Origin of the sequence: Sphingomonas colocasiae (assembly GCF_019880585.1) — a bacterium.
GTDB classification, from domain to species: domain Bacteria; phylum Pseudomonadota; class Alphaproteobacteria; order Sphingomonadales; family Sphingomonadaceae; genus Sphingobium_A; species Sphingobium_A colocasiae.
The window spans coordinates 283034-340323 of sequence record NZ_JAINVV010000006.1; the positions used below are offsets into that span (position 1 = coordinate 283034).

53 protein-coding genes (2 of these 53 running past the window's edge) are annotated in these 57290 nt (G+C 66.1%); 17 read left to right on the forward strand and 36 right to left on the reverse strand.

What is annotated here, in order from left to right; genetic code table 11:
• Together K7G82_RS14615 and K7G82_RS14620 are read left to right on the forward strand one after the other, a co-directional pair.
• On the forward strand, positions 1 to 256 hold the end of the coding sequence (locus tag K7G82_RS14615) for an LLM class flavin-dependent oxidoreductase (RefSeq protein WP_222990635.1). It extends 875 nt beyond the left edge of the window; the window shows 256 of its 1131 coding nt (coding positions 876–1131); the start codon falls outside the window, past its left edge; its stop codon occupies positions 254 to 256.
• Entirely contained in the window at positions 256 to 1005 is a 750-nt protein-coding gene (locus K7G82_RS14620) for an SDR family NAD(P)-dependent oxidoreductase (protein WP_222990636.1), read from the forward strand. Before K7G82_RS14615 ends, K7G82_RS14620 begins: the two co-directional genes overlap by 1 nt.
• Before the next feature lie 77 nt (positions 1006 to 1082).
• Here the strand turns inward: K7G82_RS14620 and K7G82_RS14625 are convergent, their stop codons facing one another.
• From K7G82_RS14625 to K7G82_RS14730, 22 genes are all read right to left on the reverse strand, one after another.
• Positions 1083 to 2087 (reverse strand): Rieske 2Fe-2S domain-containing protein, encoded by a 1005-nt coding sequence (locus K7G82_RS14625; RefSeq protein WP_222990637.1) that lies wholly within the window; start codon positions 2085 to 2087, stop codon positions 1083 to 1085.
• A 22-nt stretch (positions 2088 to 2109) separates the two neighbouring features.
• Entirely contained in the window at positions 2110 to 2892 is a 783-nt protein-coding gene (locus tag K7G82_RS14630; protein WP_222990638.1) for an SDR family oxidoreductase, read from the reverse strand.
• A 21-nt stretch (positions 2893 to 2913) separates the two neighbouring features.
• A complete protein-coding gene (locus K7G82_RS14635; protein ID WP_222990639.1) occupies positions 2914 to 3684 on the reverse strand; it encodes an SDR family NAD(P)-dependent oxidoreductase in 771 nt (256 codons plus the stop codon).
• The gene (locus K7G82_RS14640) at positions 3681 to 3848 is read right to left on the reverse strand and encodes a hypothetical protein (RefSeq protein ID WP_222990640.1); all 168 of its coding nucleotides are present in this window, start codon (positions 3846 to 3848) and stop codon (positions 3681 to 3683) included. The genes K7G82_RS14635 and K7G82_RS14640 overlap by 4 nt, the downstream gene beginning before the upstream one ends.
• 10 nt (positions 3849 to 3858) lie before the next feature.
• A complete protein-coding gene (locus tag K7G82_RS14645; RefSeq protein ID WP_222990641.1) occupies positions 3859 to 5262 on the reverse strand; it encodes a phenylacetate--CoA ligase family protein in 1404 nt (467 codons plus the stop codon).
• Positions 5263 to 5265: 3 nt separating this feature from the next.
• Positions 5266 to 5685, reverse strand: coding sequence for a Zn-ribbon domain-containing OB-fold protein (locus K7G82_RS14650; protein ID WP_222990642.1), 420 nt, complete (start codon positions 5683 to 5685; stop codon positions 5266 to 5268).
• Position 5686: 1 nt separating this feature from the next.
• Positions 5687 to 6844, reverse strand: coding sequence for a thiolase C-terminal domain-containing protein (locus K7G82_RS14655; RefSeq protein ID WP_222990643.1), 1158 nt, complete (start codon positions 6842 to 6844; stop codon positions 5687 to 5689).
• 3 nt (positions 6845 to 6847) lie between these two features.
• A complete protein-coding gene (locus tag K7G82_RS14660) occupies positions 6848 to 7645 on the reverse strand; it encodes an enoyl-CoA hydratase/isomerase family protein (protein ID WP_222990644.1) in 798 nt (265 codons plus the stop codon).
• On the reverse strand, positions 7642 to 9267 hold the full coding sequence (locus K7G82_RS14665; protein WP_222990645.1) for a class I adenylate-forming enzyme family protein: 1626 nt from the start codon (positions 9265 to 9267) through the stop codon (positions 7642 to 7644). The genes K7G82_RS14660 and K7G82_RS14665 overlap by 4 nt, the downstream gene beginning before the upstream one ends.
• Positions 9254 to 10297 (reverse strand): acyl-CoA dehydrogenase family protein, encoded by a 1044-nt coding sequence (locus K7G82_RS14670; RefSeq protein ID WP_222990646.1) that lies wholly within the window; start codon positions 10295 to 10297, stop codon positions 9254 to 9256. The genes K7G82_RS14665 and K7G82_RS14670 overlap by 14 nt, the downstream gene beginning before the upstream one ends.
• A 5-nt stretch (positions 10298 to 10302) precedes the next feature.
• Entirely contained in the window at positions 10303 to 11463 is a 1161-nt protein-coding gene (locus tag K7G82_RS14675) for an acyl-CoA dehydrogenase family protein (RefSeq protein WP_222990647.1), read from the reverse strand.
• A 2-nt stretch (positions 11464 to 11465) separates the two neighbouring features.
• Positions 11466 to 12215, reverse strand: a complete 750-nt coding sequence (locus K7G82_RS14680; RefSeq protein ID WP_222990648.1) for an enoyl-CoA hydratase family protein — start codon at positions 12213 to 12215, stop codon at positions 11466 to 11468.
• Complete coding sequence (locus K7G82_RS14685; RefSeq protein ID WP_222990649.1) at positions 12215 to 13303, reverse strand: NAD(P)H-dependent flavin oxidoreductase; 1089 nt, start codon at positions 13301 to 13303, stop codon at positions 12215 to 12217. Before K7G82_RS14685 ends, K7G82_RS14680 begins: the two co-directional genes overlap by 1 nt.
• Complete coding sequence (locus K7G82_RS14690; protein WP_222990650.1) at positions 13300 to 14193, reverse strand: enoyl-CoA hydratase; 894 nt, start codon at positions 14191 to 14193, stop codon at positions 13300 to 13302. The genes K7G82_RS14685 and K7G82_RS14690 overlap by 4 nt, the downstream gene beginning before the upstream one ends.
• Before the next feature lie 121 nt (positions 14194 to 14314).
• Positions 14315 to 15109 (reverse strand): CoA-transferase subunit beta, encoded by a 795-nt coding sequence (locus K7G82_RS14695; protein ID WP_222990651.1) that lies wholly within the window; start codon positions 15107 to 15109, stop codon positions 14315 to 14317.
• 10 nt (positions 15110 to 15119) lie between these two features.
• A complete protein-coding gene (locus K7G82_RS14700; protein WP_222990652.1) occupies positions 15120 to 15989 on the reverse strand; it encodes a CoA transferase subunit A in 870 nt (289 codons plus the stop codon).
• Positions 15990 to 16072: 83 nt separating this feature from the next.
• Complete coding sequence (locus K7G82_RS14705; RefSeq protein WP_222990653.1) at positions 16073 to 17221, reverse strand: amidohydrolase family protein; 1149 nt, start codon at positions 17219 to 17221, stop codon at positions 16073 to 16075.
• A gap of 91 nt (positions 17222 to 17312) precedes the next feature.
• Positions 17313 to 18545 carry an MFS transporter gene (locus K7G82_RS14710; RefSeq protein ID WP_222990654.1) on the reverse strand — a complete coding sequence of 411 codons (1233 nt, stop codon included), beginning with the start codon at positions 18543 to 18545 and terminating at the stop codon, positions 17313 to 17315.
• Between the two features lie 126 nt (positions 18546 to 18671).
• Entirely contained in the window at positions 18672 to 19505 is an 834-nt protein-coding gene (locus K7G82_RS14715) for an SDR family NAD(P)-dependent oxidoreductase (RefSeq protein WP_343228583.1), read from the reverse strand.
• Positions 19432 to 21768: a TonB-dependent receptor gene (locus K7G82_RS14720; protein ID WP_222990656.1), complete on the reverse strand. Its 2337-nt coding sequence runs from the start codon at positions 21766 to 21768 to the stop codon at positions 19432 to 19434. Before K7G82_RS14720 ends, K7G82_RS14715 begins: the two co-directional genes overlap by 74 nt.
• A gap of 126 nt (positions 21769 to 21894) precedes the next feature.
• Positions 21895 to 23241, reverse strand: a complete 1347-nt coding sequence (locus K7G82_RS14725; protein ID WP_222990657.1) for a tyrosine-type recombinase/integrase — start codon at positions 23239 to 23241, stop codon at positions 21895 to 21897.
• Positions 23242 to 23590: 349 nt separating this feature from the next.
• On the reverse strand, positions 23591 to 24028 hold the full coding sequence (locus K7G82_RS14730) for a Rid family hydrolase (RefSeq protein WP_222990658.1): 438 nt from the start codon (positions 24026 to 24028) through the stop codon (positions 23591 to 23593).
• Positions 24029 to 24217: 189 nt separating this feature from the next.
• Between K7G82_RS14730 and K7G82_RS14735 the strand changes: the two genes are divergently transcribed.
• From K7G82_RS14735 to K7G82_RS14750, 4 genes are read left to right on the forward strand one after another with little or no spacing between them, the layout of a single operon-like run.
• Positions 24218 to 25699 (forward strand): amidohydrolase family protein, encoded by a 1482-nt coding sequence (locus K7G82_RS14735; RefSeq protein ID WP_222990659.1) that lies wholly within the window; start codon positions 24218 to 24220, stop codon positions 25697 to 25699.
• Positions 25696 to 26520, forward strand: a complete 825-nt coding sequence (locus tag K7G82_RS14740) for an SDR family oxidoreductase (protein ID WP_425517270.1) — start codon at positions 25696 to 25698, stop codon at positions 26518 to 26520. Before K7G82_RS14735 ends, K7G82_RS14740 begins: the two co-directional genes overlap by 4 nt.
• Complete coding sequence (locus K7G82_RS14745) at positions 26517 to 27398, forward strand: phytanoyl-CoA dioxygenase family protein (protein ID WP_222990660.1); 882 nt, start codon at positions 26517 to 26519, stop codon at positions 27396 to 27398. The genes K7G82_RS14740 and K7G82_RS14745 overlap by 4 nt, the downstream gene beginning before the upstream one ends.
• Positions 27395 to 28150 carry an SDR family NAD(P)-dependent oxidoreductase gene (locus K7G82_RS14750; RefSeq protein WP_222990661.1) on the forward strand — a complete coding sequence of 252 codons (756 nt, stop codon included), beginning with the start codon at positions 27395 to 27397 and terminating at the stop codon, positions 28148 to 28150. The genes K7G82_RS14745 and K7G82_RS14750 overlap by 4 nt, the downstream gene beginning before the upstream one ends.
• On the opposite strand, the gene K7G82_RS14755 is transcribed toward K7G82_RS14750, so the two are convergent.
• Entirely contained in the window at positions 28135 to 29436 is a 1302-nt protein-coding gene (locus K7G82_RS14755; protein ID WP_222990662.1) for a spinster family MFS transporter, read from the reverse strand. The genes K7G82_RS14750 and K7G82_RS14755 overlap by 16 nt on opposite strands.
• Before the next feature lie 169 nt (positions 29437 to 29605).
• Between K7G82_RS14755 and K7G82_RS14760 the strand changes: the two genes are divergently transcribed.
• On the forward strand, positions 29606 to 30238 hold the full coding sequence (locus tag K7G82_RS14760) for a TetR/AcrR family transcriptional regulator (RefSeq protein WP_222990663.1): 633 nt from the start codon (positions 29606 to 29608) through the stop codon (positions 30236 to 30238).
• A gap of 110 nt (positions 30239 to 30348) precedes the next feature.
• On the opposite strand, the gene K7G82_RS14765 is transcribed toward K7G82_RS14760, so the two are convergent.
• The 13 genes from K7G82_RS14765 to K7G82_RS14825 form a co-directional block, all read right to left on the reverse strand.
• A complete protein-coding gene (locus K7G82_RS14765; protein WP_246623565.1) occupies positions 30349 to 31287 on the reverse strand; it encodes an SDR family NAD(P)-dependent oxidoreductase in 939 nt (312 codons plus the stop codon).
• Positions 31277 to 32953: a class I adenylate-forming enzyme family protein gene (locus K7G82_RS14770; protein ID WP_222990664.1), complete on the reverse strand. Its 1677-nt coding sequence runs from the start codon at positions 32951 to 32953 to the stop codon at positions 31277 to 31279. The genes K7G82_RS14765 and K7G82_RS14770 overlap by 11 nt, the downstream gene beginning before the upstream one ends.
• Positions 32954 to 32955: 2 nt before the next feature.
• The gene (locus K7G82_RS14775) at positions 32956 to 34038 is read right to left on the reverse strand and encodes an acyl-CoA dehydrogenase family protein (RefSeq protein ID WP_222990665.1); all 1083 of its coding nucleotides are present in this window, start codon (positions 34036 to 34038) and stop codon (positions 32956 to 32958) included.
• The gene (locus K7G82_RS14780; protein ID WP_222990666.1) at positions 34035 to 34901 is read right to left on the reverse strand and encodes an acyl-CoA dehydrogenase family protein; all 867 of its coding nucleotides are present in this window, start codon (positions 34899 to 34901) and stop codon (positions 34035 to 34037) included. Before K7G82_RS14780 ends, K7G82_RS14775 begins: the two co-directional genes overlap by 4 nt.
• A gap of 6 nt (positions 34902 to 34907) precedes the next feature.
• A complete protein-coding gene (locus K7G82_RS14785; protein ID WP_222990667.1) occupies positions 34908 to 35723 on the reverse strand; it encodes an alpha/beta fold hydrolase in 816 nt (271 codons plus the stop codon).
• Positions 35724 to 35758: 35 nt separating this feature from the next.
• Positions 35759 to 36601, reverse strand: coding sequence for a VOC family protein (locus K7G82_RS14790; RefSeq protein WP_222990668.1), 843 nt, complete (start codon positions 36599 to 36601; stop codon positions 35759 to 35761).
• Positions 36601 to 37584 (reverse strand): alpha/beta hydrolase, encoded by a 984-nt coding sequence (locus tag K7G82_RS14795; protein WP_222990669.1) that lies wholly within the window; start codon positions 37582 to 37584, stop codon positions 36601 to 36603. Before K7G82_RS14795 ends, K7G82_RS14790 begins: the two co-directional genes overlap by 1 nt.
• Positions 37581 to 39248, reverse strand: a complete 1668-nt coding sequence (locus K7G82_RS14800) for an FAD-dependent monooxygenase (RefSeq protein ID WP_222990670.1) — start codon at positions 39246 to 39248, stop codon at positions 37581 to 37583. Before K7G82_RS14800 ends, K7G82_RS14795 begins: the two co-directional genes overlap by 4 nt.
• 9 nt (positions 39249 to 39257) lie before the next feature.
• Positions 39258 to 41432 carry a TonB-dependent receptor gene (locus tag K7G82_RS14805; protein ID WP_222990671.1) on the reverse strand — a complete coding sequence of 725 codons (2175 nt, stop codon included), beginning with the start codon at positions 41430 to 41432 and terminating at the stop codon, positions 39258 to 39260.
• Between the two features lie 261 nt (positions 41433 to 41693).
• The gene (locus K7G82_RS14810) at positions 41694 to 44042 is read right to left on the reverse strand and encodes a TonB-dependent receptor (RefSeq protein ID WP_222990672.1); all 2349 of its coding nucleotides are present in this window, start codon (positions 44040 to 44042) and stop codon (positions 41694 to 41696) included.
• A 178-nt stretch (positions 44043 to 44220) separates the two neighbouring features.
• Positions 44221 to 45003, reverse strand: coding sequence for an SDR family NAD(P)-dependent oxidoreductase (locus K7G82_RS14815; protein WP_222990673.1), 783 nt, complete (start codon positions 45001 to 45003; stop codon positions 44221 to 44223).
• Between the two features lie 5 nt (positions 45004 to 45008).
• The gene (locus tag K7G82_RS14820; protein WP_222990674.1) at positions 45009 to 45803 is read right to left on the reverse strand and encodes an enoyl-CoA hydratase/isomerase family protein; all 795 of its coding nucleotides are present in this window, start codon (positions 45801 to 45803) and stop codon (positions 45009 to 45011) included.
• Between the two features lie 16 nt (positions 45804 to 45819).
• Positions 45820 to 47442: a class I adenylate-forming enzyme family protein gene (locus K7G82_RS14825; protein WP_222990675.1), complete on the reverse strand. Its 1623-nt coding sequence runs from the start codon at positions 47440 to 47442 to the stop codon at positions 45820 to 45822.
• A 196-nt stretch (positions 47443 to 47638) separates the two neighbouring features.
• Here K7G82_RS14825 and K7G82_RS14830 point away from each other — a divergent pair, with 196 nt between their 5' ends.
• The 10 genes from K7G82_RS14830 to K7G82_RS14875 form a co-directional block, all read left to right on the forward strand.
• Complete coding sequence (locus tag K7G82_RS14830) at positions 47639 to 48154, forward strand: FAS1-like dehydratase domain-containing protein (RefSeq protein WP_222990676.1); 516 nt, start codon at positions 47639 to 47641, stop codon at positions 48152 to 48154.
• The gene (locus K7G82_RS14835) at positions 48151 to 48630 is read left to right on the forward strand and encodes a MaoC/PaaZ C-terminal domain-containing protein (RefSeq protein ID WP_222990677.1); all 480 of its coding nucleotides are present in this window, start codon (positions 48151 to 48153) and stop codon (positions 48628 to 48630) included. Before K7G82_RS14830 ends, K7G82_RS14835 begins: the two co-directional genes overlap by 4 nt.
• Positions 48631 to 48732: 102 nt before the next feature.
• Entirely contained in the window at positions 48733 to 49878 is a 1146-nt protein-coding gene (locus K7G82_RS14840; protein ID WP_222990678.1) for an acyl-CoA dehydrogenase family protein, read from the forward strand.
• Entirely contained in the window at positions 49875 to 50624 is a 750-nt protein-coding gene (locus K7G82_RS14845) for an enoyl-CoA hydratase/isomerase family protein (protein ID WP_222990679.1), read from the forward strand. Before K7G82_RS14840 ends, K7G82_RS14845 begins: the two co-directional genes overlap by 4 nt.
• Positions 50621 to 51097: a MaoC family dehydratase gene (locus K7G82_RS14850; protein ID WP_246623566.1), complete on the forward strand. Its 477-nt coding sequence runs from the start codon at positions 50621 to 50623 to the stop codon at positions 51095 to 51097. Before K7G82_RS14845 ends, K7G82_RS14850 begins: the two co-directional genes overlap by 4 nt.
• Positions 51098 to 51104: 7 nt before the next feature.
• The gene (locus K7G82_RS14855) at positions 51105 to 51578 is read left to right on the forward strand and encodes a Zn-ribbon domain-containing OB-fold protein (RefSeq protein WP_222990680.1); all 474 of its coding nucleotides are present in this window, start codon (positions 51105 to 51107) and stop codon (positions 51576 to 51578) included.
• Positions 51575 to 52543: a VOC family protein gene (locus K7G82_RS14860; RefSeq protein WP_222990681.1), complete on the forward strand. Its 969-nt coding sequence runs from the start codon at positions 51575 to 51577 to the stop codon at positions 52541 to 52543. Before K7G82_RS14855 ends, K7G82_RS14860 begins: the two co-directional genes overlap by 4 nt.
• A complete protein-coding gene (locus K7G82_RS14865; protein WP_246623567.1) occupies positions 52540 to 56037 on the forward strand; it encodes an indolepyruvate ferredoxin oxidoreductase family protein in 3498 nt (1165 codons plus the stop codon). The genes K7G82_RS14860 and K7G82_RS14865 overlap by 4 nt, the downstream gene beginning before the upstream one ends.
• Positions 56024 to 56911: an SDR family NAD(P)-dependent oxidoreductase gene (locus tag K7G82_RS14870; protein ID WP_222990682.1), complete on the forward strand. Its 888-nt coding sequence runs from the start codon at positions 56024 to 56026 to the stop codon at positions 56909 to 56911. The genes K7G82_RS14865 and K7G82_RS14870 overlap by 14 nt, the downstream gene beginning before the upstream one ends.
• A protein-coding gene (locus K7G82_RS14875) for a thiolase C-terminal domain-containing protein (protein ID WP_222990683.1) crosses the window boundary here: on the forward strand, positions 56908 to 57290 show its start. It continues 769 nt past the right edge of the window; only the first 383 of its 1152 coding nucleotides appear in the window; the start codon lies at positions 56908 to 56910; the stop codon falls past the right edge of the window. The genes K7G82_RS14870 and K7G82_RS14875 overlap by 4 nt, the downstream gene beginning before the upstream one ends.

The window sequence follows — 57290 nt, forward strand, 5'->3', positions numbered from 1 at the left end:
CACGACCAAGCTGGCGTCCGAAACCCTGACCATGGACCTGCGCCCTGACGAGGATGGCCGCCGGCCGAGCGAGGGCATATTGAGCGCCAAGAACGCCTATGGCGGCGTCGCGGACTGCATCAATTATGTCGAACAGCTCGCTGCGGCGGGCGCGGACGAAATCCTGTTCATGACCAATATGGGCACCGTACCGCAATGGGCGCAGCTTGAGACGCTGCGCAAGATCGGCACGCATGTGATCCCGCACTTCCGGTGATGGCGGCGGGGCGGACGGCGGTCGTCACCGGCGCCGCATCGGGCATCGGCGCCGCGCTGGCGCTTCATGCCGCGGCGAAGGGCATGGCGGTCGCCGCCTGCGATCGCGATGCGGCCGGGCTCGAGCGACTGGCGGCATCGCTCGACCGGGCGGGTGCGCGGCATATCGTCCGATGCCTGGACGTGACCGATGCCGATGCGATGTCCGCATTCGCGGACGACGTCGCGGGCCTGCCGCCGATCGCCCTGCTCTTCGCCAATGCCGGGATCCTGCGCGCGGGCGATATGCTGACCATGCCGCCCGCCGAATGGCGCCTGCTGTTCGATGTCAATGTGATCGGCGTGGTCGTCACGCTCCAGGCCTTCGTGCCGCGGATGATCGTGCAGGACGAACCGGCGCAGCTGGTGGTCACCGGATCGACCGGATCGATGGTCGCCGCCCCGGGGCTCGCCGCCTATTGTGCGACCAAGCACGCACTATGGCCGATGGTGGAGGCGCTGCAGGGCGAACTGGCGGACACCTCGGTCGGCGCGTCGCTACTGATGCCCGGCGCGGTCGCGACGCGCATCTTCGACACGGCCGATCCGGACCGCGCCGCGCCGGCGGAATCGATCAGCCCCGAGGATGCGGCGGCGATCGCGTTCGACGGTGCGGTCGCCGGCCGCGCGAAGATCCTGACGCATCCGCGATATGTGGAGCGGGCGAGGCAGCGTTTCGCCACGGTGCTGGAGGAATTGGCCGGGGATTAGGGTGGCTGGCCGATTCACCGTCATGCCGGCAGAGGTCGGCATGACGGGCGGATTTCAGGTTCGAGGAGCCCCGCCCCTCACACCGCCGGATGGAACTGCTTGTACCATTCGCGATATTTCAGGATCGGCCCATCGGCCGAGGTCAGCATCGGTTGCGCAACATAGGCCTTGTGGGGCCAGATCTTGCCGTCGCTATATTGCTCGCGCAGCCCATGCTCCGCCGCGAGCGCGGTGAAGTGGGCGATTTCGTCGCGCGACATCGGGCAGTCGTCGTCGATCAGGAAGAACTGGTGGACGTAATAATGGCTGAGCGACGCATCCACCGGCGTGACCGAGACATAATAGATGGTGTTGATGCCCGGCGCATGCGGCGTCCGGCTCTCGACCCGCGACAGGCCGCCGCCAACGACTTCCGAATTGACGGTTGAACCTTCGGTCGCATTGTCGATCCGCCCTTCATAACCCGCGGGCAGGATGCGGACGGGGCTGAAGAAACGGTGCCCCTCCATCCGGATCTCGCCGTCGGACACGGCACGTCCGGTCGAATGCACGCCGGGGAAATGCGCAAAGTCGACGCCGTTCTCGAACACGTCCTGCGGATGCGCGGCGCCGAAATCGTCGTGGAGCTTGCGGAATCCGGCATCGGGGATGCGGCGGCTCTCGTCATAGACGGGCAGGTCCCAGAGCGGCGGCCGGCCCGACAGGTCATGCCAGACAAAGATCATCCCGCCGCGCTCTACCGTCGGCCAGGTCCGCACCCTGGCTCTCGGCGGGATCGCCTTGGCGAAGGGCACATGGACGCACTTGCCGCTGGTATCGTAGCGCCATTGATGGAAGGGGCAGACGATCGTCTCGCCCTCCACCCAGCTGTCATAGCCGAGATGCGCGCCCAGATGGGGGCAATGCGCGTCGGTGACGACGGTCGCGCCACTCTCGGTGCGGAACAGTACCAGCTCGGTATCGAAATAGCGCAGCGGGCGGACGGCGCCGGGGGCGAGATCGTCGGTGAAGCCGACGCTGAACCAGCCGGTCGGATAGGGGTGAAACGGGTATTTCGTACCGAAACGGCTGAGTGCGTTCATTCTGCCTCTCCTCTCCTGACCGTCAGATGATGCTGGCGCCACCGTCGACGGCGAGAACCTGACCGGTGATGTGCGCGCCGGCGTCCGATGCGAGCAGCAGCGCCGCGCCCTTCAGATCGTCATCGCATCCCAGTTTGCCGCGTGGCGTATCGTTGCGCAGATCGTCGCCATGCTTGTCGAGCACATAGCCGGTGAGCTTGGACGGGAAGTAACCCGGCGCCAGCGCATTGACGGTGATGCCCAGCGAACCCCATTCGGCGGCAAGCGCGCGGGTGAAGTTGATCAATCCGCCCTTGCTCGCATTATAGGCGATGGTACCGATCATCCGGGGATGATGGCCGAGCAGCCCCTCGACCGAGGCGATGTTGACGATCCGCCCCCATCCCGCCGGGATCATGAATTCGCGCGCCACCGCCTGCGCCATCAGGAACGGGCCGGTCAGATTGACCGCCATCAGCTTGTTCCAGCCGTCGAGCGGCATCTCCTCGGTCTTCGATCCCCAGGACGTGCCGGCATTGTTGACGAGGATGTCGATCCTGCCGCCATCCGCCTTCACCTGCTCGACGACCTCAGCCGCCGCATCGGGATTGCCGACATCCGCCGCGATCGCGACGGCGTCGATGCCCAGTGCCTGAAGATGCGCGACCGCCTGGTCGAGTTCGCCCTGCTTGCGCGCGGTCAGGATGATGCGCGCGCCGAATTCGCCCAGTGCCTCGGCCATGGTGAGGCCCAGGCCGCGCGATCCGCCGGTCACCAGCGCGGTGCGGCCGGTCAGGTCGAAGAGTGTCTTGAGGGAAGTGGTCATGGATATCGGTTCTCTGGCGGTTCAGCCGGCGGTGTACCCGCCGTCGACGAAAAGGGTCTGGCCGGTGACGAAGCCGGATGCGGGCGATGCGAGGAACAGCAAGGCGCCCATCAGGTCCTCGACCTCGCCCAGCCGGCCCAGCGGGGTGCGCTGCACGACCTTGGCGTAGAGCTCGGGCTGGGTGCGGACGAGTTCGCGGTTGAGATCGGTCACGATCACCGTCGCGCCGAGCGTATTGACGGTGACGCCGGACGGCCCGAATTCGAAGGCGCAGGCGGCGCCGAGATTGGCGAGCCCCGCCTTGGACGCGCAATAGGCGCCCCGGTTCGCCATGCCACGGCCCGACAGGATCGAACCCATGTTGATGATCCGCCCGTAACCGCGCGCGATCATCGGCCTGGCGAAAGCGCGGATCGCATGGAATGCGCCCGCCACGTTCACGTCCAGGATGCGCATGAAGTCTTCCGGCGCGATGTCGAGCACCGACTGGGGATTGGTGATGCCGGCATTGTTGAACAATATGTCGATCCGGCCGAACGCCGCCTCGATCTCCGTCGCCGCGGCGATCATGCCGTCGGCATCGGACACGTCTGCCTCGACGATCATCGCGCGCCGGCCCGTCGCCTCGACCGCGCGGGCCGCATCCTCCAGCTTCGCACGGTTGCGCGCGATCAATGCGACGTCCGCACCGGCTTCTGCCAGCGCAAGCGCGCCCGCGGAGCCGAGGCCGCCCCCGCCCCCGGTGACCACCGCGACCTGGCCGTCGAGCGCGAAACGCGCAATGCCGGTCATGCCGAGACCTCCGCGCCGAAGCTGCGCAGCTCGATCAGCGCCGCCACCCGCGCGCGCAGATAGGCATATTGCCCCGCGAGCAGTGCATCCCCGCTCTTCTCGAGCCGCTCGGCCAATGCCAGCATCTCGGCCAGCAGCGCGTCTTCGTCCTTGCCGTCGCTCATCGCCGATCTCCTAAAGCCGGTAACCGTCCTGGCGCTCGTCGGTCCAGCGGCGCGCCTTGTAGGCAAAGCCCTGGAACTCGGCGCGCGGCACTTCGCACACGTCCACCCACATGTTGCTGCGTTCCTTGATCGCGGCGCGGACCGACTGGACCAGGGTTTCGCGCGCTTCGGCCGACAGACCGGACTGATGGTCGGCAACGGCGATCTTCACTTCGACTTCGGTCTTGCCGTCGCGCGTGTAGACGCGGCCCTTATATTCGCCGACCTCGGCATGCGCGAAGACGGCCGCATCGAACATCGACGGCCAGATATTGTTGCCACGGATCTTCATCATGTCGTCGAACCGGCCGATCGTGCCGCATTCGATCGCATTCCACGCCGCCCCGCCGCATTCCTGCCACGGCACGAAGCGGGCCGCGTCGCCGGTGCGGAAACGGACCGCCGGGCTGCCCTCGACCGACAAATTGGTCACGACCATTTCGCCCAGCTCGCCAGGAAGGACGGGCGCGCCGGTCTCGGGATCGACGATCTCGATCAGATGCTCCCATTCGAACAGGCGGATCAGGCCGCGTTCGCCATTGGCGCGGAACACGCCCGCCGATCCGGTCGAGCCGCCGAAGCCGTTGAGCTGCGTGCTGCCATAGCCTTCCTGCAGCCGGCAGCCCCAATGTTCCTCGATCTTCGCCGCCCATTCGAGCGGATAACCCTCCGCCGCGATGAACAGGCCGTGCATGCCGGGAAACGCCTCGCGCGGGGAAATGCCACGCGCCAGAAGTGCTTCCGTCAGCGTGTGGAGATAATTGGTCGAGGCATAGATGAAATGGATGCCGCCCAGCTTCAGCATCAGGTCGATCTTGGCCTCGGTCGAGGTGTTGCCGCCGACATGGAATCCGGTGGCGCCGACGATGCGGATCGCCTCCCCCGGGCCCCATCCGCCCGTCGTCATCCCGCCGGCGGGCACGCAATTGATCGCGGTGTCGCCCTGACGCAGCCCGGCCATGAACCATGGCAGCGCGTGGAGATAGCCGAGCATATGCACGTCGCGCTGGGTGCGGCCGTAGATTTCCTGCCCCTGGCCGGAGGTCCCGCTGGTCATGCTGATATGCACGACGTCGCCGCGATCGACGCCCAGCCGCGTGCCGAAGGGCGGCGCGACCTGCTGGTCGGCCAGGAAATCCGCCTTGGCCGAGGTCGGAAACGCCTTGACGAAGCGATCGAGGCTGTCGACCGCGCCGCCCTTCAGTCCGCCTTCGTCCATCTTTGCGCGGTAGAAATCGCTCTTCGCGTGGAGCCGCGCGCATAGCGCCTGCACCTTGCGGAGCTGGTGCGCCTCCAGCGCCTCGCGCGTCATCTCGCCGAAGCGGCGCAGCAGCGGAGACGCGGCGAACGGATCCGCGACGGGCGGGGACGCCATGGCTCAGCCCTCCACGGGGCGGAAGGCCGGCAGCGTGATCTCCGGCGTGACCTGGTTGAAGACGATCTCGACCGGCATGCCCGCGCGAATGTCCTCGGGCGCACAATCGACGATATTGCCGGTCATGCGGCAGCCTTCGTCGAGCGCGACGAGCGCGACGATATAGGGAACCTCGTCCGCATAGATATCGCGCGGCACCGGATGGCGCACGACGATCCAGCTGAATACCGTGCCCTTGCCGCTGGCCTGGACCCATTCGGGCTTTTCCAGCGAGCCCGGGCTGAAGGTGACGGGCGGGAACAGATGCTCGCCGGTCGATGCGACGCGTTGAAGCATCAGGCGATGCTCGCGCATGCCGTCCCAGAATGGCGTGCTCTCCGGATCGGGCACGGGCAGCGGCTTGTTATAGGCGGTCTGTTGCATGTCAGTTCCTCAGGATCATGGCGCTGCCGCAGGTCATCGCGCCTGCGGTGGTCAGGGCGATCTCGGCGCCCTCGATCTGGCGCGCACCGGATACGCCGCGCAGCTGCTCGACCGCCTCGATGACGTGGTTGAAGCCGTGGATATACGCTTCGGACAGCAGCCCGCCGTGCGTATTGACCGGCAGCGCGCCGTCGCGGGCGATGCGGCCGTCCATCACGAAGGGACCGCCTTCGCCATCCTTGCAGAAGCCCAGCCCCTCGAGCGCCATCAGCACGCTATAGGTGAAGCAGTCGTAGATTTCGGCGACGTCGACGTCCTGCGGGCCGATGCCCGCGCTGCCCCAAAGATCGTCGGCAAGATATTTGAAGCAGTTGTGCGAATGGCTGGGCCAGCGGATCGCGTCGAACAGGTCGTCGCCCTGGGTCGGCCCGCCGCCATAGGCGCCGCCCATTATGTAGACCGGCTTGTGACGCAGGTCGCGCGCCTGCTCCGCCGAGGTGATCACGACCGCGCAGGCGCCGTCGCTCTCCAGGCAGATATCGTACATGCGGAACGGATCGACGATGAAGCGCGAATTGTAATAATCGTCCTTGGTCATCGGCGTGCGCTGCATCGCGCGCTCGTTGATGACAGCATTGGCGCGGAAAGTGGTCGCGATCTCGGCCCAATGTTCCTCGGTGGTGCCGTAATCGATCATGTGGCGGCGCGCCCACATCGCCATTGCCTGCGGATAGGTGATCCAGCCCAGCGGCGCGGTATATTGGGTGACGCCATAGGCGGACAGGTCGCGCCCGCCGCCCAGGCGGAAACCGGAACGGCCGTTCATCGCACGGAAGCAGACGACATTCTTCGCCAGCCCCGCCTCGATCGCCGCGGCCGCCGCCAGCGTGATCAGATTGGCGCCGTTGCCGCCCGCGGCATAGTCGACCGCATAGCCGGCATTCTCGATGCCCATCTCGGTCGCGACGCCCATCGCGGGTGCGCTGTCGTTGAAGTTGAAGCTGACGATGCCGTCGATATCGGCAACGCTCAGCCCCGCATCCTCGATCGCCTTCAGACAGGCTTCGGTCGCGAGGCTCCGGACCGTCCGGCCCGAGAATTTGGTGTAGTCGGTCGTGCCGATCCCGGCGATCGCATATTTGTCGCGCAGCTTGTACATGGTTCAGTCTTTCCTGGGCGTGCCGAAACGCGGCGCGCGCTTTTCCTTGAAGGCGATCAGGCCTTCGGTGGCGTCGGGCTCGGTGGTCGCATAACGGTGGACGAACGCGATCTCCTCGCGCAGCCCCTCCTCATACGGGGTGTCGAGCGTCATGTTGGCGAGCCGCTTCGCACCGGCCAGGCCGACGGCGCTCTTGCCCGCCATGCCCGCGACCCACTCGGCCGCCGCGTCGAGCAAGGCAGCATCGGGAACCACCCTGGTCACCAGCCCCCAGGCCTCGGACGTGCGGGCATCGAGCAGCTCGCCCGTCAGCATCAGATGCTTGGCGCGCAGCAATCCGATCGCGCGCGGCAGCCGCTGCGACCCGCCTGCGCCGGGAAGCTGGCCGAAATTGAGATGACCGTCGCCGATCTTTGCGCTTTCCGCGGCGATCGCCATGTCGCAGGCGAGCAGCAATTCGATCCCGCCCGCCACGCACACGCCGTTGACCGCCGCGATCCAGATGGCGCGGGCCTTCTCGATGCCGGTCAGCATGTCGTAGAAATCGTCAAGAAAGGCCTGGAACGCCGGCGGATCGGCATAGAGCCGGATATAACCGTCGAGATCGCCGCCCGCCGAGAAGCTCCGCCCCTCCCCGGTCAATATGACGAAATCGACGCCCGACGCCGCTTCGATCTCGGCGACGGCGGCCTTCAGTTCCTTGACCGTCGACCAGTCGAGCGGATTGAGCTTGTCGGGCCGGGCGAGCGTGACGCGCGCCGTGCGGCCGTCATGGGCGAGCGTGATGTTCCGGTAGGTCATGCGGGGACGGCCCAGCGCTGCTTCGCATCGGCGGTCAGCGCGCCCTTGGCCACCTTGCCGCCCGACGAGCGCGGCAGGTCGTCCATCAGGACGAGATATTCGGGAAACCATTCGCGCGACACGCCGCGATCCTCGAGGTGGCGCAAAATCTCCTCCAGCGTCACCTGCTGGTTGGGGCGCGGCGCGACATAGATGCAGACGCGCTCGCCGAAGACCGGATCGGGCGCGGGCACCGCCGCGACGAGCGCGATCGCCGGGTGCGTCGCCACCTCTGCCTCGATCGCTGGCGCGGACAGGTTCTTGCCGCCGCGGATGATGAATTCCGAGGTGCGGCCGACGACGCGCAGATACGCGTCCTCGTCCACTTCCACGATGTCGCCCATCAGCATCCAGCCATCGGGCGTGAACAGCTTCGCGTTCGCCTCGTCATCGTCCCAATAGCCGAGACAGGTGGCGGGGCCGCGACAGCCGGGCTGCCCCCTGCCCTCCACATCCGCGCCGGTGGCCGGATCGAACAGGCGGACCTCCATCTCGGCGATCACCCGGCCCGCCGTGGTCAGGCGATGGTCGCGAGCGTCGGTGGAGGTGGTGCGGCTGAGCGCGCCCGTCTCGTTCGAGCCGTAGAATTGGAGAACCGCCGCGCCCGTCACTTCCTCGAACTCGGCGGCGCGGCGATAGGGCACGGCCTCCCCCCCGGTGAACATCGCGCGCAGCGACGACAGGTTGCGTGGACGCTCGGCCTGTTCGTTGAGCAGCATGATGAACTGGGTGGAGACGCAGCACAGCACCGTCACCCGCTCGCGCTCGATCATGTCGAGCGCGGTGCCCGCGTCGAACTTCGGCAGCACGACGGTGGGGCAGCCGAGAATGGTGGGCGAGAAATGCGCGGTCCACAGGCCGAAACCGAACGGCGCCGGCACCGCGCCCATGAAGATCTCGTCTTCGGCGAAGCGGCCGGCCTCGGCGGCGAGCTGGTGGAAATAGAACCAACGATTCTGCGTATGCATCACGCATTTGGGCATGCCGGTCGTGCCCGAAGTCGAATTGATGAGGAACAGCGCATCCGGATCGCCCGGCGGGAACGGCGCATGGTCGGGCGTCTCGCCGGCGCTCCAGTTCCGCTGCGCGATCAGGTCGGGCACGATCAGCGTGTCGGCCAGCGCCGCGCCCTGCGCCCGCACGGCCGCGACGAGATCGTCCAATGTCCGCTCGCGCGTGGCTTCATGCGCGATCAGCAGGGTGGCGCCGGTGCGCTTGAGCAGATGCGCGATCTCCGCGACGCCCGCACGCGCGCCGATGCCCACTGCGACCATGCCGGCGCGTTCGACGCCGAGCAGCGCGGCATGGACCGCCGGACCGTCGGGCAGCAGCACCGCGACCCGCGCACCGGGAGCCAGCCCCCTGGCCGCGATCAGCGCGGCGATGCGTGTCGCCGCGCGATCATAGGCGCCCCAGGAGAAACGCCCCTCGGGCGTGATCCAGGCGGGTTCGCCCGGCTTCGTGGCCGCCAGCGCGGCAACGCGATCCGACAGCGTGGTCGCGCCCCACCAGCCGGCTGCGCGATAGCGCGCCGCGGCTTCGGGATCCGCACGCAGGCTGCGGGCGACATCAAGCGGCTTCACGGGCAGCCTCCCCGACGGATGCGACATCGAAGGTCCGGTCCGAACCGAGCGGCGCGGACATGATGTGATCGGCAACGCGCGCGCGATGGAAGGCGGGCGTACCCCAAGCCTGACCGAGAGCCAGCGAACGCTTGAGCAGGAAATGCACGTCGACCTCCCAGGAATAACCCATCGCGCCGTGCACCTGCACCGCCGCATGCGTCGCGGCCTCGGCCGCGGCGGTCGCCGCAAGCTTGGCATGGCTGATCCGGGTCCGAGCGAGCGGCGAAGCCGGCATCGCCGCAGCGGCCAGCACGACCGGTCGCGCGAATTCAATCTTCACCTGCGCGGTGGCGAGGTGATGCTTCACCGCCTGGAACGAGCCGATCGGCTTGCCGAACTGCTGCCGATCCTTCGAATAGGCGACCGCCAGATCGACGGCACGCTGCGCCAGCCCCAGCAACTGCGCGGCGGCGAACAGGGCGCCGCGATCGAGCGCCGCGTCCAGTAACGCATCGCCGCCGATCCGCGTCGCGCTTGCCGGCGTCCAGTCGACACTGAAGAGGCGACGGAACGGATCGATGCTCGGCTGGCGCACGAGCGTGACGGCGTCGCGCGGCACGAGATGGACGGCATCGCCATCGGCCAGCAGCAGCGCATCGGCCGCGTCGGCGTCGGCCACGAACGGATTGACCGAATGGCCGATGGCGACGGTGCCGCCGGACAGGGCATTGCCGAGGTCCGCACCGGCGGCGGCCAGCATCGGCACAGCGATGCCGGCATGTTCAACCAAAGGCTCGGGCAGTGCCGCATGGCCGCAAGCGATCGCGATCAGCGCCATCTCGACCTGACCGAGCCCGCTTCCACCGTCACGCTCCGGGGCCATGGTGCCGGGCAGGCCCATCGCGACGATCTGATCCCAGCGCACGGCATCGCGCGGTTCGCCGCTGTCGTGCAGCCGGCGAAGGTCCGCGCCGGTACAGGTATCGGCAAGCATCTGCCCGACCATCTCGGCGAGCATCTCCTGTTCTTCGGCCAGGCGGAAATCCATCGCGTCTACCTCGGCATGCCGAGCATCCGCTCGGCGATGATGTTGCGCTGGATCTCGTTCGCGCCTGCATAGATCGGTCCGGCCAGCGAGAAGACATAGCCGTCCAGCCAGTCCTGGATATCGGCCGAGGCGTCGGGCGCCGCGCCGGTCAGTTCGGCCTCCGCCCCCAGGATCGACAGTGCGGTGCGATGCAGGTCGAGATCGAGTTCGGACCAGAAGATCTTGTTGGTGCTGGTCTCCGGCCCGATCGCGCCGCCGGCCATCAGCCGGCTCGCGGTGGCGTAGATCGACAGCGCATAGGCGTCGGCATCCATCCAGGCCTGCATCACCGCGGCCTGCGCCAGCGGATCGACGCTTCCCTGACGCCTGCGATACAGATCGACGAGCTTCGCGGCCGCAACCTGGAAACGCGCGGGGCTGCGCAGCATCAGGCCGCGTTCGAAACCCGCGGTCGACATGCACACCGCCCAGCCCTGCCCCTCCTCGCCCAGCCGGTTGGCGGCGGGCACGCGGACATCGTCCAGGAACAGTTCGGCAAAGACCGGCTTGCCGTCGAGCCGCTTGATTGGCTGCACCGTCACACCGGCCGCATCGAGCGGGAACAGGATCAACGACAGCCCCTTGTGCCGCTCGCTCCCCGGCTCGCGGAACAGGCCGAACGCCCAGTCGGCATGGACGGCACGCGACGACCAGATCTTGTGGCCGGACAGGATATAATCGTCGCCGTCGCGCACCGCGGTGGCGCGCACGCCGGCCAGATCGCTGCCCGCACCCGGTTCGGACCAGGCCTGCGCCCAGATCTCGTCACCCGCAGCCATGGCGGGCAGGAAGTGCGCCTTCTGCTCCGGCGTGCCATATTCGATCAGCGTGGGGCCGAGCAGGAAAATGCCGTTCTGATTGACGCGCAGCGGGGCACCCGCGCGATAATATTCCTCTTCGAAGATCAGCCAGCGGATCAGGTCGAGCCCGCGTCCGCCATAATCGACGGGCCAGGTCACCATGCCCCAGCCGCCGGCATTCAGCGTGCGTTCCCAGGCGCGATGCGCCTCGAAACCCTCACGGCTCGAATCGAAATCGGGCAGCGGCTGCGCGGGGACATGCGCGGCCAGCCATTGGCGCACCTCGGCGCGGAAAGCCTGTTCGGCGGGGGAGTAATTGAGATCCACGATCAGTAATCCGCCGCCTTGCCATCCTGGACGAAGGCGTCGCGCGCGCGCTGGCTGTCCTCGTGCAGATACATTTCCAGCGTGAAGCCCTGTTCGAAGCGATAGCCGTGATCGACGTCGCGCGGCTCGATCCCGTTCAGCGCCTCCTTGGCGGTGGTCAGCGCCTTGCGGCTCTTGCCGGCGATCACCGCGCAATAGGCGCGTGCCTCCTCCACCAGCGTCTCGCGCGGGACGACCTTCTCCACGGCACCGAGCCGATAGGCTTCAGCCGCGTCGATTCGCCCCGCGGTGAAGAAGGCGGCGCGCACCTTCTGCAACGGGAACATGCGCATCAGATGGCTGGCCCCGCCCATCGCGCCACGATCGACCTCGGGCAGCGAGAAGAACGCGTCCTCCGCCGCGATCACGACGTCGGATGCACCGCAGATGCCGATGCCCGACCCGATGATGAAGCCATGGACCGCGCTGACCACGGGCACCTCGCAGGCGCGCACGGCCTGGAACGTCCGGTAATTGCCGCGATTGAGCGCGACGATGCGCTCGGGATGCGCCTGCATCTCCTTGATGTCGACGCCACCGCAGAAGCCGCGTCCCTCGGCGCGGATCAGCACGCAGCGAACCTCCGGATCGCGGCCCATCGCGGTCACGATGTCGGGCACCGCGTTCCAGCCCGCGCTGTCCAGCGCATTGACCGGGGGGTGATCCAGGATGATCTCGCCGATCCGGTCGGCGATGCGGGTCAGGACGGGCATCAGGCACGGATCCTTTTGATCGAAGGCGGCGGAACGAGCGCCGCGATGCGGTCGCGGGCATCGCGCTCGATCGCGTCGAGAAGTTCGGCGACGCTGGGCAGATCGTCGAGCCGGCCGGCGACCTGACCCGTCGCCATCAGGCCGTCCCGGCCGTCGCCGGACACCACCGCGCGCTGGATCAGGGCGGGCGCGGCGGCGGCGCGCATCGCCTGGGACAGGCTGAGCCCGCCATGGCTGCGCATCCCCTGCGCACCCCGCAGAAGCGCGCCCCATGACGCGCCCGTCGTCCGCTTCATCATCAGTCCCGCCGAAACGGCATTCGCCCAGGACGCCAGCGGCCCGCCGGACATCAGGCGGCGCAGCGCCGCGTTGCGGATCATGCGCTGCGGCAGTCCGTCGATCGCGTCGGTCACGACGATATCGTCGGTGCCCGCAGCGACATATAGCTGCTTGACCGGCGCGGGCACCGGGCTCTCGCGCGTCATCAGGAAACGCGTCCCCATCGCGATGCCCGCCGCGCCATAGGCGAGTGCCGCCGCAAGCCCGCGTCCATCGGCGAAACCGCCCGCGGCCATGACGGGCAAATCGACCGCATCAAGCACCTGCGGCAGCAGCACCGTCGAGGCCACAGACCCGGTATGGCCGCCACCCTCGCCGCCCTGCACCACCAGCATGTCGACGCCGAGCGACGCCATCTTGCGCGCATGCTTCACCGCGCCGACCGTGGGCACGCAGACTATGCCGGCATCGCGGAAACGCCCGATCATCTTCGCGTCGGGCCCGCGGCCGAAACTGACGGCGCGCACCTGATCGCGATTGGCGATGACGATATCGACCAGTTCCGCCGCGCCCGGCTGGAACATGTGGAAATTGACGCCGAAGGGCCTGGACGTCAGCCGCCGGACCTCGGCGATCTTGGCGCCCGCCTCAGCCGGCGTCATCACCGCCGCGCCGAGAAAGCCGAACCCGCCCGCCTCGACCGTCGCCGCCACGAGCGCGGGCTCCGCGATCCAGCCCATCGCGGTCTGGATCACCGGCAACCGGCAGCCAAGCAGTTCGGTCAGGGGCGTGGCGAGCGGATCGGTCATTCGCCCTCGGCGCGCCTGTTGTCCGCGGCCGCGCTCTTGCCGGTCACACCGCCCAGCGAATTGCCGGTCGTCAGGTCGTTCTGGGCATGCGCGAAATGATGCATGTGGAACGCTGCATCCATCGCGTGACGCTTGCCGCGCAGTTCCTCGACATGATTGATCGCCTGCTTGGTCAGCCACATGCCGAGCGAGCCCTGCACCGCCAGCTTCGCCGCCATCTCGGTCGTCGCCTGCTGCAGCTCCGCGCGCGGCACCACCTTGTTGACCATGCCGAAGCTATGGGCGCGCTCCGCTCCCATGCGCTCACCGAGCAGCAGGAATTCCTTGGCGACTCGCGGCGGCAGTTCGAAGCCGTGCGCGAAATATTCGACCCCCGGAATGCCCATCAGCTTAGACACGGGATCCTGGAAGAACGCATCGTCGGATGCGACGATCAGGTCGCATACCCAGGCGAGCATGAGACCGCCGGCGATGCAGGCGCCCTGCACCATCGCGATCGTCGGTTTGGCAATATCCCGCCAGCGACGGCACATGCCGAGATAGACTTCCTGTTCGCGGGTGTAGAGCAGTTCGGCGCCGGGGCGGCCGACATGATCGGGCACCAGATGCGCGCGATCGAAGCTGCGGGCGATGTCGCGGCCCGGTGTGCCGATGTCGTGGCCCGCCGAGAAATGCTTGCCTGCGCCGGCCAGCACGATCGCCTTCACCGCCGGATCGTCGACCGCCCGGCGGAACGCCGCGTCGAGCGCATAAGTCATCTGGCTGTTCTGTGCGTTGTTGTAGCGCTCGCGATTCATCGTCACCCAGGCGACGCCATCGCGCACCTCGTAGAGAACCGGGGTCTCGGTCTCGTAGACGATATCGGCCGGGTCGGGCGTGGCAGAGCTCATAGGACGTCCCTCTCCATCTTAAGATTATCAATCATTGCAATCTTGAGAGGCGTCAACACCATCGGTGATAGAGTCACGGCATGCTTATGGTGCTTTCGGGACATCGCAGACGCCCCGGCGATCACATGGCGTGAACGGCCGGCGGATTTCCCTTGATCAGGGTCGCGCGGATGTCGTGCGGATCGAGCCGGCGGATCACCGCCAGCGCCCCGGCATCGGGAAGCGCGGTCTCTGGAACCGCTCCTTGCGGCAGCTCAACATCGAAGCCGGTATTGTCGCGAACCTCGTCGATCGACACACCTGGATGCAGCGAAACCAGGCGGACGGCATGGTCGGCGCCGCCAAAATCCATAACGCACAGATTGGTGACGATCCGCCTCAATTCCAGGCGATGCGGCTTGCGCCCGTCAGGCCAGCGCGCCGGATTATAGCCCGCCGAGCAGACGAAATCGACTTCGCCGGCCACCAGCGAGCGCCGGCCGTGCTGGGGAATGAAGAAGCTGTTCGGGTGCGAGATGCTGTTGCCGGGAAAACCGCGCGCGCCCAGCAGCGCCGCCTTGGGTGCGGCATGATCGCCAATGACGCTGATATTGGTCTGTCCGAACCGGTCGATCTGCACCGGCGCGACCAGCGCATGCCGGCGCCCGCCCCACAGATTGTCGAAGGTGCGCATATAGGGCGCCCAGCCCTCCGCGATCGGGCTTGTCTCGCGCGGTCCGATCGGCGCCGGTTCCTCCAGCAGCATATTCTCCGCATCGGTGATCATCAGCCGCGGATTGAAGGTCAGCTTGGCCAGGCTCGCGCCGAGCCGCGGGATCGGCGTGATGCCCGTCGCCAGCCATTCGGGATCGTCGCGCCACACCTCCGCACAGGCGGCGATCAGCAATTCGGCGAGCGTTGCGGTCGTATCGGTCATGCGGCGCGCCTCAATAGACCGGCGCGGGAATGGCACGGATCGCGTCCGCACCGCCGACCGCGGCCAGATAGGATGGCTCGTCCACCTCGACATAGCGGGCACGATAATCGGCCCAGGCATCGCCTTCCGCGGCCGCATAGGTCCGCAGATGCGGCAGATCGAGCTGATAGTCGGGCGCAGCACTGGTCGGATGCGCGCCGAACGGCGCCTCCGCCACACCGGCGATCAGCGAGCGTTCGACCAGGTGATAGCGGGCGTTGTCGGGCAGGCTGAGCTCCGAGGTCGTCACCAGCCGCTCGGTGGTCACGAAGGTGCGATCGGCGGCGCGCGCCATCAGTTCGTCGAAGAACGGATCGGTCGACAGGGTAAGCACATTGCCCTTCTCGTCGCTGCGATGGACATGGAGCAAAGCAACGTCGGGCTTGATCGCGGGCATGGCGATCAGCATCTCGCCGTCGTCATAGGGGCTGGTGATCGTCCTGAACCGCGGATCCTGAGCGATCGCGGTGCCGATGCCGACGCGGGTGGGCAGAAAGGGAAGCTGCATCGCCGCAGCACGCATGCCCCAGTGGAGCATGCCTTCGTCCATCTCCCACACTTCGAGCCCGGCCTGGCGCGCCGCCTTGAAATGCGGCTCGATCGGGATCTGATCCATCGAGACGAACGCGAAGATCAGCCGGCGCAGCTTTCCGCTCGCCGCCAGGATGCCGATATCGGGGCCGCCATAGGCGATCACCGTCAGATCCTTGAGGGAGGACCGAGCGATCGCGCGAACCAGCGCCATCGGCTTGCGGCGCGTCGCCCATCCGCCGATGGCGATCGTCATCCCGTCCGCCAGTTCCGCCACAATGGCGTCCGGCGACATCCGTTTGTCGAGCATGTCTTTCCTTCAGTCATCCTGGGGCCGGGACAACCGCCAGTTCAGGCGGCCGCTCCGGCCCCGTAACGGACGAATGGCGTGACTTAGGCGGTGACGAGCGCCGGCTTGGCGCCGATCTCGACGGTTTCGGCCACCGGGAACTTGTACAGTTTGTCCGCATTGCCGTGCAGGATCGCGGCCTTGACCGGCGCGGGCACGCCCGACATCGACGCCTGGATCGTGCGCCAGCTATAGGGATAGTCGGCGCTGATGTGCGGATAGTCGGTCGACCAGAGCACGCGTTCCGGATTCATGTAGTTCAGGTTGTTGAGCCCGAAGCTGTCGGTCATGTAGCCGAAGTAGAAATGCTCATCGATATATTCGGACGGCAGGCGCTTTAGGCCGAAATGATTGACCTTTTCGAGCCGCTGGTAATTGTTGTCGATCTGCTCCTTCACATAGGGCACCCAGCCGAAATCGACTTCTGCAAAGGCGACCTTCAGGTTCGGGAAGCGATCGAACACGCCGTTGAACACGAATTCGATGCAGCGATTGGGCGCGTCGAAGAAGCGGCCATAGCCGGGCAGCTTCGCCTTGTGCGGGCTGGGCTTGTAGATGCCGAGCGCGACGTGGATGTTGAAGCTGACGTCATGCTCGTGGATCGCGGCCCACAGATAGTCATGCTCGTCAGTCATCACCGTGGTGCCGGTCGGATAGGCCTGCGCCATCACCGCGCGCATGCCGGGACGGCCAAGCACGCGCTCCATCTCCTCGACTGCCGCCTTCACGCCGCCGCGATTGGGCAAAAGCACCAGGCCGCAGAAGCGCGCCGGGTCGTAGGCGACATATTCCGAGACCCAGTCATTATAGGCGCGCACAAGCGCCAGGTGGAATTCCTCGTCTTCGACCAGCGCGATCGCCGCCTGGATCGAGGGGGTGGGATACATCACCTCGGCGCTGACGCCGTCACGATCCTGCTCCTTCAGGCGCTCGGCCGGATCCCAGCCGCCCTTGCGCATGTCGTCGAAGCGCATCCACGCTTTTGTGTCTTCGGGGGGCAGGCCGGCGCAGGCGTTCCAGCCGAAATTGCGCGGCCCTTCGAGCCCCTCGAACAGCCAGCCGTCACCTTCCGGGAAGCTTTCCATCCGGGGCGCGCGATCCTTGAACTTCTGCGGCACCCGCTTCGTGAACAGATCGCCCGGTTCGTTGAAATGGCTGTCGGCTGAAACGAGACGGCTATGTCCGAGAGGCATTCTTGTTCTCCTATCTATCTTTTATATGATGGATGCAGAAGGCGCAGGAGTCAACGCGGCGAAGCGCTACCGCCCTGACATCACAGCGATCTCAAAGTGCGTTCGGACGGCCCCGGTTCGCGGTGATCCAAATGCCCATGAGCAGTGCCAGAGCCACCAGTGCACCGCCGACCGTGACGAAGGTGGCGTGGATGCCGAGGTTCAGGCGCACGGGCGCGGTGATCAGCGGATTGAGGAAATGGCCGAGGAACAGCGACGACTGGACCAGCCCGATCGAATAATTCTGCTGCCCAGGGCTCACCCTGTCGAGGATGCGGTTGAGGAAGAAGGGCATGTTCCAGCCGGCGCCGATTCCCTCGATCACCACACACACCAGGATGAGCTCATAGGTCGGCGCGAATCCCGCGCCGATGAAGCCGATGCCCATCAGCGTCGACGACATGACCAGCGTCCATCCGCCGAGCCGTGAATAGACATAGCCGAAGGCAAAGGCGGCGAGGATCGAGACGGCGGCGCTGAGCGCAGGCACGCGGGACACCAGCACCGCACTGGTAATGCCGTTGTCCTTGAGCAGGAAGGGCATCTGGAAGGATGGCATGGTGTGGCCGATCGACAGGATCAGCGACAGCAGGAACAGTGGCCAGAGCTGCCACACCGAGAAGCGGTCCTTGCTGTCCAGCTTGCGCTCCAGCGTGATTGGCTTGTCGAAAACGAAGAATGCGATGAGCAGCATGACGCCCGGGATCAGGAACATGATGCCGGGCGCGCGCCAGCCGTAATTCTGTGCCAGCCAGCCGCCGAGCAGCATCGTCGTGACCGTCCCGATCGACGAGATGCCGTGCCGATAACCGATAAGCTTGGAACGCGTCGCCCCGGCGAACTGCGCGGCGAGGATGCTGGTCATTGACACGTCGGCGACGACCGCGCTGAACCCGAGCACGAAGCGGCTGGCGAGCAGCGCGTAATAGTTGAGCGGCAGAAGTTGCATCAAGCCGGCCAATGTACAGACGGCCAGGCTGGCGAACATCATCCCGCGCAGATTGGTGGAACTGACGAACAGGCCAGCGACCAGTCCGGAGATCGCCATGCCGATGGGGGCGAGCGTGACCACGAACTGCGCGCTCAAAACCGAATCGCCGGAGCTGCTGAACTCCTGGGCAATGAGCTGGAGGCCCGGCACCACGGTGGTGAAGGCGAGCGCCGATTTTATCCCGCCGGTCAGCAGGATGATGATGATCAGCAGACGCCGCCAGGACGGCAAGGCATCTGCCGGCGACGCTGCCGCCGTCGGCGCATCATCACCCGTTCCAGTCACGGTGGCCATCTTCAACGCCCTCTCTTGTGTCTTTCGTGCACGCTAGCATCACCTGCGCGCCTTGGCCGTTCGTCATCCAGCATGCCCTCGTTGCCGAGCGTGCATCGTTTCGCAAGGGCCCGGCGGCCACGGCGATCAGCGCAACAGCGTGGCGCCGCCATCGACTGTCCAGAACGCACCGTTGACGAAGGACGCAGCATCACTCGCCAGGAAGTGGACGACGCGGGCGATCTCGTCGGGTTGCGCGACGCCGGGCGGTGCAACGCCGGGCTTGCCCCCGGCCGCCTCGATCGCGCCACGCGTCGCTTCGGTGAGCACGGGTCCGGGCGCCACGGCGTTCACGCGGATACCAAACGGCGCGAATTCGCGCGCCATCACCTGCGTGGCAGCGGCGAGCCCGGCCTTGGACGCGGCATAGGCGGCCTTGCCTGGCCCCGGTCGCAGCGACTGCACCGATCCGATATTGACGATCGCCCCGCCCCGCCCCGCGTCCCGCATCATGCGCGCGACCAGTTGCGCGATGCGGACCGTACCCTTCAGGTTGACGTCGATCACCGCATCCCAGTGCGGCTCGTCGAGATCGAGGATCGGGCGAGAGGGGAACAGGCCGGCAGCGTTGATCAGGATCGCCGGTCTCTCGTCGCGTAGCGCCGCCGCTAGCGGATCGTCGATCGCCCAGTCGGAGATGTCGAGAGCGAGCACCGCCGCGGCGGGCATTTCGCGTTGCGCATCCGCCAACCCCGCCCCGTCGCGGTCGACCAGCAACAGGCGTGCGCCGGCCAGTGCCATGTGCCCGGCAATGCAACGCCCGATTCCCGAGGCGGCGCCGGTGACGATGGCGAGCCGGCCGTCGAGCCGGCTCGTCGCCTCCAGCGTCTGCGAGCTACGTCTCAGGCTAGAAATCCAGCCCGAGCGCGAAGCCGTAATAGCGCGGCCGGTTATAGGTCCCCGCCAGGATCGCGCCGAAATCGGTCGCGAAGGTCAGATAGCGGTTGTTGGTCAGGTTCTCGCCGAAGATCTGCGCGCGCATCTTGTGACCGTCGACCTCGAACGCCCAGATCAGGCGCGCGCTGTAATTGCTTTCCTTGCCGTAGAGCGGAACCTGCGCGGTGTTCGGTGCCTGGGAGAGCAAGGTGTAGGTGGGCGAATTGCTCTTGCCGGTATAATCTCCGCGCAGCGTGAAGCTGCCGGCCGATACCGTGTCGAACGTGTATTCGGCGCCGACATGATAGGTCCATTTCGGCACGTTGGCGAATTCCGCCTGGTCGGCAACGTTGGTCGGCACGCCCCCGACCGCGATGATATATTCCTGATATTCCGGATCGACATAACCGAGATTCGCGTCGATCTTGAGGCCCCCGAGCACGACCTGCCCCTCCACCTCGAAGCCGCGATAGCGCGCCTTGCCGGCATTGGTGAGCTGGTTGGTGTTGGTGACGATGCTGTAGCCGTTGACCTGCAGATCGTCATAATCGGTCTGGAACGCAGCCACGTTCAGGCGGACGCGGCGATCGAAGAAGTCGCTCTTTATGCCCGCTTCGTAGCTGCGCGCGGTCTCGGGGCCGAAGGGCGGCGCGCCGACGGTCGGCGCATTATAGCCGCCCGAACGGTAGGCCGAGGATGCACGGGCATAGAGCAGCACATCTGGCAGCGCCTTGTAACTGATCGAGCCCAGCCAGCCGACATTGTTCCACTTGTCGCCACGCGCCTGCGTCAGCGTGGTGGTGGTCGTCGTCGTGGAGACGGAACGGGAATCGAGTGTTTTCTTGTCCTCGGTGTAGCGGATGCCACCGACGATCTCGAGCTTGCCATCGGCGAAGGACGGCTTCCACCCGACCTGCGCGAAACCGGCATAGGATTTGGAATCGATCGAATAGCTGGTGCTGCGGTTCAACCGGATCGCGGCGGCGGCGGACAGCGGCGAATTGAGGATGGTGGTGATCGTCTCGTCCACCTTCTCGTCGTAATAATAGAGGCCGACGAGATAATTGAACTCGCCGACATCGCCAAGGAACTGCAATTCCTGAGTGAACTGCTTCTGCTGTCCCGGATTGGCCGGGGTCACGTGCGCGGTGACCCATTCGATCGGCTGGCCGGCCACTGCCGGATTGGCGACCGCGCCGCGGGTCGCACCGCCGCCGATGTTACCGCGCAGATTCTGATGGATCTCGTTATAGCCGGTGATCGACTTGATCGTCAGCGCGTCGCTGAACTGCTGTTCGACCGTCAGGACACCGCCATAGGTCTCCACCGCCGATTTTCCGTCGGTGCGTGGATCACGATAGCTGAAGTCGCGCGGCCCCGGCCCGATCGGGAATGCAGGGCCGTTCGCCGCGGCGGCATTGCCGAAATAGGCGCGCCCGACGGTCGATCCACCCAGCACTTCCCAGCCGGTATAGGAATTCACCTTGTTGTAGCGGCCGCGCAGGTCGACGGTCAGGTCGCCCAGATCGCCGCGCAGCGCGGCGCCGAACCCCCAGCTGTCGAGTGCACCACCCCATTTGGAGCGCGACACACCCGGCGTCTCCACCCAACCGTCGCGCGTATGCGACTGGGCCGAAACCTTCAGCGTGAACGGCGAATTGCCGAGACGGCCGAACTGGATGACCGCCGAACCCGTCACCTCGGAACGCGAGCCATAGGAGAAATCGGCCTTCACGCCGAATTCCTCGTCGGGGTTGCGGGTCGATAGCAGGATCGCGCCGCCCGTCGTGTTCCGGCCGAACAATGTGCCCTGCGGTCCGCGCAGCACTTCGACACTGGCGATGTCGGGCAGGTCGAAAGTGTTGCCGCTGGGCCGGGGATTGTAGACGCCGTCGATATACACGCCCACCGCCGGCTCGACATAGAGCGCGGTCGACAACGTGCCGATACCGCGGATGTAGATCGCCGGCGCGTTGCCGCTGCCACTGGCCTGCGTGATGCGCAGGCTCGGCGCGAGTTGGGTGATGCCCTCGATACGGACGATGTTCAGCGTTTCTAGCTGCGCGCCCGAGATGGCGCTGATCGAAAGCGGGGTTTCCTGCGAGCGCTCGGCACGGCGGCGCGCGGTGACGATGATGTCCTCGATGCGGCTTGATCCGGCCTCCGCCTGGGTGCTGTCCTCGGGCGCGCCTTGGGCGACGGCGGCCGTCGGCAGTGCGCCGAGAAGCCCTGCAACCAGGGCCGCCCCGGCGACGCCACGACGCAAGCGCCTGCGGCCGGCATGGAAATCCGACGAATCGATGCTCACTGGGTCCCTCTCCCTGATCTGCTCTTCTTTTACATCATTCTAAGAATGGCGTCGGGAAGGACAAATCTGAAACGGGCACAGGAGCAATTCAAAACGGGCATCGTGTTCCGGGCGGGAGACCGCGTGTCAGACAAGGATACGATCAGGCACCCGCTCCACAGGCGGCGTGTTGTCCGCCCTCGCCCCGCCGATCATAGGCACGACCGCGCGCGCGACCATTTCCTCGAGCCCTTCGGTGATCCAGCGCGAATAGTGCCGCTCGATCATGGCGACTGAGGTGTCGTGCAGGGCTGCGACCAGCCGGATCGGCAAGCCGCTGCGCAGGCCCCGGACGATCGACGAGTGCCTGAGTGCATAGGGAATGGTCGCAGTCGGCAGCCCGGTCGCATCGATGACTTTCGCCCAGAGCCGGGTCATCTCGCTGGCGGTCGTCCAGGCGCCGCGGCTGTCGCGGACCCAGTGCATTGCCGAGACCTGATGCATGCGCCACCGTTCCAGCAATGGCGCGCTGGCCGGACGATCGTTTACGACCGGCGCCAACGCGGAGATCACATCTGCGCCGACGGCGACCCGGATATATTCGACCGTCTTGCGCTTGCCCTTGAACGATTGCGGGATGAGCAGCCGGCTCTGGCCTGACTGGACGTCGCCGACAGTCATGCGGCGGAGTTGCGCGAACCGCGCGCCGGTCGCGGCGAGGAGGAGCACCAGCCGCCCGAAATCCTCATCGAGCCCGAGCGACTCCGCGACGATGCGGCGAATCTCGTCATCGGGCAGGATCTGGTTTTCGCGCGCGCGGGAGATGACCACGCCGCCGGTCTCGACCTGGAGCCCGTAACGGATGGCCACCGGCACATCGGCGGGAAGCGCACGCCGGTGCGTGAGATAGCCCTCGTTGAGCGCGGCCTTGAACTCGTTGACCACGCGCTGGCGGCTGGAGGGGGCCAGTCGCACGAGCCGCCCCTGCCAGGCGATCAGGTCGGCTTCGGTTAGCCGGGCAAGCGTCATGCCTGCTATTCTCCGGTCGGCGAGAACATGGGCCTTGAGCTTGTAATGGGCATCGGAGCGAACGGTGCGGCCGGCCTGCAGCGAACGGCGGGCGTCCCGCTTGCCGATATAGACCTTCACGACCTGCTCGACGGTTATCTCGGGATCGAGTTCGGCCTGTGGCGATGCTTGTTCGAGCTTGATCGCTTTCCAGCGGATCGCCTTGTCGAGTGCCTGGGGATAGCTGAGCACATGATCGCTGTCGGCAGGCAGTATGTCATCGGTCTGGCCGAGCCGCTCGGTCCAATAGCTGTCTTCCTTGTCCGGACAGCGCAGCCGCGCAACCCATGCCGCCTTGCGGCGTCCCCGATAGTAGCCGAGATGGAAGCCTTCCGTGATCGCGCGCCAATAGGGCTTCGCGCGGGGCTTGAGGCGCAAGCGTGAGGCGCGGGTCTGCAGCGGGAGATCGGCGACTGTCTTGGCCATCAGAGCAAAAAGGTCCAGAACTTGTCCAGTATTTTTACCCGGATTGCGACGGACGCTCAAGGATGATATCGCCTTAACTTATTGATTTTACTATTATCCAAGTGTGTCCAAGGGCGTTTTGACCCTGCCCTTTCACGGCTGAAACACGGGTTCGATTCCCGTAGGGGTCACCAATATTCTTGAATGCTTGGCGCAAAAGGCGCCAACGAATCGAGAGCATTGGATACACGCATCGATCGACGATATTGATCAGCCTGGGCGGTCGCTCGGCAACGCCGCAGGGCGGACCGGAATAGCTCGATCCGTAGCGAGTTCGCCCGATAGGCGGGTCATCCCTCCGGGTGGAAATTCAAAGCCCTGCTCCCCGCTCTGCGCAAGTCCGCACGGGAACCCGAGCAACCAGTTCGATCTCGACGATGCCACCTGGGGCCAGGAGGCCGGTCGTGCCGACTGCCGTCCACGCCGGCCAAGGCGCGCGCATGAATTCCCGCTTCACGTCATTGAAGGCAGCGAACTGTTCGAAGCGGTCTCCCTCGAAGTCGGGGCTGTCCCAAACATGATAGCTCCTGATCATGATCACTCGGGAAAAGTCGCTGCCGGCCGCGCGCAACGTCTCGGCGATCCGCTCGAAGGCGCGCCGCAGTTGCTGGCGCAGCGCTGCGCCGTCGCGCCCCTCACCGGGTTCGCGCGTCACGATCACGCCCGACATATACAGTCGGTCACCGTCCCAGCGGGACTGGGCAAAACCATGGTCGTCATGCGCGATCCGATCGGTCGGCGCCGACATCACGATTCCGCCGCCGGGCGCGTCGATACAGGCCGGCTGGACAGTGAGCACTCCGGCGGAAGCCAGCAACGACAGGAAATGAGGCATTGTCTTCTCCCGGCCACACGGCGCCGAAGGCCGCGTTGACATCACGATCTATGTGAGCTTATGCTCACATAACACAGATGATGGATTTGAAAGGGAGTTGGGATGCCGATCAGGCGTAGCGCGCTGACGCTGATGTTCGCGGCGGTGGCCGCATTTGCGCCGATGACAATGGCAATGGCGGCTGACGGCGACCTGATCATCCGCAATGCCCGTATCGTGGACGCGCGCGGCGAGCAGGGCGGCGGGCTGGCGACCATCCGCATCGTCAACGGCCGGATCGCGGCGATCGAAAAACAGGCACGCAAGGTCAGCGGCAAAGCAAGAGGCACGACCACCATCGACGCCGATGGCGGTCATGTCGCGCCCGGGCTGGTCGATGCGCATGTCCATATGATGTGGTCGCCCGGCTGCGCGCTGCAGCATCCCGACGCACGGACCGAGAATTGGAAGCAAACCTGCGGGAGGCTGTTGCCCGACTATCTGCGCGCCTATCTTGCGTCGGGCGTCACCACGATCGTCGACTTTGCGGGGCCGGGCTTCGTCCACAAGGCGATCCGAAAGCTCGAAGCCGATGGTGCCCCTTCGCCGCGCTATGAATATCTGAGCCCCGTGCTCGCAACCGCAGGCGGCTATGGCGGCGTGCCGCCGTTCGCCGATCCCGACTTCATGCTCGTCGCCAGCGAGGCCGATGTCGACCGCGCCTTTGGCAGCGCGCGCGAGGCGGGCGTGATCGGCGTCAAGGTGCTGCTGGAAAGCGGCTTCATCGATTTCCAGAAGATGCCGACCCATAGCGCCGGAATTCTCGCAAGGATCGGCACCGAAGCGAAGAAAAACAACCTGCCGGTCTTCATCCATGCTTCTTCCGAGGCCGACATGAACCGTGCGCTCGATATCGCCCCGCGCGGCCTGGCCCACACGTTGATCAATCGGGACACGCCGCTGTCGCAGGCCTTTATCGACCGCATGGCGAAAAGCGGCACCTTTCAGGTGAGCACGTTGCAGACGACCGACAGTTATCTCAACCGTCACGAACCCAGGCGGCTCTCCCGCCCCGGGCTGGAAGTCGTTCCCCCCTCCGAACTGGCCTATGCCCGCGATCCGCGCAACGGCGACCGCGCCGTCTCGCTTCTGTCGGGCAATCCCGATGATCCCGTTGCGGTCGAGCAGACCGCCGCGGCATTGAGCCCCAACAGCGTGAATCGGACGCTCAAGGTCAGCGAAGGCGCCATCCGCGCGCTTGCACGCGCCGGCGTGCCGATCGTGACGGGCAGCGACACCCCGCATCATCCCTTCGCCCTCTATTCATTCCACGGGCCGAGCTCGATTCGCGAAATGGAGTTGCTGGGCGAAGCCGGCCTCTCGCCAATGGAGGTGTTGACGGCATCGACGCTTACGCCGGCGCGGATGTTCGGCATCGACAGGGATCAGGGCACCGTCGAGATCGGCAAGATTGCGGACCTCGTCATCCTGAACGGCAATCCGGCGCGCGACATCGGCAGCTGGCACAAGATCAAATGGGTCGTGCGCGCCGGACGAGCCGCGACGCCGGCGCGCTGGCTCAAATTCCGGGACACGGCACGATGAAGGGAACCGACGTGATGGACACGGTGAAGATCGCGTCGCTGTTCGACGTTTCCGGAAAGGTTGCGCTGGTGACCGGTGGATCGCGCGGCATCGGCCTGATGATCGCTCGCGCCTATGCTGCAAACGGCGTCCGGGTCTATATCACCTCACGCAAACGCGATGCCTGCGAGGCCGCCGAGCGCGAACTCGGCGCCATCGGCGAATGCATCGCCATCCCGGCGGATCTGTCCAACGCGGAGGGGCGCGCCGCGCTGGTGGCCACGCTGAGCGCGCGGGAGGACCGGCTCGACATCCTGGTCAACAATGCCGGCACGACCTGGGGGGCGCCCTTCACGGAATATCCGGAAGACGGTTTCGACAAGGTGCTCGACACCAATCTCAAGGCCCCCTTCTTCCTGACGCGCGAACTGCTGCCCTTGCTGGAGGCCGGCGGCGAACGAGGCTCCGCTCGCATCATCAACATAGGATCGATCGACGGGATCAATGTACCCAGGCTGGCGCCCAACTATGCCTATGGCCCCAGCAAAGCCGCCGTCCATCACCTGACACGGGTGCTGGCAGTCCTGCTGGGGCGCAGGAACATCCGGGTCAACGCGATCGCCCCGGGGCCGTTCGACAGCAAGATGACCGAATGGACGCTGACCGAATATCGCGACCAGATCATTTCCCGCTGCCCGGTCGGACGGATCGGACGGCCCGACGACATGGCCGGCATCGCGCTCTATCTCGCTTCGCCGGGAGCGGACTATCTCAACGGAGTGGTGATTCCGCTCGATGGCGGCATCAGCATCGAAAACGGCAATATGAGTACCGGCGAATGATGGAGACGCGTTGTCCACCGCTGCCCGCCCCCAGCCGCGACATGGAACAGGCGCGCCGTGATCTCCGGGAAACCGGCTGCTGCATCATTCCGGATCTGTTGTCGCCCGATCAGGTGTCAGACTTGCTTGCCCGCACGCTCGAACAGGCCGAATGCGAGCGTGCGGCCGGCATCGCAAGCTGCGAATCCGGCGCGGGCCGTACGGCCTATGCCAATGACGGGCCCAACCAGCGTGTCTGGAATCTGCTCAACAAGGGCGATGCCTTCGCGCCGATTGCCGAGCATCCGCTGATCCTCGATCTGGTTCGCGACGTGTTGGGCGACGACATCCTCTTGTCCAGCCTGACCGCCAATATCGCCGGCAAGGGCGGAAGCGAGATGTTCCTGCACATGGACCAAGGATCGCTACCCGCTTATTTCAGCGAGCCGGTGGTGTGCAATGTCGCCTGGATATTGTCCGGCTACAGCGAGGAAGGCGGCGCCACACGGATCATTCCGAACAGCCACCATCTGGGCTATCGCCGGTCCGAAGAGATGCAGGGCAGCGCAACCGTCGCCGCGGCAGCGCCACCCGGTTCCGCGCTCATCTTCGAGGGGCGGATCTGGCATGCGACGGGCGAAAACCTGACCGACGATCCGCGCGTCGCCCTGCTCGCTTTCTACTCCAAGCCCTGGTTGCGCCAGCAGGAGAACGGCGTGGCATCTATCCGGGACGACGTGCTCGCCGGCGCAAGCGACACGCTGAAGACGCTGCTCGGTTTCCGAACCTGGGCGGCGCTTGGCGGGTTGGACGGCCACAACACCTATGGCGCGCCCTTCACCAGCCGCGCACGTGGATCGATAGGCCCGCTGGAGCGGGCACGCGGCCGGAAGCAATGACATGCCTTGCCGGCAAGGTCGCCGTCGTAACCGGCGGCAATCGCGGCATCGGCCTTGGAATGGCGCTCGCGCTGCTGGAAGCGGGCGCGCATGTCGCAATCTGGTCGCGCGGCGGCATCGGCGACAAGGCGGCATCCGCAATGCTGACACGCAAGGGCGCGAAGGCGATCGCGATCGGCTGCGACGTCACCGATGAAGCCGCGACCGCGGCGGCAGTCTCTCACACCTTGGCGCAATTCGGGCGGATCGACGCCTGTTTCGCCAATGCCGGTATCTCGGCAAGCACGGCCAGCCCGATCGGGCAACTCGATCTCGACGCCTGGCGCCGGGTCATGCAGGTCAATGTCGAAGGCGCTCTCATCACCGCCAAGCACGTCGTTCCGGCGATCGTCGATGGCGGGCGTGGCGGGCGCCTCGTCCTCACCTCCTCCACCGCAGCGCGATCCGGCATAGCGCAGCGATCCGCCTATCCGGCCAGCAAGGCGGCGATCGAGGCACTGTGCCGGTCGCTCGCGGTCGAACTGGCGGAGGACGGCATCACCGTCAACGCGATCGCACCGGGCTTCGTGAATTCGGACATGACCCGCCGGGCCGATCCCCGGCTGGCCGACCATTTCCGCAGCCGCATTCCCGGCGGCCGGCTCGGCGACCCCGCCGATATCGCGGGCCTTGCCGTTTTTCTGGCCAGCGACGAGAGCCGCTACATCACCGGCCAGACGCTGATCGTCGACGGCGGCTATTCGATCGGCTGACCGGCGCGATCGGCATCGAAACGCCGCGCACGGTCGATATCGGCGACGAAGACGGTTGACGCGGCGAGATAGAGCAGCGCGGCGAGCGCGTAACCACCGGTGACGCACAACAATGCAATCCGCAACGAATCCGCACCGATGGTCGTCGCCAAGGTGTCGCTCGCAACGCCCACGAAGGTTGGCCCCAATCCATAGCCGATCAGGTTGAGCACGAGCATCAGCAACGCCGCGGCCGTCACTCGCATGCGCATCGGGGCCACCGACTGGACGGCCGCATTGATCGGTCCGCCGCTCGCCCCCAACGCCAGCAGCGGCAGGATCAGAAAGGGCAGCGCGGCGACCGGATCGGCGAACAGGAAAGCCATGCCCTGGGACAAGCAGACGATGCCCGTCACCGTGGCGGGCAGCAGACAGTTCCAGCGCCGGTTGCGCCGGCCAAGCCGGTCCGCAATCAGCCCCGCCCCCAATATGCCGACAATGCCGAGCACGCCGGTCGCGGCGCCGAGCAGGAGGCCGATCTGGGTCATGCCAAGATGCGAGGCGCGATCGAAATAGCTTGGCAGCCACATCATCGTGCCGAAGCCGGCAAAGGATTCGAACGCCGCAGCCAGCGCCATCAGCGCCAGCGACCGGGTCCGGCCCAGATAGGCCAGGCACTCGCCGAGCCGGTGGCCGGCGGCCGAACCGCCGCTGCGGGCAGGCTCGACCAGCAACCGCTTCGCGACAACCGCCAGCAGGATGCCGGGAAGGCCGACGACGACAAGCGTCAGCCGCCAGCCGAACTGTTCGGCAAGCCACGCGCCCCCGGCCAGGCCGATCAGCGACGCGACCGGCACCGCCGTCGAATAGACCGCAAGCGCGAAGGCACGTGTCTCCATCGGGAAATGGTCTGCAATCAGTGAATGGGCGGTCGGGCTGCACCCGGCCTCCCCAACGCCCACGCCGATCCGTGCAAGCAGCAATGTCCAGAAGCCGGTCGCCGCGGCGCACAGCGCGGTGCACAAGCTCCAGGTGGCGATGCAGACCGACAACAGATTCACCCGTGATCCGTTGTCGGCCATCCGCGCCAGCGGGATGCCGGCGATCACGTAGAACAGCGCGAAACTGATCCCGGTGAGCAGACCGAGCCGGCTGTCGCTGAGCCCGAATTCCAGCTTGATCTGGGGGATGAGAACCGAAAGGATCTGACGATCGAGATAATTGCAGATGAAGATCAGCAACAGGACGATCAATGTCGTCCGCTGGCGGCCGGCGGGATCTGCAAGGGATGTTAGGGTCGTCGACATCGTTTTCGGCCAGCCGGGTCACGAGAGACACACGCCGCAAGGTTGTTGACCAGGATGTGCCGATCGTCTTTATGAGTTAAAGCTCACATACAGTCAAGCGAACCCTCCCTTTCCGTTGCGGTCGGTAGCCGATAGACGTTAGGAGTGGCGCCGGACGAACTGGAAGACCATGACCAAGCAGCAATTATCCCGAAGGGTCGAGCCGCGAAAACTGCCGTCGCGATCGAACTCGCGCGCGCGCGTGGAGGCGATTCTCGCGGCGACGCGGGAATTGATCTTCCGGCACGGACTCGAAGGGCTGACAACCAACCAGATCGCCGAACATGCGGGAATTCCGGTCGGATCGGTCTATCAATATTTTCCGAACAAGCAGGCCATCGTCTACGCGCTCATCCAGGACTGGCTGTCGGTGCTCGAGGACAAGCTCGACGCCTTCCCGATGGAAGATTATCTGCAAAAGGGGCGTGACTACGCCCTGCAGCAGATGTCGATGACGGTCACCGTCCCTTCGACGTTCGACTATGAGCGCAAGCTGGGCCGCATCCTGCTCGGCGCGATCGACCTGTATCCCGAATTGCGCGAGCTGAACGACGCGCATGTCGAGTTCTGCGTCGAATCCTCGGTCAAGTTCCTGAAGGCGGCCGGATCAAAATGGAGCGTCGCGCGACTGCGCAAGCTGGGCCGCTACATATTGGAGATACGCCGGACGCTCTATTACACGCCCGACGAGATCGTCGCCGATGCGATCAAGTGGCAGGAGATCGCCACCATCGCCATCATCTCGCAGTGCCTTGACGACTGATACCAGGATGCGATGAGTATGACTCATCGCATCCTGGTGAAGCCCGCGCGGCGCTTGAGCGTTCCAAGGTGCGGATGCGTCAGCATCCCTGCACCTTGGTATGAGGAGGCTCAACCACCGCCAGCCTCATGCCGCGCCATCCAGGCGCGGGCATTGTCCATGAACTTCACCGTCTGCGCGCGCGCGACGTCGTAGCGCGCCGCATTGCGCTCGTCGATCAACCGGCTCCAGCCGGCCAGCACAGCTTCGGGAGACACTCGCTCGGGGGGCAGGAAGATCCCCTGCGTCTCGATGATACGCGCGACCGCGAAGGTGCCGCCGCCCGCACATAATATGGTGCGATCGGGCGCATCGTCGCAGCACAGCACCACAATGCCGGCCGCGACGGATTCAGGCGTCATCATGCCGAAGGCGGCGCTTTCCTGGACGATGCCCTCGGTCATCGCCGTCCGCGCCATCGGCGCCAAGGCGTTGATGCGGATGCCGTATTTTTGCCCTTCCAGCGACAGGGTGTTCATCAAACCGACGACGCCCATCTTGGCCGCTCCATAATTGGACTGGCCGAAATTGCCGTAAAGCCCGCTCGATGAGGTGGTCATGACGATCCGGCCATAACCCTGCTCGCACATCGCGCGCCATACCGCGCGGCTGCACACCATGCTGCCGATCAGATGGACGTCGATGACGGCACGGAAATCGGCAGGCGCCATCTTGGCGAAGCTCCTGTCGCGCAGATTGCCGGCATTGTTGACCAGGATATCGACGCGTCCCCAATCCGTCATCGTCCTGCCGACCATCCCGGCAACCGCATCGGCGTCGGCAACATCGGCACTGTCGGCGATCGCCGTGCCGCCGAGCGCGACAATCTCGTCCGCAACCATCGCGGCGGCGGCCGGATCGCGGTCGTTCACCACCAGGCTGGCGCCGCGCACGGCAAGCGCCATCGCGTGCGCCCGGCCAAGCCCATTGCCCGCACCGGTCACGATCGCGACGCGGCCGTCGAGCCGCACCGGCGGCATGGTTCCGTGCCTTTCCTCATCAACCTGCATCGCGCGTCTCCGTCAGATAAACCTCCAGCATCCGCGCACAGGCGCGCCTGTCGATCTTGCCGATGGCGAGCCGGGGCAATTGCCCGTGCACGATCAGGATATGGCGCGGCCGCTGGTGCGTGCTCAGCCGATCATCCAGGAACCGGCGGAGCGCGGATTCTGCCAGTGATGCGCCCGGCACCGCCGCCACGACGATGCCGACTTCCTCGCCGAGCCGCTCGTCGGCGACGCCGATTGCCACCGCCTCCCTGACCATAGGGTGCGATCCGACCGCATCCTGCACATCGTTGCAGCTGATATTCTCGCCGCCGCGGATGATGATCTGCTTCAACCTGTCGACGATCGAAACGAAACCGTCCTCGTCGATGACCGCGATATCGCCGGTCCGGAACCAGCCATCGGCGAATGCCGCCGCCGTCGCCTCCTCGTCCCCGACATAGCACTCGAACAGCGCGCGCGTACGGACCTGCAGCTCTCCAGCGACACCGCGCGGAAGCACGATGCCGCCATCGTCGACGACACGCAGCGCCACCCCGGGCAGCGCCCTGCCCGCCGCACGCGGCCGCGCCCGATAATCGGCACCTCCGATCGCGGTACCGAGGGCATTGGTTTCGGTCATTCCCCATCCGGAAAAGCCGACGGCATGCGGATTGAGACCGGCCAGCGCCTCGACCTGGGCCGTGCTGCGTGCCGCGCCGCCGCCGCCGATCAGGCGCAGCGACGGCAGACCGCGCCCGGCTGTTCGCGCCGCGGCGACCAGATCGGCGCTCACCGTGGGCACTGCGGGGAAGAGCTGGATTTCTTCGCGGTCGATGAGGTCCAGGGCCTTCACCGCATCCCATTTGCGCATCAGTACGATCTTCTTGCCGCCACGAAGCGCGCGGATCAGGCCAAGCAGCAGACCGTTGATGTGAAACAGCGGGATCGGCAGCAGCGTATCGCCCGGCCTGTCATCCTGCGCACGGCGAAGCCCGGGATCATCGGCCCATTGCGTTGGGCAGCCATAGCCATTGTCCGCGAAATAGTTGAGTTCGAAGGCCAGCATCGCGTGGACGACGGCGCCATGGCTCGACAGCACCGCCTTCGGGAACTTCTCCGACCCCGAGGTAAAGATGATGCATGCCGGATCGTCCGGGCCGATATCGGGCGGGGCGAACGCTTCCGCGGTTTCGGAGAAATCACCGGCTGTCCGATCATCCCGCCGGATCAGCACAGGGATGCCGATATCGGCCAGCAGCGCGGCACGCTCCGTGTCGGCGATCACCAGCTTCACGTCGCATTGCCGGATCGCGCGTTCGATCTGCGGCCGATCCCACCAGCCGTTGAATGCGACCGATACCAGCCCGCCGGACACCGATGCGAGGAAGGCGATCACCCATTCGGGATAGTTGCGCATGGCGATCGCAACGCGGTCGCCCTTGACCAGGCCCATCTCGTCACGAAAGCGGATGGCGAGCGCACGGGCACGTGCGACGACGTCGCCATAGCTCAGCCGCTCATCCTCGTAGACGAGAAAATCCCGATCCCCATAAGCTGCGGCGTCCCCAACGAACGCGGCCAGCGATCGGGGGGCATTCGCGAAGAATGCCGCACCGGGCGCGTCGCCTTCGATCATTGCGTAAGGCGCGCCCGGCGCTGTCAGCGCCCGGATATTCCGCTGCTTCATGGTCATCGTCCTGAACCCAGAATCGCCGCCCCAAGCTCGCTCAGGAACCGATGGTTCGGCCCGTTCTCCAATTGCAGCTCGGCCGCCAGACCGTCGAAGCGATCATCCTCGCCCAAAGATGATCCGGCCTGCCGCAATCGCGCCACCTCGCCGGTCAGGCGTCGTGCGAGCAGTTCCGCGACTGCCCGGTTAAGGCCGAAATCCTCGGCATTGGCGATCGATTCGAAATGCCCGAGCCGACGGAGCGTCGCATCGAGCGTCGACAGCATCGCCATATCGCCGGCATCCGGACGCGCCGCCGCCAGCAGCCTCTCCGACGCTTCGAGCGCGCGTGCATCAAGCCGCGCGGACGCGAAACCGCGCAATATGCCTGCAACAGCCCAGCCCGCACCGATGTCCCCAAGGCGGTTCGTTTCAGGAACCCAGATATCGTCGAGCAATACCTCGTCGAAATCGGCGCGCCCCGAGGTCAGCGGTATCGGCAGGATGCGAACCCCTGGCGCCGGCAATTCGACAATGAAGCAGGTCGAACACCCCGCCTGCCCGGCCGTCGCCCCGGTATGGGCGAGCAAAATCGCATGCGTTGCCAGACCCGCGAAGCGGCACCAGATTTTCTTGCCGCTGATCCGCCAGCCACCATCGCCGCGCGTCGCCACGGTCTCGGGATTACCGATCGACAAGCCGGATCCCGGCTCGGCGAACAGCGCCGTCCAGATCGCCTGTCCACTCGCGATATGCGGCAAAAGCGCCGCCTGCTGATCGGCGCGACCATGGCCCATGAGCATCGGCGCAACCGCATCCAGCCCCAGCCGCAACCGCGTGGCCGCGGGAGCGATCTCCTCCTCCAGCACGCGCAGCCGATGAAGCTCCCAGAGCGGAACCGGTCTTCCGTCCGCCGCCTTCGGCCAGCCGAGCCGCGACCAGCCCGCTTCCGCCTTGCGCGCTTGCCACGCCGCCGCGTCGATCGATGCCGCCGCCCGGCCGAACGCTTCGAGCCAGTGGTGAAAGGCTCGCCCATCCTCGCTCGACACGGCCGGACGACCGACGCCGCCGACGAGATCGGCCAGATAGGCTCGCGCGATCATGAAAGCTCTCCAAGCCGAGAGCGCCAATATGCGGCGGCGCGCGTCAGGCGCACCCGATCGCCGAGTCCGTGATGGAGGCGCTGCATGCCGTGCCCCGCGACCACGGCGATACCGCCATGCAGTTCCATGCAATGCCCCGCGCAACCGGCTGCCCGCTCGAACCAGGCCAGGCGCGCCCGGGCAAGCAATCGACCGCCTTCGTCGTCCGCGCCCGTTCTGAAAGCCGCGTGAGCTTCATCCAGCGCGGTGCGAAGCATGAGCAGCGAAAGATAGATTTCCGCGATCTGTTCGCGAACCGCCGGAACCGCGCCGAGCCGCCAATCACCGGTCGTCCGTCCACGCACATAATCCAGGCAGGCGTCGAACATCGCCAGCAGGGTGCCCAGTTGTTCATAGGCGCCGAGAAGTTCGGCCAGGTCAGCGACAAGCCCGGCATCCGCGAGCCGCCGGGCCTCCACCGCCCGCGCCGTGACGACAATATGGCATTCGTCCGGACGGGAAACGGCGATCCCCGTTCGGGCAAGCATCAGGTGCAGAAGCAGCGGCGCCCCGCCGGCATCGACACCCGCGACCAGCATGCCCGTTGCCCTGGACGTCCCCCGCATCGCCAATGGTTCGAACGAGACCAGACCTTGATCTCCACCCTGCACAAATGGGTCGAACTCAAGTCGCGGCGGCCATCGCCGATTGTCGGCGAGCGCGATCGGCGCGACATCACCCAATCCCATCCTCCGGGAAAGGATCGGCAGGATGCCGCCACTATCCGCATCGGAAGCGCGCGCCAGCGACAGGGCGTCGAGATGGAGCCCATCGAATGCGGCAAGCGCTTCGGGTATCTCCCCCCCATGTTGTCGACGAAGCATGCGCGGCTATTTCGACAGGAAGGCCAGGACCTCGCGATCGAACAGTTCGGACTGCTCCATCATGAACCAGTGGCCGCACTGCCGGCTGATCATCATCGTGCAATCCGCCACTTCCTGCGCAAGCGTCAGGGCACCCGAAACCGGACAGAAACGGTCGGCGGCACCCCAGAAACCGAGGACGGGCTGCACCAGCTCCTTCAGGCGAGAAGAGAGATTGTAGCCGGTCGCCCGGCTGTAGACCGTCGAATTCTGGAGTTTCGCCATCTCGAAGCGCTCACGGACGAGGTCATGCGGCAATCTGGCGGGATCGGCGAACATCAATGCGAAGGTCTGCTCGAGATTCTCGAGCTTGAGACCGCCTTCGTCGAGCAGGACCCGGCGCATCGCCTGGATGCCCGGCATCTGCGCAAACACCTCGCGTTCGTCGAGCCAGCCCGGCGCCATCAGGACGAGCCGGTCGACAAGATCGGGGCGATCGAGCGCGACCTGGATCGCGACGGCGCCGCCGAGCGAATTACCGATGAGCACGACCTTCGAGAGAGTCAGGCTCTCGATCGCCCGGACGATCGTTCCCGCATGGAAGTCCAATGTGAAATCCACATCCTCGGGCTTGCTCGAATGACCGAAGCCGACCATGTCCGGCATCAGGCACCGATACCCCTTGCCCGCGAAATGCCGGGCATTGCCCCGGAAATTATTCCAGCTCGACGCCCCCGGGCCGCTGCCGTGGATGAAAATCAGCGCCGGCCCCTCGCCCAGTTCCGCCAGGTTCATCTCAAGCCCCCGCTCGAGGGCGATGCGGCTCAGTCTGGGTTGGTCCATATCGGTCCTCGCTGGATGCGGTTGATGCGCCGAGGTCATCGGTCGCGCGGGGGCGGAGGCCGATGGCCCCACAGGCTGGTGCTGCGATATTCGGCCGTCCGCCAGGCAGCCTCGTCTTCGATGCGGATCGAGCCGCAGCCGATCTCGACCCACAGGCCCGACGGCGTCGCGCTGTAGAAGGACAGCGAACGATCATTGCTGTGCTGGCCAAGCGTCGCGGCGATGCCGAAGCGACTGTCGATCATCCGGTCATAGGTTCGGCCAAGATCCTCGAGGCTGCGCAGTTCGAGCATGAAATGCTGGAGCCGTCGCTGCGATCCGATCCCGCCTTCCATCAGCGCAAGAGAATGATGACGCTCGTTGAAGTGGACGAACGCGATGCGCGCGGTGCCGCCATCGTCGCCGAGCAGGATATGATCGCTCAGCGCACCGCCAAGAACATGCGTGTAGAATGCAACGCTGCGGTCCATGTCGGCGACCTTGAGCAATGCATGCCCGAAGCCCGATCCATCGGCGACGAACCCCTGGGCAAGCCGGGCCGAATGAAAGGGCGTGGCGTTTGCCTCAAGCGCGGCGACCAGTTCGATCTCGACCCCATCAGGATCGGCGAAGCGCAATATGCCGTCATCCCCCTCGGCCGCCGCGCCGCCGAGCTTCGCCAAGGCGCCGGCACGGCCAGCATCGTCGGTCAGGAAACCCAGGCTCCGCAGGTCGTCGGCGCCGCCTTCGTCGATCAGAATTCGATACGCGGCCTCGTCGAGCCGGAGCGCCAGACCTGCATCGCGTCGCGAAACGCCGCAGCCGAGCAGGTCGGCGAATTCCGCCCAATCGTCGATCCGCGTCGATTGCAGACGGAGATAGGCCAGACTGGTCGCCATCAGTCGAGCGCCTCGCGCAAGGCATCGGCCTGTGCCGTGCGCGCATCGATGCCGGCGGGAGAGAGCTTGCCCGGGTCCTCGCCGAAACTGAACGAGTGCCCTTCCATCGGATAGCAGCGATGATCGACCGCAACCCCGGCATCGCGCAGGCGGTTGGCGTAGAATTCCATCTCGTCGCGCAGGATGTCGAACTCCGCCGCGACGATCAGCGCGGGCGCGACCCCCCGCAAGCTGGGCGCCAGCACCGGCGACACCCGCCAGTCCCACCGCTCCTCGGCACGATTGAGGTAACGGCGGATGATGTAGCGGTTGTCGGCGGTCGACAGCTGGTAGCCGCGGCCATTCTCCGCATGCGACCGATAGTCGCAGCGCGCGTCGAGCAACGCGTCGAACAGCCATTGCAGGCGCAGGGGCGGCAGGCCGGCATCGCGGGCCATGATCGCCGCTGCGGCGGCATGGGTGGCACCGGTACAGCCCCCGCCGATCGCGATCCGCCGTGCATCGCCGCCGATCGCATCGGCATTGGCGGACAGCCATTGCAATATCGTCCAGACATCGTCGATCGCGGCCGGGAACTTATGTTCGGGCGGAAGGCGAAAATCGGGCAATGCGACGATGCAATCGATCGTGCGCGCCATGCCGACACAGGCAGGCGTATAGCCATCGAGCCCGCCGCCGCCGATAAAGCCGCCGCCATGGACATAGAGAGAGATACCGCGAACGCGCTCGCGCCCGCGTGGCCTGAACAGGCGCATCGGGATCACCCCGGCCGTCCCCGGCACGGAGATGTCCCGCCACTCGATATCGTCGCTCTCCACCGGCGCCTGGGTGTAGGCGCTCATCCGTTCGCGAAAGCCGCCGACGCCGAGTTCCTCGAACGGCGGCCAGCCGGCGCGTGCAAGCAGCGCCGCACGGGTTTCCGCCGGCAGCCGGGCGAGCCGCTGCTGCCGGAGCGCTTCCCAGTCATGGGGATCGCCGCTCATACGGCCGTGGCCCGGCCGGTGACGACGCCGAGGATTGCCGCCGGATCGGCAGGCATCGCGTTGCCGCGCCAGGCAATCCGGCCATCCGGTCGAACGAGAAGCAGGTCGTGATCGTAAAGCTTCCGCGCTTGCGGCTCATGACCGATATCCAACACCGCCAGCGGCAAACCGATGGCGGTTGCGGCATCGGCGAAACCATCGACGGCGATCGCGCGATCCAGCCGCAGAAGCGCAAAGTCACGTCCCAGCCGCTCATAGAGCCCGACACCGTCATGGGAGACGAACCAGGGCGCGCGACACCCCGGAACCGTCGTCGGGCGATAATCGCGCACGCTGAACGCGGGAGCCTCGCCATCGTCATGGACGATGATGGGCGATGCCGAATAGGCGATACCGAAGTTCAGCCCTTGCGGGTCGAATTGCTGACTGTCGATCGCGACGATGTTGCGGCCGATGGCAGCCCGCGCGCGGGCGCCGACCGGATCATCCCGCCGCACATCGGCTTGCAGCCCCTCGGCCGCCGCCGCCTGACGCTGCTGGGCGACCATCTCGTCGGCGGCGCGCGACACGAGTTCGCCCACCGGCTTTCGTTCCGCTTCATAGGCGTCGAGCAGGGCGGGCGATGCCCAGCCATTCAGGACGGCGCCGAGCATCCAGCCGAGGCTGGCGGCATCCTCGACGCCCGAATTCATGCCGAAACCGCCGAAGGGAGGCCAGATATGCGCGGCATCGCCGGCGAGGAAGAAGCGGCCGATGCGATAATTCTCCGCGACCGCCCGGTTGAGCCGCCACTGCTCGGCAGCAATCACCTCGTAATCGATATCGGTGCCGAGCAGCGCGCGCACGCCGGGACGCCAGTCGAATTCGTCATGGGTCAGATGAGCGGGAACGTTGCAATGGACGAGCCACAGTTCCTCGCCGTCGATCGCGATCAATGTGCCGCGCTGCTGCTCCTGGATGATCCAGTTCATCCAGACGCCGCCGTCCGGGCCCGCCGCAAGCATGCCCTTCGATCGGAAATAGATCGCCCAGATCTTCGTTTCGACCGCACTCGATCCGACCAGCTTCGTCCCCATCGCCCGGCGGACAAGGGAACGCCCGCCATCACAGCCGACGACATAGGCGAAGCTCGGTTCAGCGGCGCTTCCGTCCGCGCCCTCCCGCATGGTGACGCGAACACCATCGTCGTGCGCTTCGGCCGCCACGACTTCGGTATCGAAGCGGAGATCGATCAGCGGCTCAGCGGCGATCCGGGCGCGCAGCACCTGTTCGAGATAGATCTGGCTCGCCCGATGCGGACGATGGGCTGACGGCCAGCCGCCGTCGAAGGCGAAACGGTCATCGCTCCACCGCCTCGCACGGGACGGGAGATGCAGACGCGCGATCTCGTGCCCCCCGGCATAGCTGGTCGAGTAGACGACGTCATTGGTGAACCCAGGCGGAAGGCCGCATCCGACGATGCCATCCGCACAGCCCAGCCGATCGAATATCTCAAGCGATCGGGCGCTGATCGTATTGCATTTGGGGTGGGCGGGCGCGTCGGCGCCGCGCTGCTCGGCAAGCATGGTCGCGATGCCGCGCGATGCCAGCTCGAGCGCCAGCGTCATGCCCACCGGGCCCGCACCGACGATCAGCACCTGGGGCACGGCCGATATATTGATCATCGCAGCCCCTCAAAAGCTCTTCGTCACGCGCACGCCATAGGTGCGCGGCGGATCCCAGAAGAGCAGATGGGGTGACCCGATCTGGGCGGTCAGAACGCTGACATAGCCGCGCACAAGCTCGTTGGTCAGGTTCTTGCCCCAGAGCGAGACTTCCAGGCTCTGGTCGGGCGAGACATAGGTTATGCTGGCATCCACCCGGCCGACCGCGCCCTGCGAGGATTGCGCCTCGTTGAAGGCGTCGAAATAGATGCGGTCTTCCCAGTAATAGCTGGTGTTGAAGCGAAGCTTTCCAGCGCTGGAAAGGTCGGCGACATAGGTCGCGCCTAGGTTGAACTTCAGTTCGGGCACATTCGGCAGCCGGTTGCCCGCCAGGTTCTGCAGCCCCTTGGCCGGACGCGCCGCATCCTGCGACATATATTCCTTCAGCCGGGCGTCGGTATAAGCCATGGTCAGATCGAAGGTCAGGCCCCGAACCGGCCGCACGCTGCCTTCGAATTCCACGCCCTTGATCGTCGAGCGGCCCGCATTGTTGAAGGAGGTCGCGAAGTCGACGACCTGCACCAGCTGCATGTCGCGATAATTGCTGTAGAAGCCGACCAGCGAGAATTGCACGCCGCCGTTGAGATAGGCCCCTTTGACGCCCCCCTCGAAGCTCGTGACCTTTTCCGGATCGAAGGAACTGGTCTGGAGCGCGCCGGTGTTGAACCCGCCCGACTTGAACCCGCGCGAGGCCTTGGCGAAGATCATCGAACCCGGCGTGACGTGGAACTGCACGCCCGCATCCCAGGTCACCGCACCCCAGCTGTCGCGGCCGGTGTTGTTACCGGCGAAAGGAATGCCGTCGAAGCGGAGGAACTCCGACATCGTCTTGCGATCCTTGCTGTAGCGGACACCCCCGAACAGCTCGACGAGCGGGCTCAGCCGATAATCGAAATGGCCGAAGGCCGCGTAGGACTCGGTCTTGACGTTGCCGCCGTTGAACAGGGTGATGTTGGGCTTGAAGAAGGGAATGGCGCGATCGAAGCCGCCATCCTCCTGGAAATAATAAAGGCCCAGGATCCAGTTGAGGGCGCCGGGCTTCGACACCAGTTGCACTTCCTGGCTGAACTGCCAGATGTCGTTGTTGATGTTGAGCGTCGAGAAATCGACGTCCAGTCCGTCGCCCTCGTCGTCGCGATTGCCGTATCTTGAGTCGCGATAGGAGCTGAGCGAGACCAGATCGAACGCCTCGAATGCATAGCGCGCACGCGCCGTGACGCTCCAGAAATCCATGTCCTCCTTCGGCTCCAGCGTCGAGACCACCGCCCGGACATCGTAGGGGACAAGCGGTTTGCCATTATAAGGCGGCAGCTCCGCCGCGGTCGGCGCGCCATCGGGGCCACCGATGAACTTGCGGCCCGGACCGCGCCGGCCGTTGTGATAATATTCGCCGAGCAGGAGCAGCTCGAAACGATCGGTCGGCTCGAACAGCAACTGGCCGCGCAATGTGTAATTGTCCTGATCGTCGAGACGCCTGCCCCCTGGCATCGCGTTGCGGGTATACCCCTTGTTGTATTCGCGCTTGAAGCCGAGGCGCGCCGAAATGGTGTCGCTGAGCCCGCCATTGACGACCGCGGACGCCTCATAGGCATCGTAGTTTCCGTAGCTGCCGGACAGGACCGCCTCGAATTCCTGGGTCGGGCGCCGATAGATCAGGTTGATGGCGCCGCCTGTCGTGTTGCGGCCATAAAGCGTACCCTGCGGCCCGCGCAGGACCTCGACCCGCTCGAGATCGAAGAAAGCGCCGCGCTGCGCCTCGGGACGGCCGATATAGACCCCGTTGGCATGAAAGGCGACGCCGGGATCGCCGCCATAATTATAAGCCTCACTGCCGACACCGCGGATCGTGATTTTGGGGGCGGTGCTGAACAGCGAAACCTTGAGGCCGGGCACGACATTTTCCAGGTCGAGCACGTCATTGACCTGTTTGTCCTTCAACGCCTGCTCGCCAAGCGCGGTGACTGCGACCGGGACGTCGAGCAGTTTCTGCTCGCGGCGCTGCGCCGTCACGACGATCGTCGCACCCTCGTCAGCAACATCCCCATCCGCCGCGACATCGGCCGCGCCCGCCGGCGTGGCCGCCACCAGCAATGCGGCCCAGCAAACACCCTGAAGGGAAACCAGCCTCGCCATGTTCTTCTTCATCCGCCCCTCCGCTGGCGATCTCTCTCGCCTTTAATATGAGCTTTTATTCATATTGAAAAGCGGATGACGTGGCAAGCACTTTATGAGCTTTTACTCATACAAATCGCACTGACTTGCTTCGGGGGATCCGAACGGGCCCGCAGCGCCCTCCATCACGAGACGCCCTTACGCGATTTGCCCCCGCCACGGCGGATGGGCCGTGACAGGGGCAGGCTATGGCTGAGATGCCGGGATCGTGGCCGGCCTTTTCGGGCCGGTGGCCTAATATCGGAAGCTGATCGTCACCCCATAGCTTGCCGGCATGCCCGCGATCTTCGCGATATAATCGGTCAGATGGGTGACGTTGTTGTAATAATATTCGTTGGTGACGTTGCGCCCCCAGACCTGCCCGCTCCAGCGGCCGTCCGCCGATTCCAGGCCAAGGCGAAGATCGACCAGCGTATAGGATGGCAGCGTGAATTGCGGCGTGTTGCCGAAGGTGCCCGGGCTGCTGCTGTGATAGGTGAGCGCGCCGCCGATGATGGCGTGCATCCCGCCCCCGCCCACCGGGAAGCGATATTCGGCGTCGCCCACGAACTGCCATTTGGGCGTGTTGGGGAAGGATTCGCCGATATAGCTGGTCGGCGCGCCGAAGGGATCGCGCGGCTCGGCCGGCGCCACCGGATCGCGGCGGACCTTGGAGCGCACATAGGTCAGCCCCGACGACAGCCGCAGCCCCTTGACCGGGCGGAGCACCAGATTGGCCTCGAACCCATACACCTTCGACTTGGGAATGTTGACGAGCTGCGGCAGCGGGCCGAACACCGGCGTCAGCACGATGCCCTTCAACTGCTTGTCGTCATAGTCGTTGTAGAAGACCGCGAAATCGGCATTGAGCAGCCCGCCCGCCGTGGTGAAGCGCGTGCCCGCCTCATAGGCGAGGACGGCTTCCTGCGTGACCGGCGTGAACTGGCTGGAGAGGATCGCCGGCACCAGCGCGTAGCTGCCCGATTTATAGCCCTTGGTCAGATTGGCATAGGCCATCACATTGGTGTCGAACTTGTAGTCGATGCCCATCCGCCACGAGAGATTGTCCTCATCGAGCTTGGATGTGGCGAGGCCGGGCTTGAAGGTCGCCGCATCGATCGTGACGCAGCCGAGCGCCGGGATATTGACCGGCGCGCCGGTGAAGAGCCCGGCGAGGAAGCCGAAGGCGGTGGCTGCGGGAACCCCGACTGGCCCCAGGCCCTCATCCTTGATGCAGCCGGCGAAATCGCGCTTCTGCGAGGTGTAGCGCGCCGCCCCCTGAAGGGTCAGCCGATCGGTGACATGAAGGTCCAGGCTGCCGAAAGCCGAGAGCGTATCGACCTTCTGGTTGGCGATCTGGCCAAGCCGCGTGAACAGGAAGGGGCCGATCTGGTTGTTGGTGCCCTGGTTGGTCGTGATCGTGGATTCGTCGGCTTTCTCATATTGGTAATTGCCGCCGATCATCCAGTCGACGATGCCTGCCTTGCCGGCCAGGCGCAGTTCCTGCGCGAATGTCTCGAGATCGGAATCATGCGCGTCGATGCCGAAGGCGCCGAAGGCGGTGCCGTCGATGTCCATCGGCGAACTGCCCTTGAAGCGATTATAGGCGGAGATCGAGGTCAGCGACACGCTGTCCGCGATCGACCAGTCCGCGCGCAGCGACGCCTGGTGGAAACGATCGTTGCGGGCATAGTCGCGGCCCGCATCCCAGTCCGCCTCGCGCGCATCGTTCCGCGCGACGGGCGAGGCCCGCATCGCATCGGCGATATATTGGGTGAGCGGCGTCACCGCGACGGCAGGCGCGAAGCCGACGAATTGCGCCGCCTGCGTCTCGCCTTTGTCGCGCCAAGCCGAAAGCGCGAGTTCGAAGCTCAGCGCATCGCTCGGCTTCCAGTCGAAGATCGCGCGGCCGTTGAGGAAATTCTTCTTGCCCAGCCGGTCGCTCGGCCGCGTCCGGCTATATTGCCAGCCATCGGAGAACTCGCCCTGCACCGCGATGCGCGCCGACAGGCCCTCACCCAGCGGTCCGCTCAGAAAGCCGTTGAAGCTCACCTCGTTGAAGCGCGCGAAGCCTGCGGTCACGCCGGCGGCCAGGCTGTCGGTCGGCTTGGCGGCGATGAAGTTGATCGCACCGCCGGTCGAGTTCATCCCGAACAATGTGCCTTGCGGCCCCTTCAGCACCTCCACCCGCTCCAGATCGAGCAGGGCGCCGCGCGCCATCACCGAATAGGGCAGCGCCACCTGATCGGTATAGACGCTGACGGCGGGGCCGGCTGAAGTCGAATTGTCGTTATAGCCGATGCCGCGGATCGAGAAGATCGGCGTGCCGAAGGCACCCTGCTGATAGTTGAAGCCCGGCACCGCCTGAACGAGCTGCGCGGCATCGACAATGCCGGCGCGGGCGAGCGCGTCGCCCGTGACCACCGAGATCGACATCGGCACATCGGCCAGCCGCTCGGACTTTTTCTGCGCGGTCACGACGATTTCGCTCGTGTCCTCGGCCCCGACATCGTTGCCCGGCGCGGTCTGGGCCCATGCGCCGGTGACCGGCATCATCGCGAGCAGCGACGCACCGATGAAAAGCTTGCGGAATTCAGCGGACATTGTTCCTCCCCAAAGGCCTTGATGGGCCTTTCTTGTCTAAGCTGTCCACATGTCGCGATTGCCGCGCATGCGGCGGGAGGTCCGGTTTGGTTCGCCGCCTCCCTGAGCCATCAAATGCCTAAGTGCCGCCCTGCTCACATTATACTCGTCTGGATTGCGGGTTCGGCTCGGACGGCGATCACACCCCGCTATCGGCGGACATGGCGCGCATGATCCGGTCGCTTCGGGCGCGCACTTCCCCGTCCCATTCGGGATGGGTGAAGATGTGCGACCGGCCCGCCAATGCCTGTTCCAGGATGATCCGCGCGGCCGTTTCGGGGCTCAGCACCCGGCAGAGTTCAGGCTTGAAGACCGGTCCGTCGTCCGATCCGCCCGAAGACTGGATCCCCGTCGCGATCCAGCCCGGACAGGCGATCGAGACCGCGATGCCGGACGGCGCCAGTTCCTGATGCAGCACCTCCGAAAGGCCCACCACCGCGCATTTGCTGGCGGTATAGGCCCCGAAGCCGGGCAGCGGCACCAGCCCGGCCATCGACGCGATATTGACGATATGCGCCGGCCCCTCCGCCATCGCCATGCGCGGCGCGAAGGCCGCGACGCCATGGACGATTCCCATCAGATTGACATCGAGGATCCGGCGCCACCAGCTGAGTGGCATGTCGAGCGCCGGCCCGAAATCCGCGATCCCGGCATTGTTGATCAGCATGTCGCAGCGGCCGAACCGTCCGAAGCAGAGATCGGCCAGTTCTTCGACCGACGGCGCATCGGCGACATCGGCGATGGCCGGGATCGCGGCGCCGCCACGCGCGACGATCCCGGCGCAGACACCGTTCGCACCATCGCCGTCCAGATCGGCGACGATGACGGCGCCGCCGCATGCGGCGAACTGTTCGGCGATGGCGCGGCCCAGGCCGCTCGCGGCGCCGGTGACGACGCCGATCCGGCCAGCAAGCCCCGCCATCGCGTTCACCGGCCGGTGAATTGCGGCGTGGAGCGGTTCTGGAACGCCGCCACCGCGATACGGTGATCCTCCATCAGCATCGTCAGATTCTCATAGGCCGCCGCGCGGTCGATGATGGCGTTGGCCGTCACCTTGAGCCCGGCATTGACCGACGCCTTGGTCCATTTGATCGCGTTGGTTGCCCCCGCCGCCAGCCGCTCGGCCATCGCCTGCACCCTGGCGTCGATCTCGTCGAGCGGCACCGCCTCCGTGATCAGCCCGATCGCAGCCGCCTCCGCCCCGGTGATCGGATCACCGGTCAACAGATAGCGCTTCGCCCGCGCATAGCCGATCAGTTGCGGCCAGATGACCGCGCCGCCATCGCCGGCGACCAGGCCGACGGAGACGTGCGGATCGGCGAAACGCGCATCGGGCGTCGCATAGACGAAGTCGCAGAACAGCGAGAGCGAGCATCCCAGCCCCACCGCCGGGCCGACGACGCGGGCGATGACCGGCACCTCCAGGTCGAGCATGCTGTTCTGGATGCGCCGGTCATTCTCGATCGCCGCGACCGTGGCGGCGGGATCGCTCTGCAACGCCGCCAGCCAGCCGATATCGCCGCCGGCGCTAAAGGCCTGGCCCGCGCCGGTCAGGATCACCACGCCGACATCGGGATCCTGCGCGATATCGCCGAATATGCGCGAAAACTCGCCATGGATCAGCGGATTGACCGCGTTCTTGACCTCCGGGCGATCGATCGTGACGGTCAGGATCCGTCCGTTCCGTTCGATCTTCAGCCCCTTGTACGACGAATAGTCCATTGCCTTCCTTTCAGCGTCAGATGGATTGGGTTTCGAGAAAGCGGCGCGTCATTTCGGGCAGCAATTCATGCTTCTTGACCTTGCCCGAGACGGTGACCGGCAACGCGTCGACAAAGGCGACGTAGCGCGGCACCTTCCAGCGCGAGACCCGCGCGCGCATCCATGCCCGAAGCGCCTCCGCATCGGGCGCGACGCCGGATGCGGGACGGATCACCGCGCACAGTTCCTCGCCATATTTCTCGTCGGGCAGGCCGATCACCGCGACCTCGCCGACATCGGGATGCTGGAGCAGATAGGCCTCGATCTCGGCGGGATAGAGATTCTCGCCGCCGCGAATGACCATCTCCTTCAGCCGGCCGACGATCGCGACATACCCCTCCGCGTCCATCGTCGCGATGTCGCCGGTCCTAAGCCAGCCGTCCGCGTCGAAGGCGCGGGCGCTTTGTTCGGGATCGCCATAGCCGATCATCCGGCCGGGGCCGTCGACGCACAATTCGCCGGGCTCGCCGCAGGGCCGCACCCGCCCTTCCCCATCGACGATCTTCAGGGCGACGCCGGGCAGCGCAAGGCCCGAACTGTGCGTCTTGCGTTCGGCGGGGTCGCCCGGCCGCACCGTCGCGCAGACGCCGCAGCTTTCGGTCTGGCCATAGCCGTTGAGCATCTCGACACCGAAATGGCGCTCGCAGCGCGCCAGAAAGGGCGCCGGAACCGCGGCGCCGCCGACGATGATCCTGCGCAACGCCGAAAGATCGCGGCGGCGCTCCGGATCGGCCTCCATCATCGCGGTCAGCATCGAAGGCACGCCGATGAAACCGGTGCATGCCTCGCGCTCCAATATGTCGAGCGCTTCTCCCGCCCTGAAGATGTAGATGGGCAAAGTCGTCGCGCCGTTGGCGAGCGCGCCGGGCGTGGAATTGCCCGAGCCGCCGACATGGAACAGCGGAAAACCGTGACAGACCCGGTCGCCCGGCCCGAACCCCCAGGCGCGATAGGATCGCGCGCCGATGGTGACGATCGGGCCATGCGGCAGCAATGTCGCCTTGGGTCGGCCCGTCGTTCCCGACGTATATTGGATCATCAGCAGATCGGCCGGCTGGACGGATGGCAGCGGCCCTGCCGGGGCGGCATCCGCGATCATCCGATCGACGTCATCGCCGATATGGTGAAGCGCGCGCAGCGACGGCAGCTTGCGCCGCACGGTTTCGGCGATGTCGCGCATCCGCTCTCCGCCCGCCATCTCGTCATGAAAGACCGCGACCGCGTCGGCGGCGGCCAGCGCATAATCGAGTTCCGCCGCGCGATAGAGCGGGTTCAGCGCGACAAGCACCATGCCGGCCCTGGCGATGGCGAACTGGAGCGGAATCCAGTTGGGGTGATTGGGCGACCAGATCGCGATGCGTTCGCCCGGCCGATAGCCGGCGGCGATCAGCGCATAAGCGAGCCGCGTCGCGCGTTCGTCGAGTTCGGCGAAGGACCAGCGCGTCTCCGCCACGCCCGACTGGCAGGAAAAGACCACCGCCTCCGCATCGGGCCAGGCGGCGGCGGAGCGCGACAATGCGGCGCCAAGGGAAAGATCGTCCCGATCGCCGTCCGCGCATGGCGCGGCATCGGCAAGCCAAAGCGATTGGCTGAGCGGCACGTCTTCCCTCCCCGGTTCCGGTTCTCCGTCCCGACCGGGACCGCGAGACTGGAGGGATAGCGCGCACGCGCGACTTCACCTGCTCGCATATGGCTCAACTCCAGTCGTCTTCGGGCCTCCCCCAATTGCGGGCCGATCGATCGCGCCATTATACCCGATCCACCCCCCTGCCCCTTCGATCACCAGAGAAAATCGCATGGATGATCTTCCAGATATTATTAAGGACTGGATCGGACGACCGATGATCATCGTCGATCATGTCGTCACCGTCGAACAAGGTCTTTGGACCAATTTCTGCGTCGCGATCGAAGACGGAAATCTTCTTTACTGGGACTATACGGCGTCGCGCGACCAGACCGACAGCGTCATCGCGCCCCCGGCGATGCTGCCGAGCTGGGCGGTGGAGCATGACTGGGTGCCCGGCCGCGATCGCCCGGCGCGGCGGACGCTGGAGCTGCATTTCATGGTCAAGGACACGCTTGGCCTGCGCAACGGCATCGTGACCGAGGTCGAGCTGGAGCTGCACGCGCCGCTGCGCGCGGGCGAATCCGTTCGCGCCGAGCAGATCCTGCGCAGCGTCGGCCCCGAGCGCGAAACCCGGCTCGGCACCGGGCGGAACTGGGAGATCGACGTGCAGTATCGCAAGCCGGACGGCAGCCTTGCCGGCATCCAGCGCCTTCATTTCCTCGCTTACGGAAAGGTGGCGGCATGAACACGCCGATGCGCGGAACGATCGCGCCACGGGCGGGAGACCGCCTGCCCGAACTCGTGATCGGCGTCACCCGCAAGATGATCATCGCCGGGGCGACCGGCAGCCGGGACTGGCAACCGCAACATCATGACAAGGATGCCGCGAAACAGGCCGGCCTGCCCGACATCATCATGAACAACTATACCCAGGCGGGCCTGATCAGCCGCTACGTCACCGACTGGAGCGGGCCGATCGGCCGCATCGGCCGACTGAAATTTTCGATGCGGCGACCGATCTGCCCCGACAGTCAGGTCCATTTCAGCGGGCAGGTCGTCTCCGTCGAAGAGAATGGTGATCAGATCGCGTGGATCCAGCTCGATGTCGCGATGAAACAAGGCGACACTCTGCTGACCTCCGCCTCGGTCCGGCTCGCCATGCCAGCCGATGCGAGCGCGCGCTCGCCATGGCGCTGCCCGCCCGACGAATGGCGCCCTTGAACCGAATGACCGGCCGGGAATGTGAGCGCCACCCGAGTTGAGGGGGAGGCCATCAGTCCGCACAGTCCACCGCATATCGAGCCCCTGGAGCGCGCGACATCAATGGAATTGGGACTTTCCGAGGAGCAGCGCCTGCTGCAGGACACGGTGCGCCAGCTCTGCGAGAGCCGGTTTCCGCTCACCGCGTTGCGCCGGACCGAAGCCGATCCCGCCGGTCTGGATCGCGCCTTCTGGGCGCAGCTCTGCGACATCGGCGTGCCGGCGATGCCGATCGCGCCCGAACAGGGCGGGCTCGGCTTCGGCATGCTCGAAACCGCGCTCGTCTTCGAACAGCTCGGGCGGCAACTCGCGATTACCCCGCTTTTCACCAGTTCGCTGGTCGCCGCCGCGCTGTTCGCCGCCAGCGGTGACGCGCTGCCGCGAGACCAGTGGCTGGCGGAGATCGCGCAAGGGGCGATCGTCGCGGTCGCCATGACCGAGCCGGGTGGATCACCCGATATCGCGCGCTGCACCAGCCGTTTCGATCGCACATCCGATGGCATCCGCTTGAGCGGCGTGAAGCATTTCGTGCCGTTCGCGTCGATCGCATCGGCCCTGCTGGTCATCGCCCGCGACAGCGCCGGCGGCGCGCCGGCCGCGCTGCTGGTGCCGCGCGACACGCCGGGCGTCACCATCCGCCATCAGGCCAATCTCGCCACCGAACCCTATTTCGAGATCACCTTCACCGGGGCCATGCTGCCGGCGGAGAATCTGCTCGCCATCGACGATCTGCCCGGCATCTGGCGCGAAATCTCCGCGCGCGGCCATATCGCGCTGGCCGCTCAGGCGGTGGGCGCGGCGCGGCACGCCCATGAGATCAGCCTTGCCTATGCCAAGACGCGCGAGGCGTTCGGCCAGCCCATCGGCGGCTTCCAGGCGATCGCCCATTATCTGGCCGATGCGATCGTCGAGATCGAGGGATGCCAGATGCTGTTCCATCAGGCGGCCTGGTTCCATGATCAGGGGCTGGCGTTCGAGGCGGCGGCGGCGATCGCGAAACTGCAGGCCGGCGCGATGTTCCGTCGCGTCTCCGCCCTCGCCATCCAGATCCATGGCGGCATCGGCTATACCAGCGAGGCGGATCCCCAGCTTTTCTTCCGCCGCGCCAAGCAATGGCAATTGCTCGACGGCGGCGATGCCTATCTGGAAGACGAGATCGCGCGACTGACGATCGATCCGGCGATGCCCGGCGCGCGAGCGGCCGGATGACCGCGCCCGCCACCATCCGCGTCGAACGGACCGGCGCGGTCGGGCTGATCACGCTCGACCGGCCGGATCGGCTGAACGCCTATACCCCAGACATGGGCGACGAACTGGTCGACGGTTTCCGCGCACTCGCCACGGACGGCGCGGTCGGCGCGATCGTCGTCACCGGCGCGGGCCGCGCCTTTTGCGCGGGCGCGGATCACGATTTTCTGGGTGGGCGGCTCAGCCGGCGCGGCAAGCCGATCGGCGAGGAGCATTTCGTCGCGGGCTTCACGGAGGAACTGTTCTCGCTGCCCAAGCCGACCATCGCCGCCGTCAATGGCCCGGCGGTGGGCATCGGCGCGACCATGCTGCTGTCGTTCGACTTCCGCCTTGCCGGGCGCGGCGCCAGCTTCGGCTTTCCCTTCGCAAGGCTGGGCCTGATGCCGGGCATGGGATCGACCCATCTTCTGCCCGCGATCGTCGGCGCGGCCCAGGCGCGCCAGATCCTCTTGTCGGGCGCGACGCTGGACGCGGCGCGAGCGCGGGAGATCGGCCTGGTCGGTGAGGTGCTGGACGACGACGCGTTGCACGACGCCGCGATCACGCTCGCCGAACGGATCGCCGCGCTCGACGGCGCGGCGATCGCCGGGTGCAAGCGCGCGCTGAACCAGGCCGGCCTCACCGCCTTGCGCGCGGCGGTCGCGCAGGAACGGCAGGAAACCGCGACTCTCAACGCAAGCAGGCGCGCCGCCGCCGAAGGGCAATGATCACCATGGAAGAGATATTGTTCGACGACATCGCCACGCTCGAGAGGCGGATATCCGACGATTACGGCCCATGGAGCGAGGCGCTGGACGTGCCGCAGCCGATGATCACGGCCTTCGCGGAGATGACCGGGGACCGGCAATGGATCCATGTCGACACGGATCGCGCGGTGGCGGAAAGCCCGTTCGGCACCACCATCGCGCACGGCTTCCTGGTGCTCAGCCTGTCCGCCATCATCAAGAACAGCGCCGACTACGCCATTGTCGGCCATGCCAGCGCCCTCAATTACGGGCTGGAGAAAGTGCGCTTCGTCTCGCCCGTGCCCTCCGGTTCGCGGATCCATGGCCGCACGCGGATCGCGCGGGTGGCGCGCGAAAAGGGCGGCACGATGCTGACCGTGCAGGTCGCGATCCACATCGTCGGCGCCGAACGGCCGGCGCTGTGTTTCGACTGGATGCTGCTCTACCGGGGATGAGGGCGGGATGACGATGATCGAGACCTTTCCCCTGCCCGTCACCGACAATGTCGTCGATGCCGGTTTCTGGCGCGCCTGTGCCGACGGCCGGCTGACCGTGCAGAATTGCCGGGCCTGCGGCCATGTCCAGCATCCGCCGCGCGCGATGTGCCCGGCGTGCCGATCGACCGAGCTGGGCTGGCGCGACACGGCGGGGACGGGACGGATCTGGTCCTTCACCGTCGCGCATCCGCCGCTGCTGCCAGCCTTCGCGGCGCTCGCTCCCCATGCGGTCGCGCTGGTCGAGCTGGACGATTTCCCCGGCATACGCATGGTCGGCGCGCTGCTGCGCGACGGCGCCACGATGTTCGGCGGCGTCGATCCCGCCACGCTTTCGATCGGCGCGCCCGTGCGCGTCGGTTTCGTGCCGATGGCCGACGACGTCGCCCTGCCCTGCTGGACGCCCGTGAACCCCGATCTTTCGAAGGACAATGCATCATGACGGTGAAGGCGCTTGGATATATCGGCCTGGGCAGCAGCGATCCCGCCGCCTGGCTTCGCTTCGGCACCGACATGCTGGGCATGATGCCCGCACGAGCGGTGCCGGGCGAAGGCTGGGGTCCGATCGAGGACGGCCGCATTCCCGGCGTGGCGCGCGACGGCACCGTCTTCCTCAAGATGGACGATCGCCAGTGGCGCATCGCCATCCACCCCACCGACGGCGCGCGCGAACTCCTGTATATGGGGCTGGAGCTGGAAGACCATCTCGCCATGGAGCGCTGCGCGCGGATGCTGCGCGACGAAGGCCATGAGGTGCGGCCCGCGCGGCCGGAGGAAGCGCGCGCGCGCGCGGTCACGGGCCTGTTCTTCACGGAAGACCCCGCGGGCAACGCGCTGGAATTCTTCCATGGGGCGACGACCGACTATAATTTCGCCTCGCCCGTTGCGGGCCAGCGTTTCCTGGCCGGGCATCTGGGCCTGGGTCATGTCAACCTGTTCGTCGACAACCAGCCCGCCTGTTTCGATTTCTACACAAGGCTGCTGGGCTTCAGGCTTTCCGACTATATCAGGTACGGAGACGAGGCCGCGCTCCAGTTCCTGCGCTGCAATCCGCGCCATCACAGCATCGCCATGCTCGATTTCGGCGTGGGCAACACCCTCCAGCATCTGATGGTCGAGATGGAGACCATCGACGATGTCGGGAAAGCGCTGGACCGCGCCAGGAAACTGGGCTTCGCCACGGTCAGCTCGCTCGGCCGCCACCGCAACGACGGCACGCTGTCCTTCTATATGCGCTCGCCCGGCACCGTCGATGTCGAGATCGGCTGCGAGGGCAAGATCCTCGACGAGACCTGGACCGCCAACGAATTCTGCGAGGGCGACGTGTGGGGGCATGACGGGCTGGTGGAGGCGGTGATGGAAGCCGGCGATGTCGCGCGCCGCAAGGTGGAGGCCGGATCGCGATGACGGCGATGGCCGGGATCGATACGGACTATCGGCTGGAGGATCGCTACACCCGCGACCATGGCCGCGTCTTCCTGTCGGGCTCGCAGGCGCTCGTCCGCCTGCCGATGATGCAGCGGCAGCGCGATCTGGCGGCGGGCCTGAACACCGCGGGCTTCATCTCCGGCTATACCGGCTCGCCGCTCGGCGGCTACGACATCGCGCTCAAGCAGGTGCCGGACCTACTCGAGCGGCACCACATCCATTTCGAGCCCGGCATCAACGAGGATATGGGCGCCACCGCCGTCTGGGGATCTCAGCAGGTCCATCTCGCCGGGCAGGCGCGCTATGACGGGGTGTTCGGCATCTGGTACGGCAAGGGGCCGGGCGTCGACCGGTCGGGCGATGCGCTGAAACATGGCAGCTATTCGGGTTCCGCGCCCAATGGCGGGGTGCTGGTGCTGGCCGGCGACGATCATGGCGCCAAATCATCGACCATCGCGCACCAGAGCGATCATGCCTTCATCCATTTCGGCATGCCCTATTTCAATCCCGCGACGGTGCAGGACTATCTCGATTACGGGCTGCACGGCTTCGCGCTGTCGCGTCATTCGGGCTGCTGGGTCGCGATGAAATGCGTGACCGACACGATCGAGAGCAGCGCCTCCGTCGATGTCGATCCGGGCCGCGTCACCATCGCCCTGCCCGTGGAGGACGAGAGTGGCGGCACGCGCAACACACGCTGGGCCGTCCCCGCGATCGCCGCCGAAAAGCGCCATTATCAGGAAAGGCTGCCGGCGGTTCTCGCCTATGTCCGCGCGAACGGGCTCAACCGGACGATCATCGAAGCGCCCGCCCGGACACTGGGCATCGTCACCTCCGGCAAGGCGTTTCTCGACGTGATGCAGGCGATCGAGGAACTCGGCCTGAGCGAAGCCGACTGCGCCGCGCTCGGGCTGTCGCTGATGAAGATCGCCATGCCCTGGCCGCTCGAACCCGATGCCGTGCGCGCCTTCGCCGCCGGCAATCGCGAACTTCTCGTCATCGAGGAGAAACGCCCTGTCATCGAGGAACAGATCGCCCGGCAACTGATCAACCTGGCGGATCGCCCGGCTCTGCTGGGAAAGCAGGACATGGACGGGCGCCCGCTCGTCCCCGCCGAGGGCGAACTCACGCCGCGCCTCGTCGCACGGATCGTCGGCGAAAGGATCGTGGCGCTGACCGGCGACGCCCGCGTGGTGGCGGCGATCGACCGGATCGCGCGGGAGGATGCCGGCGGCGCGACGGGCGGTGCGTCGCTCGTTCGCCTGCCCAGCTTCTGCGCGGGCTGCCCGCACAACCGATCGACCAAATTGCCCGATGGCAGCATGGCGTTCGGCGGCATCGGCTGTCACGGCATGGCGACCTTCCTGCCCGAACGGAACACACCCACCCTGTTCCAGATGGGCGGCGAAGGCGCGTCCTGGATCGGTATGGCGCCCTTCACCGATCGGCGGCACATCTTCCAGAATCTGGGCGACGGCACCTATTATCATTCGGGCCTGATGGCGATCCGCGCCGCCGCCGCCGCGGGCATCAACATCACCTACAAGATCCTGGTGAACGACGCGATCGCCATGACCGGCGGCCAGGAAATCGCGGGCAAGATGCGCGTCGACGTGCTGACCCGGCAGCTCGAAGCCGAAGGTGTCCGCGCGATCGCGGTCGTGAGCGATCGGCCGGATGGCTATCCGAAAGAAGCCGGCTTCGCCCCCGGCACCACCATCCATCATCGCGACGCGCTCGACACGGTGCAGCGGCGCCTGCGCGAACTGCCGGGCGTCACCGCGATCGTCTACGACCAGAGCTGCGCGACCGAACTGCGCCGCCGCCGCAAGCGCGGCAAGGCCGTCGATCCCGACCATCGCCCCTTCATCAACAGCCGGGTGTGCGAGGGCTGCGGCGATTGCTCGGTCCAGTCCAACTGCATCGCGATCGAACCCGTCGAAACGGCGCTGGGCCGCAAGCGGCGGATCAACCAGTCCGCCTGCAACAAGGATCTGTCCTGCCTCGACGGCTATTGCCCCAGTTTCGTGACCGTGCGTGGCGGTCGCCCGCGCAAGCGCGCGGGCACCGGGGCAAGGGGCGATGGCGAGGCGATCGCCGCCACGCTGCCCGCCCCCACCATCGCATCGGTCGAAACGCCGTTCAGCCTGCTCATCACCGGCATCGGCGGATCGGGCGTGGTGACGCTGGGCGCGATCCTGGGCATGGCGGCGCATCTGGAGGGCAAGGGATGTTCGGTGCTGGACGTGACCGGCCTTGCCCAGCGCAACGGCCCGGTCGCCAGCCATGTCCGTGTCGCCGCGTCGCCCGACGCGCTGCGCGCCACCCGCATCGCGCGCGCCGATCTCGTGCTCGGCAGCGATATCGTCGTGACCGCCAGCCCGGCGATGCTGGGCAGCCTGTCGCCCGGCCACACCCGCGCGATCGTCAACAATCACGTCTCCCCCACATCCGATTTCGCGAGCAATCCGGACCTGAACCTTTCTTCCGCCGCGATGGAGGAGATGATCCGCGCGCGGACCGGCCAGGTCGAATTCGTCGAGGCGAACCGCATGGCCTATGCCCTGATGGGCAACGAGGTGGCGGCGAACCTGATGCTTGTCGGCTATGCCGCGCAGCGCGGATGGCTACCATTCTCGCTCGCCGCGATCGACCGGGCGATCGAACTCAACGGCGCGTCCGTCGCAATGAACCGCCAGGCGCTGGCCTGGGGACGGATCGCCGCCGCCGAACCGGAGCGCCTTTCCGCGCTTCTGGCGCCGCCCCCGGCGGCCGACGCGGCGCCGGAAAGCCTGGACGCGATCGTCGCGCGCAATGTCGCGGAGCTCGGCGACTATCAGGATGTTCGCTATGCCGAGCGCCATCGCCGGCTTGTTCAACAGGCGCGCGCCGCCGAACAGGCGCTGGGCGGCGACGGTGACGCGTTCGCCAGGGCGGTCGCGCGCAATCACTTCAAGCTGATGGCCTATAAGGACGAATATGAGGTCGCCCGGCTGCTCACCGCGCCCTCCTTCCGCGCGACGCTGGCCGAGGAATTCGAGGGCGATTTCCGCATCGAATATAATATGGCCCCGCCGCTGTTCCAGCGCCGCGATCCGCTGACCGGCCGCTATCCCAAGCGCCGCTTCGGCGGCTGGATGACGCCGCTGCTGAAGCTGCTGGCGCGCGGCAAGCGCCTGCGCGGCACCATCCTCGATCCGTTCGGCCATGCCGCGCATCGCCGCGCGGAACGCGCGCTGATCGCGGACTATGAGCGCGATGTCGCGCGGCTCGCCGGGACGCTGACGGCGGACCGGCTGGCGCTGTCGATCGAAATCGCCGCGCTCCCCGAACGGATCCGCGGTTTCGACACGGTGAAGGACGCCTCGATCGAGGACGCACGGCGCCGGAAAGCGTCGCTCGAACAGCGATTGGCCGAGGGCGGCCACGATGCCGCCCCGCAAGACAACGGGAAACAGCATGAACCTGCTTGAAGGAAAAGCCGCGATCGTCACCGGCGGCGGGCGCGGGATCGGGCGCGGCCATTGCCTGCAGCTCGCGGCGGCGGGCGCGAAGGTGATCGTCAACGATATCGATGGCGAAGTCGCCGATCAGGTGGTGGCGGACATCCGCGCGGCGGGCGGCACCGCCGAAAGCGGCGTGATCGGCATCGGCAGCCGCGAAGGCGCCGAAGCGCTTGTCGCGCTTTGCATCGACCGGTTCGGCGCCATCGACATATTGGTCAACAATGCCGGCAATCTGCGCGACCGCACCTTCCTGCGGATGACCGACGAGGAATTCGACGCGGTCTGGACCGTGCATGTGAAGGGCAGTTTCTGGTGCGGCCAGGCGGCCGCGCTGGCGATGCGCGACGGCGGACGCGGCGGCACGATCATCAACACCACATCGGGCGCGCATTTCGGCAGCTTCGGCCAGACCAACTATGCCGCCGCCAAGGGCGCGATCGCGTCCATGACCTATACATGGGCGCTGGAACTGGCGCGCCACGGCATCCGGGTGAACGCGATCGGCCCGACGGGCACGACCCGCATGTCCGACAGTTTCGCGGGCGGATCGGCACCCCTCCCCTATGTCGATCCGGCGCTGAACGGCGCGCTCGTCGCCTTTCTGTGCAGCGATCTGGCGGCCGGCGTCAGCGGCCAGATCTTCGGTTCGGGCGGCGAGCGGGTGTCGCACATGGTGCAGCCCCATTACGGCAAGACGCTGATCCGCGAAGACGGTTGGACGCTGGAGGCGCTCGCCCAGCATTTCACGCGCCAGCTCGCCGGGGAATTCGGCGCGCTCGGCATGCTGGGCCAGCCCTATCCCTTTCATGGCGGCGTCGTAGCGCCGGGCGCGAAACCGTGACCGGGCTCAAGGATCGCACCGCGATCGTCGGCATCGGGCAGACGCGCTTCGCGAAGATGCTGCCAGAAACCGAATTGCAGCTTGCCTGCATCGCCATCCGCGCCGCGCTCGACGATGCCGGCATCGCGCCGGACGAGGTGGATGCGCTCGGCTGCTTCACCCAGGAAACGACGCCGGAATTCGAGATCGCCCGCAACCTGGGCTTCGGCGAGCTGCATTTCTTCAGCCAGGTCGCGCATGGCGGCGGCGCGATCTGCGGCGCGATCGGACAGGTCTGCGCGGCGATCGCGCTCGGCATTGCCCGGGTGGGCGTCGTGTGGCGATCGCGCAAGCGCGGCGATCCGTCGAAGCGCCAATGGGCCGGGGTTCAGCCGCGCAT

Excerpts from the sequence above, each read along its gene's own strand:
- K7G82_RS14620 (WP_222990636.1), top strand. The coding sequence starts at position 256 with ATGGCGGCGGGGCGGACGGCGGTCGTCACCGGCGCCGCATCGGGCATC.
- K7G82_RS14625 (WP_222990637.1), bottom strand. The coding sequence starts at position 2,087 with ATGAACGCACTCAGCCGTTTCGGTACGAAATACCCGTTTCACCCCTAT.
- K7G82_RS14630 (WP_222990638.1), bottom strand. The coding sequence starts at position 2,892 with ATGACCACTTCCCTCAAGACACTCTTCGACCTGACCGGCCGCACCGCG.
- K7G82_RS14635 (WP_222990639.1), bottom strand. The coding sequence starts at position 3,684 with ATGACCGGCATTGCGCGTTTCGCGCTCGACGGCCAGGTCGCGGTGGTC.
- K7G82_RS14640 (WP_222990640.1), bottom strand. The coding sequence starts at position 3,848 with ATGAGCGACGGCAAGGACGAAGACGCGCTGCTGGCCGAGATGCTGGCA.
- K7G82_RS14645 (WP_222990641.1), bottom strand. The coding sequence starts at position 5,262 with ATGGCGTCCCCGCCCGTCGCGGATCCGTTCGCCGCGTCTCCGCTGCTG.
- K7G82_RS14650 (WP_222990642.1), bottom strand. The coding sequence starts at position 5,685 with ATGCAACAGACCGCCTATAACAAGCCGCTGCCCGTGCCCGATCCGGAG.
- K7G82_RS14655 (WP_222990643.1), bottom strand. The coding sequence starts at position 6,844 with ATGTACAAGCTGCGCGACAAATATGCGATCGCCGGGATCGGCACGACC.
- K7G82_RS14660 (WP_222990644.1), bottom strand. The coding sequence starts at position 7,645 with ATGACCTACCGGAACATCACGCTCGCCCATGACGGCCGCACGGCGCGC.
- K7G82_RS14670 (WP_222990646.1), bottom strand. The coding sequence starts at position 10,297 with ATGGATTTCCGCCTGGCCGAAGAACAGGAGATGCTCGCCGAGATGGTC.
- K7G82_RS14680 (WP_222990648.1), bottom strand. The coding sequence starts at position 12,215 with ATGCCCGTCCTGACCCGCATCGCCGACCGGATCGGCGAGATCATCCTG.
- K7G82_RS14685 (WP_222990649.1), bottom strand. The coding sequence starts at position 13,303 with ATGACCGATCCGCTCGCCACGCCCCTGACCGAACTGCTTGGCTGCCGG.
- K7G82_RS14690 (WP_222990650.1), bottom strand. The coding sequence starts at position 14,193 with ATGAGCTCTGCCACGCCCGACCCGGCCGATATCGTCTACGAGACCGAG.
- K7G82_RS14695 (WP_222990651.1), bottom strand. The coding sequence starts at position 15,109 with ATGACCGATACGACCGCAACGCTCGCCGAATTGCTGATCGCCGCCTGT.
- K7G82_RS14700 (WP_222990652.1), bottom strand. The coding sequence starts at position 15,989 with ATGCTCGACAAACGGATGTCGCCGGACGCCATTGTGGCGGAACTGGCG.
- K7G82_RS14705 (WP_222990653.1), bottom strand. The coding sequence starts at position 17,221 with ATGCCTCTCGGACATAGCCGTCTCGTTTCAGCCGACAGCCATTTCAAC.
- K7G82_RS14710 (WP_222990654.1), bottom strand. The coding sequence starts at position 18,545 with ATGGCCACCGTGACTGGAACGGGTGATGATGCGCCGACGGCGGCAGCG.
- K7G82_RS14725 (WP_222990657.1), bottom strand. The coding sequence starts at position 23,241 with ATGGCCAAGACAGTCGCCGATCTCCCGCTGCAGACCCGCGCCTCACGC.
- K7G82_RS14730 (WP_222990658.1), bottom strand. The coding sequence starts at position 24,028 with ATGTCGGCGCCGACCGATCGGATCGCGCATGACGACCATGGTTTTGCC.
- K7G82_RS14735 (WP_222990659.1), top strand. The coding sequence starts at position 24,218 with ATGCCGATCAGGCGTAGCGCGCTGACGCTGATGTTCGCGGCGGTGGCC.
- K7G82_RS14740 (WP_425517270.1), top strand. The coding sequence starts at position 25,696 with ATGAAGGGAACCGACGTGATGGACACGGTGAAGATCGCGTCGCTGTTC.
- K7G82_RS14745 (WP_222990660.1), top strand. The coding sequence starts at position 26,517 with ATGATGGAGACGCGTTGTCCACCGCTGCCCGCCCCCAGCCGCGACATG.
- K7G82_RS14750 (WP_222990661.1), top strand. The coding sequence starts at position 27,395 with ATGACATGCCTTGCCGGCAAGGTCGCCGTCGTAACCGGCGGCAATCGC.
- K7G82_RS14755 (WP_222990662.1), bottom strand. The coding sequence starts at position 29,436 with ATGTCGACGACCCTAACATCCCTTGCAGATCCCGCCGGCCGCCAGCGG.
- K7G82_RS14760 (WP_222990663.1), top strand. The coding sequence starts at position 29,606 with ATGACCAAGCAGCAATTATCCCGAAGGGTCGAGCCGCGAAAACTGCCG.
- K7G82_RS14765 (WP_246623565.1), bottom strand. The coding sequence starts at position 31,287 with ATGCAGGTTGATGAGGAAAGGCACGGAACCATGCCGCCGGTGCGGCTC.
- K7G82_RS14770 (WP_222990664.1), bottom strand. The coding sequence starts at position 32,953 with ATGAAGCAGCGGAATATCCGGGCGCTGACAGCGCCGGGCGCGCCTTAC.
- K7G82_RS14775 (WP_222990665.1), bottom strand. The coding sequence starts at position 34,038 with ATGATCGCGCGAGCCTATCTGGCCGATCTCGTCGGCGGCGTCGGTCGT.
- K7G82_RS14780 (WP_222990666.1), bottom strand. The coding sequence starts at position 34,901 with ATGCTTCGTCGACAACATGGGGGGGAGATACCCGAAGCGCTTGCCGCA.
- K7G82_RS14785 (WP_222990667.1), bottom strand. The coding sequence starts at position 35,723 with ATGGACCAACCCAGACTGAGCCGCATCGCCCTCGAGCGGGGGCTTGAG.
- K7G82_RS14790 (WP_222990668.1), bottom strand. The coding sequence starts at position 36,601 with ATGGCGACCAGTCTGGCCTATCTCCGTCTGCAATCGACGCGGATCGAC.
- K7G82_RS14795 (WP_222990669.1), bottom strand. The coding sequence starts at position 37,584 with ATGAGCGGCGATCCCCATGACTGGGAAGCGCTCCGGCAGCAGCGGCTC.
- K7G82_RS14800 (WP_222990670.1), bottom strand. The coding sequence starts at position 39,248 with ATGATCAATATATCGGCCGTGCCCCAGGTGCTGATCGTCGGTGCGGGC.
- K7G82_RS14805 (WP_222990671.1), bottom strand. The coding sequence starts at position 41,432 with ATGAAGAAGAACATGGCGAGGCTGGTTTCCCTTCAGGGTGTTTGCTGG.
- K7G82_RS14810 (WP_222990672.1), bottom strand. The coding sequence starts at position 44,042 with ATGTCCGCTGAATTCCGCAAGCTTTTCATCGGTGCGTCGCTGCTCGCG.
- K7G82_RS14815 (WP_222990673.1), bottom strand. The coding sequence starts at position 45,003 with ATGGCGGGGCTTGCTGGCCGGATCGGCGTCGTCACCGGCGCCGCGAGC.
- K7G82_RS14820 (WP_222990674.1), bottom strand. The coding sequence starts at position 45,803 with ATGGACTATTCGTCGTACAAGGGGCTGAAGATCGAACGGAACGGACGG.
- K7G82_RS14830 (WP_222990676.1), top strand. The coding sequence starts at position 47,639 with ATGGATGATCTTCCAGATATTATTAAGGACTGGATCGGACGACCGATG.
- K7G82_RS14835 (WP_222990677.1), top strand. The coding sequence starts at position 48,151 with ATGAACACGCCGATGCGCGGAACGATCGCGCCACGGGCGGGAGACCGC.
- K7G82_RS14840 (WP_222990678.1), top strand. The coding sequence starts at position 48,733 with ATGGAATTGGGACTTTCCGAGGAGCAGCGCCTGCTGCAGGACACGGTG.
- K7G82_RS14845 (WP_222990679.1), top strand. The coding sequence starts at position 49,875 with ATGACCGCGCCCGCCACCATCCGCGTCGAACGGACCGGCGCGGTCGGG.
- K7G82_RS14850 (WP_246623566.1), top strand. The coding sequence starts at position 50,621 with ATGATCACCATGGAAGAGATATTGTTCGACGACATCGCCACGCTCGAG.
- K7G82_RS14855 (WP_222990680.1), top strand. The coding sequence starts at position 51,105 with ATGACGATGATCGAGACCTTTCCCCTGCCCGTCACCGACAATGTCGTC.
- K7G82_RS14860 (WP_222990681.1), top strand. The coding sequence starts at position 51,575 with ATGACGGTGAAGGCGCTTGGATATATCGGCCTGGGCAGCAGCGATCCC.
- K7G82_RS14865 (WP_246623567.1), top strand. The coding sequence starts at position 52,540 with ATGACGGCGATGGCCGGGATCGATACGGACTATCGGCTGGAGGATCGC.
- K7G82_RS14870 (WP_222990682.1), top strand. The coding sequence starts at position 56,024 with ATGAACCTGCTTGAAGGAAAAGCCGCGATCGTCACCGGCGGCGGGCGC.